Here is a 40,446-nt window from a genome sequence, read left to right on the forward strand (position 1 = left end):
TGCCTTTAGCCGGGGCAACGCCTGCAGGCAGGCGCAGACCGGCGCGATGGGGTTTTAGCTTGATGGAAGCACCATCTCTTGTTCCCTGTTTATAAAATCCGAGGCCTTGGTCACCGCTGTTGGAGAAGATATAATATTTGTAACTGGCCGACGAGAACTCCTGCTCGGTAGCCGTTCCCACAAGCAGATTGCCGGTTACGTTCTCTTCGGTGCCCGTCACATTGGCTTGATAGGTTATGGTGCTGTTCGCCGTGCCTTGCAGAATAAATCCCGTTTGCTTGGGGATAATCTTGCCTGCACCGAATGCTTGCGCATGCGCAGTGCCTGGCACGCCATGCTTACCGCTGGGCGTAATGCCCGTGATGATATACGCCGTGCAGCCCGTAGGAACGAGGAAGTTCTCGTTTTCTAAGTAGTAGGTGGTGTAGCCGGTAGAACCGATAGCGAGTTCCTCGCGGTATAAATTAGCACCGTCTGCCCAATACGGTTGAGACTTGTAAGCGGCTGTTGCATCGACAGGAAGATGAACTACTTGTAAATTGGTTAAATCACGAAAAGGATTGTAAGGACCATAAGTTGGATTGACAGGGTTGGTGGTATAGAGAAGTGCCGGTGTCGGCTTAGTAAAAGAGATTTCTTCCAGCTGGTATAGTCCGTTAAAAGTACCATAGCTAAGGGTATCAAGCTGCGCTGGTAGTTCAAGTTTTTTCAAAGGAGGATTACTCTGAATACAGATACCGAAGTCCAATCTGCGTAAGGTTTGAGGAAATTTTATATAGGAGATCTGAGACAAATTAGCATTGAATGCACCATAGTCGATGTATTTTACTTTCGTGTGAGAAAGGTCTACACCTTTAAGACTGTGTAAATGAGTACACGCCTCGCTACCTATCACTTCCAGCGTAGAGGGGAAAACTATTTCCTCTAAGTCAAAATTAAGGTCGACCGAATAAGATCGAAGAACTTTAATATTTTCAGATAGAATTAGTTTTTTAAGTCCATTATTATACACGTGATTATTTACCCACGTAACTCTTCCTGCAATGTCTGTCACCTTGTAAGTATCGCCGTTGTAGGGAACAGTTCCGGGCACGGTTATAACAGTAGTACCGGGGGCTCCATTGCCTTTTGTTATCTTAGCGAGCTTGTTGACGGGGTCTGTAATGGTGAAATCAAACTGTGCGCCCGTTGGGTCTGTCCAACTCGAACTTTGTGCCCGTCCTGCAAGAGCGACGAAGATGGCACAACATACTATCAAAATTCGTTTCATTGTTTTGTTATGTTTGTTACTGAATACTTACGTGAAAAATCGTCGCTATTTTCCTCTTGTGCAGCTTGGCAAAAGGGCATAAAAAAACGAACAAAGGAAACTCTTAGAAGTCCTTTGTTTATAGGGGATGCGACACGCTTCGCGCGCGCGTATGCGAAAATGTTTAAAGTGTTATCTGACTGGCGGTGCGAATGTGTGTGTGTGTGTGTGTGTGTGTTACACTTTTTTCCGGTGTATGCAAATATAAAGCGTTAAAAGATGCAGAAAAACACACTTTTTTCTGCGTCTCATTCTTCGTCGTATGATGGTTGCTTATTTGCTTCATGGCGGCAAAGGTAAGGCTAATTCTGCAAACAGCCAAACTTTCCGCTGCCTTTTTGTATTTTGGTACGACCGCATTTAGGCTTTTATCTTCAATATTGATAAGAAAAGGAAAGGGATAGACCGGCCGACAATGGCAAGTCTATCCCTTATAGGTAATATCCCCCTCTGAGAGAGGGGTGAAGGAGTTAGAAGAATAAGTAGCGGTTGTCTACAACCTTTGCCTTAGCATACAACTCTTGCATAAAATTACCGGCAAGCTGCATAGCATGCTGCTTCATCTTCTGCTCATAGGCTTTGGCATCAAACTTTACGGGACGTGTGGTTTTACCCGTTACTTGGAAAAGGTAGACACCGGCCATACCTTTAACGGGATGGGGACTGAATCGACCTTTGCCTACAGCCGATACCGCACCGCTCAATGCTGGCTCTGCAGCACCTGTGGATGCGATGAATACCGGAGCGGCAAAAGTTATCTGATTCACAGCTTGCACCGTAGCTCCTTTGCCCTTGGCGGCAGCTATGGACGTCACACCCTTCAGCTTATTGATAAGCGTATTGGCCTTCATGTCGCGCAATACTTCTTGTCGAACGAGGTCTTTTACCTGTGCATCGTCCAAATCACGATAGCCCATGGGATGAATTTTATTGAGTACGATAACCAGCAGGTGGTCGTTGTCTCCACATTCATAGAGCGGCGACACCTCACCTTCTTTGGCATCGAAGACCCACTTCATAGCATCGCGCGTGCTGTGTATGCCTGCCACATAGTGTTGTGACGTACGCACATCGCCTGCTTCTTGTACTTTGAAGCCATACTTAGCAGCATTTTTCTGTATGCCATCTAAAGTCTGATTCTCGCTGACAAACTTACTGAATTTGTTATATGCAGCAGAATAGGTGTTCTTTGAGAAGTCGATAGGCTTCTTGATGACAGCTGCAATGTATTTTTCTGTCATTCCTTTGCGGTCTACCACTTGCAGGATAACATTGCCGGAGGTCATTGCGATGTTTCGTATCTCGTTTACGGGCTGCGTGTTCAATGCTTCTATATAAGTCTTTGTGTCGTTATCCATTGATGGTGACTGCTCATACTGACGTGTGGTCATCCATGTACGCTCGCCTGTTTGTCCATATTTCTTGGCAAGGGCATCAAATTCCGCCCCACCTTTCAGTGCCGTATATACGCTGTCTGCTGTCTTACGGGCGGCATCTACTGAAACACCACCTATTTGTATGACGCGGAACTGTATGGAGTCGGGCAGCTGTGACTTCGCCATCAAGCGAATCACATTGAGCGTATTGTCCTGCTTATTCTCGACAGGACCATAGACTGTGCCCACAGCCATTGAGTCAATTCGCTGTGCAATGTCTTGCGGGAAAGCGTTTTTGCTGACCGGCACACCTAAATAAGGTACTGCCGAGTTGCTTTTCCGAATAACTTCGGCAGGGTCGGAAACCGCCTTCAGCTGGTCGGTGAGTTCATTTACAGACTTAAACAAGACGCTACGGTCTGCCGCAGAGGCCTGTACGTGCACATCAACAAACTTAATATCGCGGGTTTCTTCATATTGTTTGAAACGTGGCTTTAACTCATCATATTTCGCTTTCAAATCGGCATCCGTTACTTTCACTTGATTATCATTGATAGAGCTGTAAGGAAAAGCAGCCAACTGTACATTGCTCTCTTCGTTTTCGGCCTTGAATGCCATCTTGGCTTCTACGGGATTGGAGAGGAGACAGTGAGCCAACAGACTTTGATACTTCTGCGAAAGTGTTTGCTGACGCAATGTTTTTTCAATGAATGTCCAGAAATCATACAACTGTTGATACTGCTCTGCAGCCCGCGGGTCACCTGTCTTGGCTGTTTTATAGTCTGCAAGGAACTTCTTCAATGCGTTGGCGTCGAAACGTCCGGTCTGTTGATTGACGAACGGGGTTTGCAAGAGCATGGGATTCGTACCTTCGTTAAGGATATTTTGTAGCTCTTGGTCAGTAACGGTAAGCCCAAGCTTCTCTGTTTCTTTTTCAATCAGTTTGTTTTGAACATAGGTGTTCCACACCATATCTTTGACTTGGTTTTGTTCCTCATCAGTCAGGTTTTCGCGTCCTTGGGTCATTTTGATAACGTTTGTGTACTCCTCGACCAATTTCTGGAAGTCTTGCACACTTACCTTTTCTCCCATGATTTCGCCTACTTGCTGACGTTCGTTATTGCGAGTGGCCTCGCAGGAACGTACAAATTCTTCAGCAATAAATGCAAAGAGACCTACACTGATGATAATTATCAGTATCAGGCCTTTGCTTCTGATTTTTCCTAATGCTGCCATTATTAATGATGATTATTTTGTTTATTTTTCTTTACTTTCTGAATAAAAGGCCTACAAAAGTACGAAGAAAATGGTAAAGTGCCCAATTTTAGCTGTAATTTTTTAGTCCTCTATAACTTTTAAACGGACGAGTTCTATTTTTGTCATGGTATTTTTGATAATCTTAAATTCAAAGTTGCCAACTTTCACTATTTCATGCAATTTGGGGAAACTTTGGTATTCATGGAGTATCAATCCTCCCAAAGTCATGTACTCGTCACTTTCTGGGAGGTTGAGACCGAACATCTCGTTTATCTTTCCTATTTCCAAGCGGGCAGACAAAACATATTCATGATCGCCCACCTGCGTGGCTATATATTTGGCATTGTCGTGTTCGTCTTCTATGTCTCCGAATATCTCTTCCACAATATCCTCAAGCGAAACGAGGCCGCTGGTACCGCCAAATTCATCGACAACGATGCCTATGCTCTTCTTTTGTTGTAAGAAAGTTTTCATAAGTTTTTGGGCAGGCATCGTTTCCGGAACTATCGGCAACTCTCTGATTGAGGTTCTCCAGTCAGCTGGTTTGCTAAACATCTCAGAGGAATGTATGTATCCCACCACATGGTCTATATCTTCATTGTAGACGATTATTTTTGAATTACCACTCTCTATAAACTTGTTTTTCAACTCTTCCAAAGTGCAAGTCATATCTACGGCGTTGATTTCCGTTCGTGGTATCATGCAATCTCTCACTTTTGTGTCGGAGAAGTCGAGCGCATTCTGAAATATTTTCACTTCGTCTTCAATGTCTTCTTGGCTGCGTGCGTTATCTATGCTCGACTGCACAAGGAAGTCGAGGTCTACTTTAGAGAACTCTTCGCCCTCGTCTTCTTTTTTCATCTTGATGCCTATCAAACGCAGAAGTCCTTTAGAGAGAAACGTCGAAAAGCGAGAAATCGGCCATAGAATGATATAACAGAGGAATGCGGGAAAGGCAAACAGTGACAGCAAGAAATTAGGATTACTCTTAAATAAGGTCTTCGGCAGGAACTCACCGGTAAAGAGTACAATGATTGTAGAGAGAATGGTGTCGGCCGGAACGGTAAAGCCCACGGGCATACCCTTGAAAAGAGTGGCATCAAAAAAGCGGGCAATAAGGATACCATAGACCACTAAAGCGATGTTATTGCCTACCAGCATGGTACTAACAAAGTCGTTAGGATGCTTAAAGAAGATGGCCAATGGACGCTTGGAAAGTGGATTCCGACCTTTATCCATTTCAGCAAGCAGTCGGTTACTGGACACGAACGCAATTTCCATGCCAGAGAAAAAGGCCGAGAAAATCATGGTAATGACTATACCTATTATTAAAGAAATATACATGGCATCTTCATTTTGCAGTTAAGAACGAGTATCTTTCATCGTAACAAAGGTATTGTTTCCTGCTTTCGTTGCGGAACGGCAGGCTGACGTTGTGGTGGCATCTGTACTGTATCGGCAGACTGTCCGGCAGCAGGCATGGCAGTTGTTTCCTGCTTATCGAAGTCTTCTTTCACGAACGAACCTTTGGAGTTAGACACCGTATAATGAGTCATATTCTCATCGCTCCTAAAATAAGTACCCTGCAACTGACGTTCGGGTGTGATAAGACGGGAATACTTATAACTATACAACTCATGCGTATTCTGATTCCAATACAATTCTTCGCTATAGAAACGCAGCCCGTCTTTCGTTAAGATACTCACTCTGCCGCGCAGTTCCCACAGGCGTTCCACATCGTAGTAGTAGGCCGTATCGCACTGAATATAAGACTGAATATGAAATTTCTCGTCAAATTGTTCGAGGAAAAGACCCTTTCGGAATATCCATCGTGAGGGGTTCAGATTCTGATTCACCTCCCATTGTTCGGTCACAATGCGATATTTGATAATACCCGAGTCTGAAATCAGCGTATTTACACCGTTGCTTACCATCATGGCAACAGAATCTCTTGCATGGATGGCAGAGGCGGTATGTTCTTTCTCGCCTTGACAGGAGGCGATGAGAAAACAGACGGACAAGATAACGATGCCGATACCGCCATGAGACTTCAACGATGGTAACATGTCGTATTTACTCCACTTTCCACTTCTGGAACCAACGCTCATTGAAAGTCAGCCCGATGTTGATGCGGAACGTATTCTCTGTAATCAGTCCGGTAGCACTACTATGCACCCATTGGGCACTTATGTTGAGCATGGAACGATTGTTGTAGGCATTCATGATGGGAATGCCGAATCCCGCACTCACACTTGTTTCTTTCGGTCCATCCTGACCATTGATTTTGAGGTAAGGAGTGGTGTACGACACACCGGCACGATACCTCAGTCTTCCGAAGAAATTACGTGCGGTAGCGTCTTGGCAGTATTCCCCGCCGAAAGTCAGCTTGTGCCGGTCTTTAAACAGGTGGGAAGTCAAGGCATATTTAGGCACGTTGTTCACAACGGAGTATTCCGGAAAATCTACCGACGACCATTTCTGTAAAGAGTAATCGGCACCTATTCGCCAGCGGTTATCATGCGACCAAGATATTCCTACGCCCAACATCGCAGGCAGAGACAATCCTCCATTCGCCCGATAAGTCGCCGTATCGCTGACCGAAGTTTGGGGATTGGTCGAGATAATGCGACAAGTAGGGTCGCCGCCGATATCATGTCCGAGGCTGTAAGTTGCGCCAAGAGTCATCTCATCCTTTTTAGAAAGGCGGGCAGTGTATTGCACTCCGAAGCCGAGTTGATAGCTTGTCACATTAGCTGTGTAGAACTTAGACAGGGTATTGATGGTCTTGTCACTGTAACTATTGATGATGGAACGGGAATAATTGCCCCAAATGTAAGAGGCATTAACACCAACGGAGAAGCCTTTAACAGGCATCCAGCCCGCACCGAGGTACGCACAGTGCATACCGCCCCTTCCATAATAAGTATTGGTGTAACTCGTTGTGCGGTTGGCATCCACATATTCCGTATTGGAGTAATTAAATCCGATATTGGTAAAAGGAACGATACCGAAGCTCACTCCTACATGTCTGGCAGCCCGAAAGCCCGCCACGGCATACTCGAAATCGGCATTGTTGGCATTCAGCGTGCGCCCTCTTTCTTTGAAACGGGTTGTCTGTCCCGAAACACCGGCATCAAACAGAAACATCAAAGAGTCCATTCCTGAGTAAGAAGCAGGGTTGAGAAAGTTCACCTGACGCGAGTCGCGAAACCCCAATCCAAGTCCGTTCATACCCCGATTGAATCCGCTTGATTGTTCGGAAAGTACCCCCAATCCGTATTGGCTGTAAGGAGAATTGGTGCCGCTTTGTGCAACTGCCGTGATGGAAACAGCCGCAAGAAACATCATGCCGATGATTTTTTTCATATATAACGTTGTTCGTTTTCTTTAAGATGAATTGATAAAACGGTGCCGGAAACAAGGGGCTGACGTTTGTCAATTGCGTGCAAAATTATCGAAAAAATTCGGAATAATGATACGGTAAGTGGGAAATATAAGTTATTTTTGCATCGTGAAACGTTTGAAACGCTATTTTAGATATAGTTTAACATCTCTCTTTCTGTTCTCTTTTTGCAATGCTTTTGCAGCCACAGATGAGGTCGGAGATTCTATAGAGATAAGTCTGCTCACCTGCCAGCCGCATCAAGAGGTCTACAGCCTTTACGGACATACCGCCATCAGATACCGAGACAGGCGTAATGGAACGGATATTGCCGTAAACTATGGTATGTTCAGTTTCAGAAAACCTTTCTTTGTCTTGCGCTTTATTTTCGGACTGACCGACTACGAAATGGGTATAGAGCCGTTTGAAGACTTCTGCGCACAGTATGCGAGCTATGGAAGCGGGGTAAGGCAGCAGACACTTCGCCTTTCAAAAGAGGATAAAACAGCGATTGAAAAAGCCATTACAAAGAATTACCTGCCGGAAAACAGGGTATATCGCTACAACTATTTCTACGATAACTGCACGTCCCGAGCCCGTGATATTCTTTTAAACAACATGCGGGAACGAGTTATTTATACTTCCGTCGTTCATCCCGAAGTGTCGTTCAGAGACATGGTACATGCCTGTTGCAAAGATGCGCCGTGGACAAAGTTTGGTAACGACCTCCTTTTAGGCGTGATGGCAGACCGTAAAACGACCCGAACGGAACAGCAGTTTCTGCCCGATCATCTGCGGAAAGACTTCGACCACGCCTTGATTGTCGGTAAAAAGAAAGTTCCTCTCGTAGCCCATAGTTTTTGGGTGGTGCCCCCGGGGGTGCAGACGATAGAAGAATCATTCCCTCTCAATCCTGCGATTTGCGGTATCATTCTACTCATTGTCAGTCTTGTCATGATGGGTATCGAACTTTGGAAAAGACGAATCTGTTGGGCTTACGATGCCCTCTTGATGCTGACGACAGGTCTCGCAGGCATCGTGCTCTTTGCCATGATATTTTCGCAACATCCCACCGTGAGCCTCAACCTGCAGATTCTTTTGCTCAATCCGTTGGCGCTCGTCATGCTCTATCCCGTGACCAAAGCCACGATAAAGAAGCGGAGAAGCAAGTGGTGGATAGCGGAAGCGGTTTTTCTGCTACTTTTTTTCATCGGTGCCTTTGTGCAGACATATGCCGAAGGGATGTATGCCTTGGCCTTGGCACTGCTCACCCGTTGTGTCATACACCAGCTTTTACGTCCTAAAAGCTATGCGCTTACCGCATGAAAGCTATGCTTTTACACGCTCAAACCTATGCTTTTACAAAATGAGAACTAAGTATCTGTATTTCATTATATTATCGCTCTGTACCACGAGCCTGCAAGCCCGCACGACGCAAGGTGTGCCACGACTCGTAGTAAACATTGCCATCGACCAGTTGCGCAGCGATTATATAGAAGCCTTCGAACCGCTTTATACCGGCGATGGCTTACGAAAACTGATGACGGGCAGCAGGTGGTATGTGTCGGCCTCTTTCCCGTTTCTGCCCATTGACAGGGCATCGGCCATAGCAACCCTTGCAACAGGCACTACACCTTATTATCATCGCATCGTAGCAGAGAAGTGGATGAACCATGGCACCTTGCGTCCCATCTACTGCGTAGACGACAGTCAATTCACGGGAATTGGCACCGCCGATGCTTCTTCGCCTAAGAACATGGCAACATCTACCATTACCGATGAGTTGAAAATGTACACCCAAGACGCCGCAAAGGTGTTTGCAGTGGCTCCCAACAGAGATGCCGCCGTGCTCTCAGCAGGCCATGCGGCCGACGGAGCATTCTGGGTAGACGACGAAACAGGACTGTGGGCAACTTCCTCTTACTACTTCAAAAACGCACCCGCATGGCTTTCAACCTACAACGACCAATATTCGCCGGCCAAGACTGTCGGCAGTGTGAAATGGATTCCTAAGAATCCGATGGCCAATACGTCTGGTCTGACCGCGAGACAGCCCCTGCAAGCAACCTTCAGCCATAACTTCGCCGGAGCAGATAAGTACACAAGTTACAAAACGAGTGCACTTATCAACGAAAACATAACAGACATGGCACTGCAATGCGTCGCAGCCAACGCCATGGGCGACGATGATGTGACCGATTTACTCGCTATCACCTATTATGCCGGAAGTTTCCGCCATAAAGGCGTGAACGCGAATCCCGCCGAGATGCAAGACACGTATATCGGTCTTGACAAAGCAATAGAAAAACTCATCTCAACACTCGAAAGAAGTATCGGAAGGTCGCATCTGCTCTTTGTCATCACAGGAACCGGATACTCCGACGAGGACACCCACAGCTATCAAAAATACAGAGTACCCACCGGCACTTTCTACATCAATCGCACAGCCCGCCTCCTCAATATGTATTTAGGTGCCATCTACGGACAGGGACGCTATGTAGATGCATATTACAGAAACCAGATTTATCTCGACCGGAGACTGATGGAACAGAAGCGAATCGGATATACCGAGTTGCTGTTGCGCAGCCGTGAGTTCCTTATGCAGAGCGAAGGAGTGCGCGATGTCTTTACAGGCGAACGTCTCTTTGCCTCGGGCAATAAGTACGTGGAAAAGATAAGAGGAGGCTACAATTCCTCCGTCAGCGGCGACATCCTTTTGGAAATCGCCCCGGGATGGAAAGTGCTCAACGAAGAGACCCAAGACAGCTACGTGGCGAAAGACGGTATCGTCTCTTTCCCCGTTATCTTCTACGGTGGAAACATCATGGCCGAACGGGTTTCCACCCCTATTACCGTCGATAGAATAGCACCCACCGTCGCCGGAATTATCCGCATACGTGCCCCCAATGCCTGTAAAGAAGAGCCGTTGTTCTGAAACGAATACGGCACGGCGGTTCCTCGATGGAGTCAACCGCAGATACTTTTGCAACACATTCATACCGCCCATTACGAAAAATATTCGTACTTTTGCGCGGTAAAATCAAAAAGAAACAATAAAATAACAACATAATGAATCTCAATAAATTCTTACAGTCATTGTTCGGGAACAAATCAACCCGCGACATGAAACTGATACAACCGTTCGTAGACAAAGTCAAAGCGGCCTATCCGGAGATAAAGGAACTTTCCAACGACGACCTGCGGGCAAAATCGAAGGAAATACAAAAATACGTGCAAGACTCGGCCAACGAACAGAAAAAACAAATCGAAGACCTCAAAGCTACGATAGAAGCCACACCCATCGATGAGCGCGAAAGCATCTTCAACCAAATCGACAAACTCGAAAAAGAAGTGCTCGATATCTACGAAGAAGCCCTCAACGAGGTGATGCCCGTCGCTTTCTGCATCGTCAAAGACACGGCCAGACGCTTCGCCGAAAATGAGGAAACCATCGTGACGGCTACCGACTTCGACCGCGAACTCGCCGCAAATCCCAAAAACGACTTTATCACCATCGACGGCGACCGAGCCATCTATCACAACCATTGGACAGCCGGCGGAAACGACCTCAAATGGGAGATGATTCACTACGACGTGCAACTCTTCGGCGGAACCGTGCTCCATCAGGGAAAAATCGCAGAGATGGCAACCGGAGAAGGCAAGACGCTCGTCGCCACACTCCCCGTTTTCCTCAATGCACTCACAGGAAACGGCGTGCATGTCGTGACCGTAAACGACTACCTCGCCAAGCGAGACTCCGAATGGATGGGACCCCTCTACATGTTCAACGGCCTCTCCGTCGATTGCATTGACCGGCACCAACCCAATTCGCCCGAACGTCGCAAAGCCTATCTGGCCGACATCACCTTCGGAACCAACAACGAATTTGGCTTCGATTACTTGCGCGACAACATGGCCGTCTCGCCTGCCGACCTCGTGCAACGTAAACACAACTACGCCATTGTCGATGAGGTAGACTCCGTGCTCATCGACGATGCCCGCACGCCGCTTATCATCTCCGGCCCCGTCCCCAAAGGAGACGACCAGATGTTCGAGGAATACCAACCCCTTGTCGAGAAACTCGTCGATGCACAACGCAAGCTCGCAACCCAATTCCTTGCCGAAGCCAAACAGCAAATCACGCAGGGACAACAAGGCGATAAAACCATCCTCGACGAAGGATTCCTCTCTCTCTATCGCTCGTTCAAAGCACTGCCCAAGAACAAACCGCTCATCAAATACCTCTCCGAAGAAGGCATCAAAGCCGGTATGCTCAAAACGGAAGAGATGTACATGGAGAACAACAACCGCAGAATGCCCGAGGCCGTGAAACCCCTTTACTTTGTGGTAGACGAAAAACTCAACTCCGTCGACCTCACAGACAAAGGCGTCGAATGGCTCGCCAACCATGTCAACGACAAAAATCTCTTCGTCCTCCCCGACATCGCGGCACAGCTCTCCAGCCTCGCAGCAGAGAAAGGACTTACCGACGAGCAACGCCTCAACAAAAAAGACGAACTCCTCAATACATACGCCATTCAGAGCGAACGCGTACACACGCTTCAACAACTGCTCAAAGCCTACACCATGTTCAACAAAGACGACGAATACGTAGTCATCGATGGCGAAGTGAAAATCGTCGACGAGCAGACCGGACGTATCATGGAAGGACGCCGATGGAGCGACGGACTTCATCAGGCCGTCGAAGCCAAAGAGCACGTCAAAATCGAAGCAGCTACACAAACATTCGCCACCATCACCCTCCAAAACTATTTCCGCATGTACCACAAGCTCGCAGGCATGACCGGTACCGCATCCACAGAAGCCGGAGAATTTTGGGACATCTACAAACTCGACGTCGTCGAGATACCCACCAACCGACCCGTCGTGCGCAAAGACATGGACGACCGCGTGTATAAAACAGCACGGGAAAAATACAACGCCGTCATCGACGAAATCGAAACCATGCGCAACGCCGGACGACCCTGCCTCGTCGGAACCACATCCGTCGAAATCTCCGAGCTCCTCTCCAAGATGCTCAACATGCGACACCTCCCACACAACGTCCTCAATGCCAAACAACACCTCAAAGAAGCCCAGATTGTAGCAGAGGCCGGACGCTCCACCGACGGACTTGGTGCCATCACCATCGCCACCAACATGGCCGGACGAGGTACCGACATCAAACTCTCCGACGAAGTCAAAGCAGCAGGAGGACTTGCCATCATCGGAACAGAACGACACGAAAGCCGACGCGTCGACCGACAACTACGCGGACGTGCCGGACGACAAGGAGACCCCGGCTCATCCGTCTTCTACGTCTCACTCGAAGACAAACTCATGAGACTCTTCGCCTCCGAACGCATCGCAAGCGTCATGGACAGACTCGGATTCAAAGAAGGAGAACGAATCGAAAGCCCCATGATTTCAAAAAGCATCGAACGGGCACAAAAGAAAGTCGAAGAAAACAACTTCGGCATACGTAAACGACTTCTCGAATACGACGACGTGATGAACAAACAACGCACCGTCATCTACGAGAAACGCCGACACGCACTCATGGGAGAACGCATCGGAATGGACATCACCAACATCATCTGGGACCGCATCGTCGCCATCATCGAGCGAAACGACTACGAAGGATGCGTCGAAGCATTCCTCAAAATCCTCGCCATGGAATGCCCATTCACAGACGAAGAATTCGACACACGCGACTTCCCCAAACTCGAAGAAAAAGCCTTCCGGCAAGCCATGGACAACTTCAAACGAAAAGCCGAACGACTTCAATCCCTCACATGGCCGACCATCAAAGACGTCTTCGAGAACCAAGGCGACCGATACCAGCGAATCATGGTGCCCATCACCGATGGGAAAAACGTTTACAACGTACCCTGCGACCTCGAAGAGGCCTACCGAACCGAATCGAAAAGCGTCGTACAACAATTCGAGAAAGTCATCATGCTCCACATCATCGACGACGCATGGAAAGAGAACCTCCGGCAGCTCGACGAACTCCGACACAGCGTGCAAAACGCATCCTACGAGCAAAAAGACCCCCTGCTCGTCTTCAAACTCGAGAGCGTCAAGCTCTGGGATGCCATGATCGACGACCTCAACAACCGCATAGCCTCCATACTCATGCGCGGACAGCTCGCCGACATACAGCAAGGCGCAGGAACCGTGCGCGAAGCCGCCCCCGAGCAACGCTCACAGCGATACACCGAAAGTAAAGACGATTTCAGCGACCCCGCACAGGCCGCCGCCGCAAGACAAGACACACGCGAGGGAGCCGAAGCACGGCGACACACGCCCATCGTCAAAGACAAGATGCCCCGACGCAACGACCCATGCCCCTGCGGCAGCGGCAAGAAGTTCAAAGACTGCCACGGCCGAGGCTTCGTCTAAGCTGCCCATCCCAAAAACGGCAGGCTTTGAGGCCTGCCGTTTTTTATGCCATAAATACTCCCCAGCATAAACACCATAAGAATGTAAGCCATCTACAAACCTCAAAGAGGTGGAAGACCACAGACAGGTGGTGAAGTCGGGCAGGACGTAACCCCTGCGCAAAGCGCTCCTCTCTCCTGTAAACCTCGAAGAGGTGGAAGACCACAAACAGGTGGTGAAGTCCGGCAGGACGTAACCCCTGCTCAGAACGCTCCTCTCTCATACAAACCTCGAAGAGGTGGAAGACCACAGACAGGTGGTGAAGTCCAGTAGGACGTAACCCCTGCTCAGAACGCTCCTCTCTCCTACAAACCTCGAAGAGGTGGAAGACCACAGACAGGTGGTGAAGTCCAGCAGGACGTAACCCCTGCTCAGAACGCTCCTCTCTCCTGTAAACCTCGAAGAGGTGAGAGACCACAGACAGGTGGTGAAGTCCGGCAGGACGTAACCCCTGCGCAAAGCGCTCCTCTCTCCTGTAAACCTCGAAGAGGTGACAGAATCTAAACCGGCAATAAAGTCCGGAAAGATGAATTTCCTGCATATCATATTTTTATGCCATCAAACTACAAAATACTACACAACATGCAAATCCACATCTCCCAATTACGCAAAACCTTTGCCGACAAAACGGTTGTAGAAATCCCCGATTTCTCCATAGCCGACGGCGAAATACTCGGACTCGTAGGCAACAACGGTGCAGGTAAGACCACACTCTTCCGACTCATGCTCGACCTGCTCAGACCCGACAGCGGATGCGTTGTCTACACCTGTAACAACCAACAGATAGACCCCGCACACTCCGAAGCATGGAAAAACTACGTCGGAGCATATATCGACGAGAGTTTTCTCATAGATTTCCTCACACCGGAAGAATACTTTGACTTTATAGCCAAAGTAAACAACCTTAAACCCGAAGAAACAACTCATGTGCTCGAGCATTTTTCACCACTCATGAACGGCGAAGTGCTCGGCAGCAGGAAACTGATACGCGACTTGTCCGCCGGTAATAAGCAAAAGGTGGGTATCATAGCTGCACTCCTGCACAAACCCTCATTGTTGATACTCGATGAACCTTTCAACTTCCTCGACCCGCTTGGGCAGAACGTGCTGAAGAAAATGCTTACCGATTATCACCGTGAAACTCAGGCAACCATACTCATTAGCAGCCACAACCTTGCTCACACCATAGACATTTGTCCGCGTATCTCCATTCTCGAGCATGGCGTGATAGTAAAAGACCTTCATACCGATCGTGAAGATGCTGCGCGTGAGCTGGAAAATTATTTCAATGCTGATGAATCGCTTTGCTGAGTCCTATGATTCATTTTTACCTTTCTGACAATCATCCGATGGCCACTCCAAGCATCTTGGAGTAGCTATTTTTATGATTGGTGGTTACTTCGAGCAACTTTTAACTGCTAACAATAGGATGAATACCATCTACGAGCACTTTTTAACTACTTACCATAGAATGGTATAATCATCTATTATATTTTTAATAGCTAACCATCTTATAGTTTTTGCTTATCTTCTATTTTTACCAGCTAACTATAGGATGGATGTCTTATTAAAATTACTTATAGTAGGAAATCATCCTATGATTAATAATCTAAACTGAATAAGTATTCATACATTATATGATTTTATAAACTATAACTAATAAATAATGTTAAACCTAAACACTTTTTTATATCATTTGCATTGTAAACCCCATCATCATCACTATATTTGCTAACGACAAAACAAATTATTCACTAAAAAATAAAATGCCATGCCTCAAAACAACAATTCATTACCAAGCTATGTAAAGATTAGAACCTCTGGTATGCAATTCAATAACGGTTTGCATACGCAATACCATCGCGAGCTATACAGAGCTGTTACCAAAGAAGATGCACAGAAACTCCATTTAGCGGAAGCTCTTATCAAAGATTGGGAAAAGTGGATAGATATTGCTATAGATGTCAGCCGAGAGAGTGCCTTTTCCTTATTTACAAAAGAGCTTACTCAAAAAAACAAGTATCGCAGCCATTTGATGGTTTATATCTTCAAATCAGTGCGTTTGCAGCGTCAATCGCCTGTTGAAGCTGTTTCCAAAGCTGCAAATATCTTGTATTTGCAATTAAAACCTTATTTCGGTACACAAAACAGTAATCATTTGGCAAAAGGAGCTTATGTAGAGGGCTTATTGCTTGATATCAATAAATATACAGCTGAAGCACAAACACTTTCTTTGGAGCCTGCTATCAATACACTACGTAGCATCAATGAAGAATATAATCAATTGTGGTCAAAACAATTAGACGAAAGCATCAGCAGGAAGCTCCCGCCATCGAGAGAAGTGCGCAAGCATCTTGATGCCATCTATAGAGAAGTCAGCTCTTATATCCAAGCTGCTTATATCTTAGCTACAAAAGAAGAGGATAAGCGAATGATACTTGCTTTGGTTAAAATTCTGAATCAGATTACTTCCGACCTAAATACTACACATAAATTAAGCATGTCTCAAAAAGCAGCTGCCGAGGAAAGAAGAAAAAAGAAAAAAGAGGAAGAAGAAGCGAAGAAGAAGGCAGGTGAAAAGCCTACGGAGGAGAAACCAAAGCAAAAGAAGGAGGGTAAAAATACCGAGCAGGAACCACCTAAATCATCAGAAACAATTGAAAAGAAATCAGAGGAGCCAACAAAGTCCACGACAGAACCTTTTGAGAAACCAGCTTCAACAACTGCACCTACTTCAAAAGAGAAAAGCAATGCGGAGTAGGAAACCCATCTTATGAAGATAGCTCTGCTGAATTTTAACCCGTTAGCAGACGAATCGATAAAAGCCCCGATAGCTGAAACTTGGCTACCGGGGCTCGTCATGAAAAAGAAAAAAAGCTCCGCCATCAATCGTAGGCACTGACGGAGTACGTGTGATGCATTGCCTACTTACCAATGAGCGCGATAAGACGCGCTAAGGTTTCTTTAGCGTCGCCCAACTCAAGGAAGACGCCTGATTTCTTGCTGTACAAAGGATTGTCTACGCCGGCATAGCCCGGTTTCAGGTCATAGTTGCAAATCACGACTTCGGGAGCTTTGTCAACGTTCAGCACAGGCATACCGTAGATGGGTGTACCTTCTGCATCGCGTGCAGCAGGGTTGAGCACGTCGTTGGCACCTATTACAATGACTACGTCAGTAGCAGCAAAATCATCGTTGATAGCTTCCATTTCGTAGAGCTGCTCGTAGGGCACGTCGGCCTCGGCTAACAGTACGTTCATATGGCCGGGCATACGTCCGGCAACGGGATGGATGGCAAAACGCACGCGGGCACCGTTGTGTTCGAGTGTGTCGGCCAGCTGGCGTACCAGATGCTGAGCTTGGGCAAGAGCCATGCCGTAGCCGGGCACGATGATGACGTCGCGGGCAGCAGAGAGCACCGTCTTCAACCTATCGTCGGCATTGCCGGCAGGAGCTTCTGCCTTTTTGGCATCCGTACCATGAATGCCGCCGATAATGCGCATCAGCGTTTCTTTGGCGTCGCCTAATTCGAGGAATACTCCTTCCTGTTTGCTATACAACGGGTTGTCTACGCCGGCATAGCCCGGTTTCAAATCATAGTTGCAGATGATGACGGCAGGAGCCTTATCCACATTGAGTACGGGCATCCCGTAGATGGGCGTACCTTCAGCATTGCGGGCAGCGGGATTGAGCACGTCGTTGGCGCCTATCACCACTACGGCATCGGCGGCAGCGAAGTCGTCGTTAATCGCTTCCATCTCGTAGAGCTGTTCGTAGGGCACGTCGGCTTCTGCCAACAATACGTTCATGTGGCCGGGCATGCGTCCGGCAACCGGATGAATCGCGAAACGCACTTCGGCACCATTGCGGGTAAGTGTGTCGGCCAATTGCTTCACTAAATGCTGTGCTTGGGCGAGCGCCATACCATAGCCAGGCACGATAATCACGTTGCGGGCAGCTGAAAGTACATCGGAAGCTGTTTTATCGGTCTTGGCAGCAGGTGCAGGCGCAGGTTGATTGTCAGCTATCGGTACGGCAGTAGGTTTCGGCATCGCAGAGGTCTTTTTCACACCGCCGAGGAGAATGCTCATGAGGCTGCGGTTCATAGCGCGACACATGATTTGCGTGAGCAGCAGTCCGGAGGCTCCGACGATGCCACCGACAGCAACCAAAAAGATGTCGCTAATGGCCATACCGGCAATGGCACCGGCTACACCCGAAAGGGAGTTAAGTAACGAGATAGTGATAGGCATGTCAGCCCCTCCCACACGCACAGAGAAGAGCAATCCGAAGAGCGATGAGGCAATGAGACATCCGCCGAGGGCAATTCCCATTTGCTCAGGTACGAATGCTCCCCATGCAATGGAGAAAACAGTAGCGACAAGCGTGATGAGGGTGAGGACAGAGTGTCCGCTCCAAACTACGGGGCGTTGGGGCAACACGCGGTGGAGTTTGCCGGCAGCTACGAGACTTCCGACTAAGGTAATCATGCCGACGGCAACAGCTAACAGCGAGGTAAGGCTTATAAAAATGACGTAGCCGGGCTTCATGATCGTCATTAACATGACAACTTCTGCATGACCACCGTCGAGACCGATTCCCAAGGCGGTCATCATGCCGACCAACGCAGAGGCACCGCCTCCAAGCCCATTGAACAAGGCTACGAGCTGGGGCATCTGTATCATCTGTGCCTTGACGGCCATGACACTACCTATCAATGCGCCAACGAGAATGGCGGCGTAGATGGTGACGACGCTGGCGACGCCACTGAAATAAAGTGTGGCAACGACGCCGGCAAGCATGGCGAAAGCCGAGAGCAAGTTGCCTGTGGGTGCCGATTTTACTTTGCTCATCAACGAGATACCTGCGAGTACGCAGACGGAGAGCACAATACTGATTGCAAGTTGTAATGTATCCATGACGGCTTATTTTCTTTTCTTGTTAAACATGCGCAACATGCGGTGCGTGATTCCGAATCCGCCGAAGACATTGATGGCGGCGAGCACGATGGCCACGAATCCGAGCACTTCGCCAAGACAGGCGAGGGAATCGCGGCAGTTGCCGAGCGCAGCAAGTCCTGTGGCGGTGATGGCGCCGACAATGGTGACTCCCGAGAGCGCGTTCATGCCGGACATGAGCGGCGTGTGGAGCAGACTTGGCACGTTTTTGATGATGAAATAGCCTGCTATGGTGCAGACTACAAACACGAGGATTAAAATCAAAGGATGAATCATAATAGTAATGGTGTTATGGAAATAGGGATGGTTCGCAAGTGTCGATGCTCGTTTCCCATCCCTATCAAACATGAAAGAATGATTGTCTTATAGTCCCATGGCTTCACGTGCACCGGCGTGTACGAGTTGGCCGTCGATGCAGACAAGGCTCTTGGCGATCACTTCGTCGGAACGGTCGAGGTTGACCTTGCCGTCTTTGACGATGTATTTCACGAGGTTGTACATGTTATTGGAGAACATCCATGTGGAACTTGTGGGCAGGAGGCCGGGGATGTTCTTCACGCCCATGAGGGTCACGCCGTGCTTGTTGATGATATCGCCCGCGGGTGTGAGTTCGCAGTTACCGCCTTGGTCGATGGAGATGTCCACGATGACCGCTCCACGCTTCATGCCTTTGACGGTGTCTTCGGTGATGATGATGGGAGCGACTTTGCCCGGGATGAGTGCAGAACAGAAGACGATGTCCATTTGTTGGATGGTCTCTTCCAAGGCTTTGCGCTCCTTGGCGAGTACGTCGTCGGGCAGACGGTTGGCATATCCTCCCTCGGCAATAGCGAGTTCGGCAGGAACGGTGGTGTCGATGACTTTCGCGCCGAGGCTGCCGGCCTGTTCAGCAGCAGCGGGTCTGATGTCGGCGGCATAGGTAACGGCACCGAGTCGTTTGGCTGTGGCGAGTGCCTGAAGTCCGGCTACACCTACGCCGATAACCATCACTTTTGCCGGTTCAATCCTGCCGACAGCGGTAAACATCTGCGGCATGAAAGTGGTGAGTTTGTCGGCGGCCATGAGAATGCCTTTGTATCCGGCACATGTACTCATCGAAGTGAGGGCGTCGAGATTCTGTGCACGCGAGATGCGGGGAATGCCGTCGAGGGTGATGGCAATCACGCCTTTGGCCGAAAGTTTTTTCACCATGTCGTGGTTTACGGGCGATGCGGGGTGGATGAAAGTGATGAGGTACTGTCCTTGGTGCATCATGTCCACCTCGTGCTTGCCAAGCTGTTCGTTGAACTGCGGTTCTTTTACTTTCAGTATGACTTCGGCGCGGTCGTAAACGTCCTGTACCTTGTCAATCAGTTCTGCTCCGGCTTTCACGTAGTCCTCGTCGTGGTAGAGGGCTCCGTTGCCAGCTGCTTTTTCCACCAAAACGGTGAATCCGTCTTTTACGAACTTGCTTACGGTTTCGGGAGTACACGCTACGCGTGCCTCGTCGTGCATAATTTCTTTGGGAATACCAATAATCATGATTTTGAATGTTTTATTTAAGGTTGATAGTTGTTTTTCTTTTTGTCTCGTTGTCAGCTTGGGGCGATGCTTTGTTTTTCAGGGGATTGTCGCCGGCAAGCATTGTTTTTTTCGACACGCAAATATAGCCTTTTTCTTTCTATATACAGTGTTTTTACTCACAAAAGGTTTATAATTAACATGATTTAGCGGTTTGTTCTCCTGCTGTGAGTTTTCCTGATTAATAATCGGTCGGTTTCTTTCTTTTTTCCGAATTTCTGTTATACCTTTGCATGAGCGAGTCGGCCGAGAAAGCGGAGAAAATCTCTACTGATGCCGATAGCAGCGTATGTTTGTAACCTTAAAAGTATTTGACAATGATAAAACAGAAAAAACTTTTCTCCATAGGACTTGTCGCGATGCTCGTGCTCTTCTCTTCGTGTGCTTCACGCTATCATGTGAGTGGCATAGAGCGCAGTCGAATTTTGATAGACAGCCGCTATGATGCGCAACCCGATACCCGCGCTGAGGCCATCTTAGCTCCGTATAAGGCACGTGTGGACAGCGTAATGGCACCGGTTGTTGGTACTACCGACAGCGAACTCACTCCCATGCGACCTGAGGGGAAGTTGTCTAACTTGTTGCCCGACATCCTCATTTGGGCAGCAAAAGACTACGGAGAGCATCCCGACCTTGCTGTATATAATATAGGTGGCATGCGCGCTGCTCTTCCGAAAGGTAAGGTTACCTATGGCGATGTGGTGGATGTGGCACCTTTTGAGAACAAAATTTGTTTCCTTACGCTTAGCGGCACAAAGCTCATGGAGTTGTTTTCGCAGATTGCTTTCCGTGGTGGCGAAGGCGTAAGTCATGGTGTGCAGTTGGAGATAAGCAAAGATGGGAAATTGCTGTCGGCCACGCTTCACGGCAAGCCCATCGACCCTGCAGCCCATTATCGGGTAGCAACCATCGACTACCTCTCGCAGGGAAACGATGAAATGGTGGCTTTCAAAAGTGGAACCGAACTTGTTTCTCCACAGTCAGAACGCAACAACATGCGTTACATTATTTGCGATTATTTCCGCACACAGGCAGCAAATGGTCTGTCTGTTACAGCAAAAATAGAAGGTAGAATTGTTATCAAATAAGCTATGAAACCAAGATATTTACTCGTATTTATACTCTTTGTCATTGCCCTTAACGGCTCAGCACAGAAGAAACAGTTGGTGATTCTGCATACCAACGACACCCACAGTTGTATCATGCCTTTGAGTGTAAACCTCTCCGACACGCTCGTGGCCGGACGCGGAGGCTTTGTGCGTAGGGCGACGATGTTGCAGGAAGCGCGCAAGAGACATCCCGACTTGCTCTTGTTCGACAGCGGCGACTTCTCACAAGGTTCGCCTTACTATACACTCTATCGAGGCGATGTGGAGATAGAACTGATGAACGAGATGCAATACACAGCTTCTACCGTGGGCAATCACGAGTTTGATTTCGGCATGGAGAACATGGCTCACCTATTCAGTAAAGCCCGTTTCCCTATTCTTTGCTCCAACTACGACTTCACGGGAACTGTGCTCGAAGGTCTTGTTAAGCCTTATATGACGTTCCGCCACAACGGAGTGAAGATAGGCGTCTTCGCGCTCGACCCTGAATTAGATGGACTTGTATTCTCCAAAAACTGCCAAGGTGTAAAGTATCTCGATCCAATTCGCGTGGCCAACGACATGGCCACGATGCTGAAAAAGCAAAAGAAATGCGACGTTGTTATCTGTATCTCCCACCTCGGATGGAATCTCCATGGCATCGACGACACTGAGGTGATAGCCGGTTCGCGCAATATCGACCTCGTACTGGGTGGTCATTCCCACACCTATTTTCACACGCTGCAATACGTAAAAGACCTTGATGGCCGCGAAGTGCCTGTTGATCAAAATGGTAAACACGCCGTCTATGTAGGCAAAATCGTGCTTACGCTGGATAAAGGAAAGTAACGTAGCACTTTCTTTCTCAAACATTTGGTCGCTTTAATAAATTGTTATACCTTTGCCGGCACTATGCAAAGAAGAGGAGACCATAACCCAATGAATGCGGTGCAGGAAAAAGTGTGTTTTTCTGCATCTTTTAACGCTTTATATTTGCATACACCGGAAAAAAGTGTAACACACACACACACACACACACACACACACATTCGCACCGTCAGTCAGATAATACTTTAAACGCTTTCTTATACGCGCGCGCGAAGCGTGTCGTATTCCCTATAAACAAAGGGCTCCACGGAGTTCCCTTTGTTCGCTTTTTCGTGTCCGTTTGCAAGGTACGGAAAGGCAAAAATTACTCTAATTTATTTAATTAAAACAAGTAAAATAAGATGAAAAGAAATCAGGAAGACAATCTCCCGTATCTTGCACCATGGTGCGAGGTAGTAGAAGCAGAAAACAGTCAATTAATCTGCTCAACGGTTACACCAAGCAACGGTTCACAAGAAGACGACTACGAAGACAAGGGCGACCAAGAGGGAGACGACTTCGATGTAGATTTAGATTTTTAATCCGCAAAAAGACGAAACAATGAAACAAATATTTATCAAATTCAGTATGCTCGCAGCAGTTGCCATGTTGATAACGGCATGCAGCAAAGACAATAACGAAGATAATACCAGTGAACCGGTCACGAGCATTAAGTTTAACATGAGCGAAGCTCCTTACAATGACGATGTGGAGATGGCTGGTTCCCGTGCAGCTGTTACCGAGATCATTAAAGATACGTTCGATATGGGTGGCATAGAAGCCGAAGTTACCCTTGAGCGCGATTCAGAACAGCCCAAACAAGAAACTCGCACCATTACGAGCGGAAACCATTATACTATCGTTGCCTTTAAAGCTGGCACAAGCATTGAAGCAGCAAGCACGAAAGGACATTTCAATGCTTCGGGGGCATTTGTTTATGATACGGGCGTTAATCCGATTCAACTCGCCCCGGCCAACTACGATTTCGTTTGTTATACTCATCAGTATGCCACGCGGTCGGGCAATAATATAGAAATTCCCTTACAGCATGCCGACAAGGCGTTTGTCTGTCGACAACCCAACGTAACAATTGCCAATACCAAGAAGCAAGAGATCGCTTTCACAATGAAACATGCAGGTGTACGTGTACGCACGAAAATAATGGCGTTTATGGTTCCTACAGGTATAAACGCCACGTTGGGTTATCAAGCCAACAGCGTACCCGCCTCAACCGTTTATGATATGACAACAGGAACATTCTCTGCGAGCACCACCAAGAGCGGCGATGTCGAGGCAAAAATGCAAAGATTCGACACGGCAGATACAAACTTTGACAGCGAGCTTCAAGACAACCTTGAAACAGTCACTGGCGATAACTACCTCACCGTGTTGGCCGGAACAAAACCCGAAGAACTCGTCTATAACATCATGGGTGGGACAGTATACAATAAGCCCCTTAACACCAACGGCAATCGCAAACTAAAAGCGGGCAATGCCTTTGACGCCAACGGAGCTTATACCTGTACAATCAGGTTGCTCCCCACCTATGTTTATTTATTTGAAGACGGGCAGACGGGCCGCCTTAAGGACAGCGGCCGTGCCAATCATGTACCCATTGCTCTCGTATATGCCCCCCATAAGGCCATTGCTCTTTGGAACTTTGGTGGCGAAGGAAATACCGTAGACCACTGGATCAGAGGTTATAATTATGCCCAACACAATTCGTCAGCGATGCTGAATACCGTTGAAGATGCCCTAAACAGTACAACGAGTGGCAAGGTTTGGACTTGGGAAAGTTATGACAGTAGACATGATGGCAACCCCATTATAAAAGCCAATGAACTTGCTGACTTTCCTGTCTATTATTGGGCAGGTAAATATTATCAAGATTTCTATCTAAGCGACCGATTAATAGCCAAAGGGAAGACCTTAGCTCCATCTCTAAACAAAGATGAAGTGTGGTATTTGCCGAGCCTATCTGAATGGCGAGACCTTTTTGTAAAGCTGGGATTTGGAGATGTTAGTAGTATACCTATTTCTTATTCTGGTTCATGGCAAGGGAATATGGTAAATTACGCCTTTAAGGTAGCACAGGGAATCTCAATTACAAACTCCTCTAAAACGTATTGGTCTAGTTCTGAGGAGAGTAACAGCTATGTTTATTACGTAACCCCCAGTCGTTACAGCATGAGGTTTGAGAGCAAGGATAAGCGAGATTTTATGACTATCCGAGCTTTCGTAGAATTCTGATAAGATTTCGGGGCATCCCAAAAAGCTGCCGACAGCGCGGGTACGATTTCGGGGCATCCCAAAAAGCTGCCGACAGCGCGGGTACGATTTCGGGGCATCCCGAAAGTCTGCCGACAGCGCGGGCACAGTTTCGGGGCATCCCGAAAAGCTGCCGACAGTGCGGGCACGATTTCGGGGCATCCCGAAAGTCTGCCGACAACGCGGGCACGGTTTCGGGGGCGCCCGACGAAAAAAACGATGAAAAACAGTGTCTCGGAATATTTCCGGAACTCATATTTTAATTAATAACCTTTTTAAAAACACTCATCCATGAGAATGAAAACCATTCAGAAAGACAGACTCCAAAACATGGAGCACTTTCAGTATGCCGACCGCGTGTTAAAACTCTGCAAAGAAGCCGGCATAGAGAAACTCACCGACGTATTGGCACCGCTCGAAGCCGCACTGGCCCGCGAGGACGAGGCGCTCAACCGCTCGCGATCGCTCGACGGCACCGAGGCACTCGAAAAACTCGACCGCAAACGCGACAATGCCTATTACGCCCTGCGTCTGCTCGTAGAAATAGAGCTGCGCAACGACGACGAAAACGTGGTAGAGGCTGCCAAAACCGTGGCAGAGGTGATGAGGCGCTATCCCAAGACGCCGGAAGTGAACTACGACCAAGAAACGGGAAACATCCGCAACATGGTCGACGACTTCAAAAAAGCACCCGCTGCCGCAGCCGTGACTAAAATCAATGCCACGGCAGCCATCGCACGCCTCGACGAGGCCAACAAAGCATTCGATGCCCGCTACCACCAGCGCATCACGTCGAAAACACCCAAAGGCACGTTCGACACCGCTGCCCTGCGCATGGGCGTAGACAAAGCACTCGAGAGCGTGCTCGCCCACATCACCGCCCTCGACACCCTCTCGCCCGATGCCAAAACCACCGCCCTCATCACACATTACAACAATCTCGTAGACCTCTACCAAGACGTGTTGGCGCGACGCAAGGCGGTAAACGCGAAGAAAAACAAAGAGAAAAAGAAGAAAGGCGACAAAGACAAGAAGCCGTCAGACGGCGACAAGAAGCCGGGCGATGACAAAGATAAGAAACCATCAGAGGGAGATAAAAAGCCGGGCGATGGTGGCAAGAAACCAGACGGCGGAGGCAAAAAGCCAGGTGACGACGGTAAAAAGCCGGACGACGGTGGCGGTAAAAATCCGGGAGACGGCGGAGGTGCCGGCCCTATACCCTCCGACCCTCTTCCGATGGTGCCGAAGGATTGAGGCAGCCTGCCCCGCTCGCCTATAAGAAACTATTTTTTGCATGACAGATAGAGTGGTACGCATCGTGATGATGCGTACCACTCGCGTTTTTTAATGATTGAAAGGCAAGCGCTGTGGACATCAAGCGGGGTTGCCGCTTTTTAGGACGATGCCTTTGTAAAAGAAAGAGCCTCGGAGAGGCGATGGAACACAGGCAGGGGTGAAGCCCCTGTTAAGCATGCACAAAAAGGAAAAGCCCCAAAGGGGCGACGGAACGGCAGCATATCCGTTATCGTTCCGTCACTCCTCCGGAGTTTTGATGGAGGGATGCTTTCATGCAGGGGTTACGCTTACGCTTCACCACCTGCCTGTATTCTGTCGCACTTACAGCGCTTTATTCTGCTGTAATCTTTCGTCCCTTTGGGGCTATTAAATGAGACTCTCTTATCCCGAACTCGCGTATAAATTGCTTCGTTTGTGAAACAGATATGAAGACCGATTTGGGATTAAAGGGCATGCACAGGACATCATTTCGATAGTTTTTTATACCTTTGCACCACTATCCATCCTATGCAACACGCAATGAGAAAGAACGACTATCTGCTGCCGGCCGAATGGCATACACAGAGCGGTATACAGCTGACTTGGCCTCATGCCGAGACCGATTGGCGCGATATGCTCGCCGAGATTACCGATGTTTTCCTCGCCATGGCTGATGTCATCACCCGCCATGAGCTTCTGCTGGTGGTCACACCGCAACCCGTCGACACGCGGATTGCCCTGCAACGTGTGCTCGATGACAAACAGATGGAGCATGTCATTGTCTGCGAGATACCTACCAACGACACATGGGCGCGCGACCATGCCGCTCTGACACTCGTTCCCACCGACGCTACAGGCGATATTCCCGCCCGTTTGCTCGATTTCGGATTCAATGGCTGGGGCGAGAAGTTTGCTGCGCAGCACGACAATGCCATCACTGCCCGCCTTTGTGCTGCCGGAGTGTTGCACGGTGAGCGGGAAGACAATCTCGATTTCGTGCTCGAAGGCGGCTCCATCGAGAGCGATGGCGAGGGCACCGTATTTACCACAAGCACCTGTCTGTTGGCACCTCATCGCAACCAACCCCTCACACAAGCTGACATTGAAAGTCGGTTGAAGACGACACTCCATGCCGAGCGCATCGTATGGCTCGACCATGGTACGCTGCTTGGAGATGATACCGACGGCCATATCGACACCATTGTGCGGTGCGCTCCCGATGATGCATTGCTCTATGTCTCCTGCCAAGACCCTGATGACGTGCATTACGAGGACTTCCTCAAACTGCAAAAGCAGCTGCAAGAATTGCGCACGCTTCAGGACACCCCTTATCGACTCATGCCTCTACCCATGCCTAAAGCCATCTGCTGCGACGGCAGCCGACTGCCGGCCACGTATGCTAATTTCATTGTGCTCAACGGTACCGTTATCTGTCCGACCTACCGTCAGTCCGCCCTCGATGCTCTGGCCATTGATGTCCTCCGGCAGGCATTCCCCGACCGTGAAGTGATTGGCATCGATGCCTGTCCCGTTATCCGTCAGCACGGTTCCCTCCACTGTCTCACCATGCAGTACCCCAAGGGCGTGATAACCCTCTGAATCAACCCACGCTAAATACCCGAATCCATCATGAATACTTTAAGAACAGGAATCATTCAGCAACGTTGTACTGCCGATGCCGACGACAACCGCCGCCGCCTCGCTACCGGAATCGAAGAGCTTGCCCGTCGCGGTGCACGCCTCGTTGTGTTGCAGGAATTGCACAACACCCCGTATTTCTGCCAAACGGAAAACGTCGATATGTTTGATTGGGCGGAGACTATACCCGGGCTGTCCACCGACTTCTTCGGTGCGCTGGCGCAGAAGCTGAACCTTGTCATCGTGACTTCACTCTTTGAGCGTCGTACAGCCGGTCTCTACCACAATACGGCCGTTGTGCTGGAACACGACGGCACGATAGCCGGCACTTACCGTAAGATGCACATACCCGATGACCCTGCCTACTACGAGAAATTCTATTTCACGCCCGGCGATACGGGCTTTGAACCGATTGATACGTCGGTAGGACGTCTTGGCGTGCTCGTTTGTTGGGACCAATGGTATCCGGAGGCTGCCCGTCTCATGGCGTTGCGCGGTGCCGAATTGCTCATTTATCCCACGGCGATAGGCTATGCAGCCGACGACACCTGCGACGAACAGCAACGCCAACGCGAGGCTTGGACAACCGTGCAACGCGGACATGCCGTAGCCAATGGCTTACCTGTGATTACGGTAAACAGGGTCGGACACGAGCCGGATTCGAGCGGGCAGACTGCCGGTATCCGTTTCTGGGGCAGTAGCTTCGTTGCCGGTGCACAGGGTGAACTCCTATATCGTGCATCGGAAACGGAAGAGGAATGTACCGTTATCGATATCGACATGATGCGCAGTGAGCAAGTGCGTCGCTGGTGGCCGTTCTTGCGCGACCGTCGTATCGACGAGTACGGCTCGTTGCTCAAGCGTTTTGCTGATTGATGTCCCGTTTTTATACCCAAACTTATCTATGATACTGATTGCAGATAGTGGCAGCACAAAGACCGACTGGTGCCTTTGCCATGCCGACGGAAGCGTAACGTGTGTTGTCACACAGGGCATCAATCCGTTCCACCAAGACGAGACGCGCATATCGGCTATTCTCGCCGAGGAACTTATCCCTCAACTTCGTCATACGGACGTGCGACAGGTGTTTTTCTATGGAAGCGGCTGTCGCGATGAGCAATGCACCCGTATGCACGACCTCTTGTACCGAGCATTCCCTCACGCCGCGGAGATTGTCGTAGACAGCGACCTGATGGGAGCAGCCCGCGCCCTCTGTGGACACAAGGCCGGCATGGCATGTATTTTAGGCACGGGGGCAAACTCTTGTTTGTACGACGGCGATGCCATTACACAAAACACGCCACCGATGGGCTATATTCTCGGCGACGAGGGCAGCGGTGCTGTGCTGGGCAAGTTGCTTGTGAGTGCGATAGTGAAAGGACATTTATCCGAGACTGTGAAGGCGGATTTCTATGTGTCGACGGGACTTACACCGGCCGACATCGTCCGTAAGGTGTATCGTGAGCCGATGCCCAACCGTTTTCTGGCCAGCCTATCGCCCTTCGTGCATCGTCATCTGGCCGACAGGGATATACGCAAACTCGTAGCCGAGAACTTCCGTTCGTTCTTTCGGCTGAACCTTGAGCACTATCGACGCAAAGACCTCTGTGTGCATGCGGTAGGAAGCATTGCTTACTACTATCGGGAGGTGTTGGAAGCTGTAGCCTTGGAAGAGGGTTACAGGATGGGAAAAATAGAAAAAAGCCCGATGGAAAGGCTTGTGGCATTTCATCGGGAAGCGGGAGAAAGATAGGGCGGAATCAGAGGGGAAGTCGCCGCCAAATACCATTGGGGATAAGCCGCCACAGGGCTGTCAGCAACCTCCATCGGCCGTCTATCACACATACGTGACGGTGTTTGCGAATGGCTTGCCACATTTTCTCTGCTACCATATCGGGACGCATGAGCATCGGATAGCGATGCTCGTCCGAAAGGATGGCAGTATCAACGAATCCGGGACGCAAATCGGTGAGTCGTATCTTCAGTTTCCGTGCCCGTATGAGCTGTTCCAATGCCTGCATATAGGTATTTTGAAGGGCTTTCGTCGCCGAATAGGCCGGTGCTGCGCCCAAACCTTTCGTGCCTGCGATAGAACTGATAACAGCGATGTGTCCGCCACCATGGTTGGCCATATAGTTGAAGACCGTGCTCACCAAGGCAATGAATCCCACAGCATTGGTGCGAGCTGTTCCCGCTTCGATGTCGGTGTCGAGCAGCCGATTCTGTTTTCCGATGCCCGATGAATACACATACAAGTCTATCCCACCCATCTTTTCGATGAAGCGAGACAATCGTTGCGGGGCATCCTCTTGGATAACATCGAGCTGTAGAGGGTGTACCCGTTGCGGGCAGAGGGCAACCAACTGCTGTAGCAGATTGGCACGGCGGGCTGCAACCCCTACCATCCATCCTTCACGAATGAGCACTCGTGCAAGTTCCCATCCTATTCCTGAAGAGGCACCGACGATGATGGCGCGTCGCATGCTTGGGGTTTCTGCAATCATAGCATCTTTTTCGTTTTTGTTCCTTTAGTTGTTGACTGTAGGTTCGACAGTGGTATTTTGTACGTTTTCTGCAGCTGCGACAGGTATCAGAAGTCGAAAAGCGAGAGTGACAGGTCGGCAATGGGTAGGTTCGCATCCGGCTCGTCGGGGTCATCGTCCTTGAAGTCGAGCATGTATTGTTGGGCAGGGTTGAGGTCTTTCTTGATGCGGTAGATGCCTCTTCCTGCGCCATGTCCTATCACTGATTCGGCATGGCGTGTATGACGTGCGAGAAAGTTTCGTGTATAGGTATATACTTCTTCAACGGTTACGTCGTCGAAGAAGCTGTTGCAAGCATTGAATACATGCTTGGTTATTTTGGCCACTGTGAGGCCTCCGTCGCCGGCCTCGGCCAATACACGTAGTATTTCTCTGTCGTACTTCATGCGTTTACAAAAAAGGAGGGTCTGCATCTTGCAGACTCTCCTTTCCTGTTTGTTTGAGTGGGAAATCAGGCCAGCGACACTTTCTTTCCGTCGCCTTTAATCTTTCCTTCCTTAAAGAGCCATCCCATACCGAGGAGTACTTCCTGTTCATTCAGGGCAGCAGCCTTGCTTAAGTCGGCCACGCTCATGGCTTTCTGTTGCGTCGCTAAGGCTTGATATACGTCACCGGCCTTGAATCCGATATTCTCTGCACTGATATCAATGACCGTCTTCCCTTGTGCGGAACTCTTTTTGGAGGCAGTGGCCTTCTGCTTTACAGGGACTTTTTTTTCTACTTGTGCGCTCTTTGCGGTCGCTTTCTTTGCCGTAGCACCCGCTTTTGTTTTCTTTTCTGTCATAATCAATCCACTAAGTTAATACGCTATTGAGGGGCATAAAATACGTCTTCTCAATCTATTATACTGCAAAATTAGTGATAACATTTGACATATTGAAAACTTTTAACGCAAAATATGATGGGCATGGAATCGCCATCGCTGGTTTACGCCTTTTCTTGATTTAAATCAATAGATATGGAGAGTTCCTGCAACTGTTTGGCATCAATTTCCGACGGTGCGTCGAGCATGACATCACGTCCGCTGTTGTTTTTCGGGAACGCAATACAGTCGCGTATGCTGTCGAGGCCAGCCATAATGGATACAAAGCGGTCGAGGCCAAAGGCGATACCGGCATGGGGCGGTGCACCATATTTGAAAGCATTGATGAGGAAGCCAAATTGAGCCATGGCGCGTTCGGGGGTGAAACCGAGGATACGGAACATCTGTTCCTGTAGTTGTCCGTCGTGGATACGGATGCTTCCGCCACCTACCTCGATACCGTTGCATACAAAATCGTAGGCCAAGGCGCGTACGCGCTCCGGATGTTCGTCGAGCAAGGGGATGTCGTCGGGGTTAGGCATGGTAAAGGGGTGGTGTGTAGCCATGAGACGTTGCTCTTCGTCGCTCCATTCAAACAGGGGGAAATCGACTATCCATAGGCATACGAACTTGTTCTTATCGCGCAGGCCAAGACGTTCGCCCATCTCAAGTCGCAGGGTAGATAGCTGCGTGCGGGTCTTGTTGGGGCGTTCGCCGCTCATGATGAGTATCAAATCGCCGGCTTTAGCACCTGTGGTTTCTTTCAGCTTTGCGAATACTTCGGGGGTATAGAACTTGTCTATGCTGCTTTTTATCGTGCCGTCTTCCTCTATTTTTACCCATACCAAACCAGCGGCTCCTACCTGCGGACGCTTTACGAAGTCGGTGAGTTCGTTGAGTTGTTTACGGGAGTAATGGGCGCATTTCGGTACGCAGATAGCGCCGATATAGTTTGCATCGTTGAAGACACTGAACGTACCCGTTCCTTTGAGTACATCCATCAGCTCAACGAACTCCATGCCAAAGCGTAAGTCTGGCTTATCGCTGCCGAAACGACGCATGGCTTCGTGCCATGTCATCTGTGGCAGAGGGTCGGGCAGGTCTACGCCACGAACCTCTTTAAATAGGTGTCGTGCCATACCTTCGAACATGGCAAGCACGTTTTCTTGGTGGGCGAAACTCATCTCGCAGTCAATCTGCGTGAACTCGGGTTGGCGGTCGGCACGCAAGTCTTCGTCGCGGAAGCATTTGGCTATCTGGAAATAACGGTCGAAACCGCTCACCATCAGTAGCTGCTTTAGCGTTTGCGGGCTTTGCGGAAGGGCATAAAACTGTCCTTGATTCATGCGCGAAGGCACTACGAAATCGCGGGCACCCTCTGGTGTACTACCGATGAGGATAGGCGTTTCCACCTCTATAAACTGCTGCGCATCGAGATAGTTTCTCACGAGAATGGTCATGCGGTGGCGAAGCTCCAGATTCTGTCTCACGACTTGACGGCGTAGGTCGAGATAGCGGTACTTCATCCGTATATCGTCGCCCCCGTCGGTATTGTCTTCAATGGTGAAAGGAGGCGTGATGCTGCTGCTGAGCACATGGAGTGCGGAAGCGAGTATTTCGATGTCGCCTGTGGGGAGATTGGCGTTTTTACTCTCACGTTCACTCACCGTTCCCTCCGCCTGTATGCAGTATTCACGGCCGAGTTTGTTGGCTTCATCGCACAAGGCGGCATCTACGGCTTCATTGAATACGAGCTGCGTAATACCGTATCTGTCGCGTAAATCGACAAAGGTCATGCCGCCCATCTTACGCGTGCGTTGCACCCATCCGGCAAGGGTGACGTGTTTGCCGGCATCTGAGAGCCGCAGCTCTCCGCAAGTGTTTGTTCTATACATGGAAACGAAAGTTGTTTAATTGACCTGCAAAATTAAATAAAAATAGGGAATCACCCAAACGATTGTTGCTATTTATTCCGCACAGTGTACCTTCTCCGCACTCTTGTCGGCAGAGGAGGACGCACAAGGGGTGGTGAATCACGGAAAAGAGCATACAACAGCTTTTTGGCGGAGGTGTATTTTGCTTTCAAAAAGTGCTTTTCATTCGTAACTTTTTACACCGTTTTTGTGATGGTTTCTCGGTTTTTGCTCGTTGAAAGTTCGGGATTGTAATTTCTAAGGTTCGTAAAATTACGAATGATAAGTCTGCATTCGTGCCCTGTACAGATGGCGTTTGTACGTGGCACAGATACGGTTTGTACATAGAAAAGTCGGCAACCTTTCTCGGCGTAAATGGCATTTGTCGATGTAACCAAGGCAAACGCTGCAAACGCGGAAGTGAAAATAAATGGGGAAAGGATGGGGTAGCTCGTTTGTTTTCATTACCTTTGCAGCGTGTAACAGGAGGATTGTCTATAATGGCTGGGAGACAACGAACGGTTATACAATCACATTATAGACATAAAAGATTTTGAAGACATTTGAAGAATTAGGCGTAAGCGAAGAGATTCGCCATGCCATTGAGGAGCTGGGATTCGAGCATCCCATGCCCGTACAAGAAGAAGTAATTCCTTATTTATTGGGTAACGGCAACGATGTGGTTGCATTGGCGCAGACCGGCACCGGCAAAACAGCCGCCTACGGTTTGCCTTTGATACAGAAAATTGATACGGAGAGCAAGACCACACAAGCACTGGTGCTCTCACCTACACGCGAACTTTGTTTGCAAATAGCCGATGACTTAACGGCTTTCAGCAAGTATATCAATGGCCTGCATGTGGTGCCCGTCTATGGCGGAGCGTCTATCGAAACGCAGATTCGTTCGTTGCGGCATGGCGTGCAGATTATCGTGGCCACACCGGGGCGTCTCATTGATTTGATGCACCGTGGCGTTGCTAAACTCGAAAACGTATCGAATGTGGTGCTCGATGAGGCCGATGAAATGCTCAACATGGGCTTTTCCGACAGCATCAACGAGATATTCGAGGGAATACCTGCCGACAGAAATACGCTCCTCTTCTCGGCGACGATGAGCCGGGAGATTGAGAAAATAGCGCGAAACTATCTGCACGACCACAAGGAGATTGTGGTGGGAAGCCGCAATGAGGGAGCGGAAAACGTGAACCATATCTACTATATGGTGAATGCGAAAGACAAATATTTAGCTCTCAAACGCATCGTAGACTACTACCCGCATATATTTGCCATCATTTTCTGTCGCACAAAGCGCGAAACTCAGGAAGTAGCCGATAAGCTGATACACGACGGCTATAATGCCGAACCTCTGCACGGAGACCTCAGTCAGCCGCAACGCGACCTCACAATGCAGAAGTTCCGTCAGCATATGACTCAGTTTCTCGTGGCTACGGATGTAGCAGCGCGAGGCTTGGATGTAGATGATTTGACACATGTCATTAACTACGGCTTACCCGACGATGTGGAAAGCTACACACATCGCAGCGGCAGAACAGGCAGAGCAGGTAAGAAAGGCACCTCTATCGCCATCATTCACACTCGCGAACGCTCTAAGATGCGAGCGATAGAGAAGATAATCGGAAAGAAGTTTGATGAGGGAACCATACCCACTGCCAAGGAGATATGCAGCAAGCAACTGTACAAGGTGATGGACGAGATATTGAAAACGGATGTCTTAGAAGAGGAAATTGCACCCTTCATGACCGAAATTGACCGCCACTTCGAATACATAGACAAGGAAGACATTATCAAGAAAATAGTCAGCATGGAGTTCGGTAAGTTCCTTGCCTATTATGCAGATGCTCCTGTTATTGAACGTCCTACGACACAGAAAGAACGGCTTAGCGAACGCAAAGAACGGCAACGGAAAGGCGGAAACCGCAGCTACAAAGCCGAAGAAGGCTTTACTCGGTTGTTTATCAATTTGGGAAAAGCCGACGGTTTCTACCCGGGCGAGGTGATGCAGTTTATCAATCGTCATGTGCACGGTCGGCAGGAAGTGGGACATATTGACCTATTGAGCAAGTATTCTTATATAGAAGTGCCATCGGAAGATGCCGACCGCGTGATGAAGGCTTTGAATGGTGTGCAGTATAAGCGGCGCACTGTGCGTTGCAATGATGCTGACCGAGGAGGAAACAAGGGTGATCGGCACAGTCATCAACTGCCCGAAGACAAAAGCCGAAAGCCGAAAACTCGCAGAGCGAAAGGGGAAACAGGCGATTGGAGACAGTTCTTTGTAAAGAACAAAGTGGAGGTAAAAGGTGAGATACCCGACTTTTCGGAGGAGGGATGGGCACGCAGAATACCGAAAAAGAAATAGAATCGTCCCGTGCCAAAAGGGCAAGAGATAGAAACCGCCGGTGAGAGAAGAAGCCTCTTTTACCGACGGTCTTTTGTGTTACGGGCAGTTACAAGCGGCTAAGAAATCGCTCTCGGTCTACGATGAACCGCAGATGTGTGCCCTCGCCGATGAGTTTATCACCTTGTCTGACCGTGATGCGGAAGTGCAGTTTCTTTCCATCCACCTTTTCCAATACGGCTTCGGCCTCCACTATAGCCCCGATAGCTGTGGGGCTCAGATGAGAAGATGCTATCTGTCCGCCCACAGTCGTTGTGCCTTCCGGCAGACTGTCGGCTACGGCTAACATGGCTGCATTCTCCATCAAGGCCAGCATGGCAGGTGTTGCTAATACCGGCAAATCGCCCGACCCTTGCGCAATGGCTGACTGCGCATTGCTCACTGTGAGCCGGCTTACATGTTTTAATCCTTCTTTCAGCATAGTTGTTTCATATAGAGTTACCCGCAAAGTTACTGAAAAAATGCCGCACTTTCAATCTTTTTCACTATATTTGCCCCTATCTATGTTTCACTCTTTAATACCAACACCCATGAAAAGAACGTTACTCTTATTATTTGTTTTCTGTACCGTTTCCGTGTACGGACAAACCCTGAAGGCGAATTTCTATGCGCAAGAGGCCATGAAAACCTACTACAAGATGGGCTGGGACAGCCAAGAGGAGGCTGCCACATGGACTTACCAACGCACCAATGCAAGTGCTACATGGAGCCTCTGGCAACAACCGCGGGTAAAAGGCATGAAGCCTTTCTCCTCAATAGATGAAGCGAGTCAATACTCATTGGGTATCCCATATGCCGAGAGCATGCAGAACGAAACGGCTACCTCGCCCGAAATCACTGTGGAGCCCAATAGTCAGTGCGAGTTCTATAGCTGCTTCAGTGGCGGTCTGCTCGTTTTCGCCCGATGGACTTTGAGTGTAAAAGACGTGGAGGCTGGAACGACCACGCTACTTCTCGACGCTTTCCGGTGGGCACAGGAACAGGGATATACAGGGCCGAATTGGATCAAATTCCGCCTTGACCTCTCCGCCTATGCGGGAAAGAAAGTGCAGTTCTCTTTCAATTATAAAGGGCAGGGTGGCGAAGATGTGCTCATCGATGGCTTCCGGCTCATGCAGTTAGACAACTCTGCAGATGCCTATGTCTCTATCAACACGGAGCAGAAAGTACATTTCGTCAATACATCTGAGGGGGCAATTACCACCTATACATGGACTTTCCCCGGCGGTACACCGGCCACTTCTTCTGAAAAGAATCCCGAAGTTACCTATGCACGAGCCGGTTCTTATCCCGTTACGCTGACGGTGGCCGATGCCAATGGTAGCCAGACGCTTACCCGCGATGCGTATGTCCGTGTGACGGGTGTGGCACCCAAAGCCCTCATCGGTGTGCCCGAAGAGGCTTACTTATCGCCTTTCACCGCCTGCTTTGTACCATTAAACGTGCCCGTAAGGTTCAAAGACCTCTCTGACGGCCGGCCTTCGGAATGGATTTGGACGTTTACCGGTACCGATATTACGCGCAGTACCGACCGCAATCCTGTGGTAACCTACCTCCGCAAAGGTGTCTACAGTGTGGGGCTACGCACCACCAATGACACAGGCACTGACCAAGATATACTCCAAAATGCTATACAAGCCGGCGGCGAGCAGTATGTTTGGAATATCAAACCCGAGGAAAACGATAAGCTCGTAAAGCTATCCATGGGATGGTATGGTAACTATGCAGGTAGCAATTGGCTCGGAATGAAAGAGTTTGCAGAGTATTTCAAGGCTCCTCTGGCGGCAGCTGAAATCAAGAGCGTGGATATTTACTTCGCATCCGTTACCACCGTTAGTCCTGATGCCATGATTACCGTATCTGTGAAGACACCCGACGGGAAAGGGATGCCCGGCACTTCGCTGGCATCGGCTTCGCTGAAAGCCTCGCAGCTTGTGTTCGTTGCAGGCGACCTCAAACCCACTTCATTTACTTTTGCCTCGCCGGTCAAGGTCAGTGGCGAGTTCTTTATCACCGTGGACGGTATGCCTAACAACACCAGCGGGTCGAGTGCCGATGATATTGCTATCCTCTGTCACAGACGTAACGAGGGCGAACTTTGCACGGCTTTCCACCTGTTGGCAGACGAAGACGAGAATCACCAACCTACCGGTACTTATACTTGGTTCCGCAATACCGACGACCCTTTGTCGATGGCGCTCTGTCCCTTGCTTTCTTACGATGTGGCAGCCACGGGCATTGAATCGGCATCGGCTTCTTCAACTGCGCAGGAGATGAGTTTCGACGGTGAGACCCTGACGCTTCGTGGTTCGGTTGATGCTGTGCAGATTTACGGCATCAATGGCGAAAGTGTTCTGTCGTTGCTCCATCCCGCATCGACTATCTCGCTGCGTCACCTGCCTGCCGGAATCTATGTCATAAAGGCAACCTACGGCAACAAGACCGCTATGCAGAAGATTGTAAAGTGAGGCGTAATGTCCATTACGCCCGTATTCATCCGTATCGCAGTATTGCGCAAAGCATTAAAAGTTGTCGAAGAATGGGCGTTCTGTCCAATCCCAACTTGGGATTCGATTTTTCACGCGTGTTTTGCGCTGTCCGACTCTCGGATTTGGTTTTTCACGCGTGTTTTGCGCCGTCCGACTCTCGGATTTGGTTTTTCACGAGTGTTTTGCGCTGTCCGACTCTCGGATTTCGTTTTTCACACGTGTTTTGCGTCGTCCCAACTTGGGATTCGATTTTCATACACGAGTTTGGGATAGGTTATCGGACTGTAAGCCTCTTTGGGGCGATTAGATAAGAATCTCTTATCCCGAACTCGCGTACAAATGGCGTTTGTACAGGGAAAGGTCGGTAAACTTTCTCGGCGCGAATCGCATTGCCGATGTAAGCAAAGCAAGTGCTGTAGCCGTGAAAGATGTCACCCCAAGACAACGCTTTGGGTAAAAAAAATACAACAAGGTCAAGGACAAGGTATTGTTACTCGACAATGAGCTTCGCAACTTCGTCGGCTACACGTACAATCACAAGACCGCGAGGCAAGGAAAGTACGTTGCCCGGGCACAGAATGCCCGAGAACAGCATGGTGCCGTCAGCACGATAGATGCGAGTATCTATGGCGTGGGTGCCCGTTACTGTGAGTTGGCCGTTTTCCACACGGTAGTTTTGAGATTTCTTCGCGTATTCCATGCCGGTAGACGCAACCTCCTCAACCTTGACATTGTCGATGTAGAGCGAATGGCCGGCGGCAACGTCGGTGTTGCAGGCATGGAACCCGATGAAGAGAGGGGCATCGGATGTTGCCGTGAAAGTCTGTTCCAAACGTTTCCAATCATAGTCGGTATCGACCGATGTCACGGGCAGCAAAGCCTCCGTCATGGCCGATGCCATCGGATGTATGCCGTATTTCACTTCGATTGTCTCAACAGCAATGCTGCGCACATCGAATGACAGTTTGTAAGTCTTATCCTTCTTCACAGCAATGAAAGGCGTAAACAGCCAATCGTCTTTCTCCTTGTCGCCAGAAGAGATGCGCATATAGCCATATTCATAGAGGTATTCCCATGTAGTGCCATCAGCGTTGGCATCTTCTATAGCGTAGCAGAGCACGCGCTGATTGGTAGAGAAGTCCTCGGCATACGGCACTTCAAAGGGTTTGCCTACAAGAAGTTTGTTTGACGACATGGGCAGCCCTTTGCTTTCTTCATCAATGTAAGGCGTCACATCATAGAAACACATCGTGGGAACATCGGGACGGAAAGTGTCTCGGAAAGGAGAGGTCGCATGAGTGGAAACAACCACGTCGTCGGGCATCCGCTTAACGATATACTTCACGGCTGCGAGGTCTACATAACCGCCATGAACACCTTTAGAGGGCGCATCCCATGTCAGCACGAGTTCGTCGGGCGCAGTCCCTTTGTCGAGAACAACACTCTCTACACCGCTCGGCGTATCCTTGCCGATGTAGATGTTGCGCAGCGTGGCTCTGTCTCCCTCGCCTTTGTCATTGCTCAGCACGATATGCACGTCGTGTAGGCCTGTGGTTGATACCGTAACTGCGCAGGAGGTTGATTGTCCCGCCTCCACCGTTCCATGTGCAGCGGCCATATCGTCAATGAACAAGGTATATTGGAGTGTGCCCGAAAGCGTTGCACCGCTATGCGTAGTGTCGGGTGCCTTGAAGCTGACTGTACCTTTCAAAGCTCCTTGTGGGAAAGAGGCGATGAGATCGGTGGCGGCTGCCGGTGCACCAGCAGCTATCACTTTGGTGTCTGCCCACAAGGCCGCAAACTCTTCCTCGTGGGGAAAGGTCTTGATGAGTGTAGCCTGCGCATTGGTCACATCCACGCTGTAAAGGTCGCCGGTGTTGTTGGTGGTCGCCGCCCAATAGAGTGTCGTGGCATCGTAGTCAGAGAACGTCGCCGACTGCTGATAATCAGCGGGCGATACACCCGTAGAGCCGATATAACGTAAGTTGGCGTTGGTCTTATCTATCTCGTAGAGTGCACCCATATTCGTGATACCAAACAGACGACCTTCTTTATTAAATGCCATGGCCAAAAACTTCGTATGATCCAGCAACCCCACCCTTTCTTTGGTTCTACGAGACAGGTCGAGCGTAGCCAACACATTGCCTGCATAGCCATCTACATAGGCCGTGTACACCTTTTGGGTGGTGGGATCGTAGGCCAATACTTGCGATTCTGCCACAAACGATGCCGGAACCGTCGTGCGGGTAATCAGATTGAAATTGTCGTCGACATCATAGATAAACATATAATAGTCGTTTCCGTAACCGCTCGAATTGTCAATATTGAAGCAATAGTAGCGGTTGCGTACTTTCACACCTCCCGCATTGGGCGTTGTTTTCAGCTCCTTCACGTCGTCTATAGATGTGTCCGAAGCCTGAGAAGTGAACCGGAAGATGCCATACACCTGTCCGCTTTTCTGAGAAGAAGTGAGATGCCCATACAGGTAAACATCGGTCTGTGCAGCCATTGAAGCAGCAGGCACAGCAAAAAGGACGGCCAAAGCCATGCCCCATAGAGTAAAACGTCTTTTCATCATGTGAATCATTGGTTTAGTAAAACTTTAGGTTAGTATTTGCTTGGATTGCCATCCGCTCGTCTGTCAATCAGCAAGACATCGTTGATAGCTCCCTCGCAAAATTAATAAAAAAAGGAAATTTGCCCCATAAACTCCCCTTTTATTTTCATTTGATACCCCTATTTATCCAAACGTGGATAATAAACTCTCCAAACGTGGATAACAAACTCTCCAAACGTGGATAACAAACTCTCCAAACGTGGATAATGACTTATACAAACGTGGATAATGACTTATCCAA

General features: G+C 49.2%; 29 protein-coding genes. 15 read left to right on the top strand and 14 right to left on the bottom strand.

Features of this window, described 5'->3' with window-relative positions:
- The 5 genes from HMPREF0658_RS04780 to bamG form a co-directional block, all read right to left on the bottom strand.
- Positions 1–1,270 (bottom strand): leucine-rich repeat protein (locus HMPREF0658_RS04780; protein WP_006949018.1); only part of this gene is annotated, 1,270 nt, incomplete at its 3' end.
- A 509-nt stretch (positions 1,271–1,779) separates the two neighbouring features.
- Positions 1,780–3,921, bottom strand: coding sequence for a peptidylprolyl isomerase (locus tag HMPREF0658_RS04785; protein WP_006949019.1), 2,142 nt, complete (start codon positions 3,919–3,921; stop codon positions 1,780–1,782).
- Positions 3,922–4,023: 102 nt separating this feature from the next.
- A complete protein-coding gene (locus HMPREF0658_RS04790; RefSeq protein WP_006949020.1) occupies positions 4,024–5,286 on the bottom strand; it encodes a hemolysin family protein in 1,263 nt (420 codons plus the stop codon).
- Positions 5,287–5,321: 35 nt separating this feature from the next.
- Positions 5,322–6,008, bottom strand: coding sequence for an LPS export ABC transporter periplasmic protein LptC (lptC, locus tag HMPREF0658_RS04795; RefSeq protein ID WP_006949021.1), 687 nt, complete (start codon positions 6,006–6,008; stop codon positions 5,322–5,324).
- Between the two features lie 7 nt (positions 6,009–6,015).
- Positions 6,016–7,308, bottom strand: a complete 1,293-nt coding sequence (gene bamG, locus HMPREF0658_RS04800) for a BamG family beta-barrel-assembly machinery protein (RefSeq protein ID WP_006949022.1) — start codon at positions 7,306–7,308, stop codon at positions 6,016–6,018.
- Positions 7,309–7,453: 145 nt separating this feature from the next.
- Here bamG and HMPREF0658_RS04805 point away from each other — a divergent pair, with 145 nt between their 5' ends.
- The 5 genes from HMPREF0658_RS04805 to HMPREF0658_RS04830 all read left to right on the top strand — a co-directional run bounded on the left by HMPREF0658_RS04805 (position 7,454) and on the right by HMPREF0658_RS04830 (position 16,529).
- Positions 7,454–8,650 (top strand): Lnb N-terminal periplasmic domain-containing protein, encoded by a 1,197-nt coding sequence (locus HMPREF0658_RS04805; RefSeq protein WP_006949023.1) that lies wholly within the window; start codon positions 7,454–7,456, stop codon positions 8,648–8,650.
- 40 nt (positions 8,651–8,690) lie between these two features.
- Positions 8,691–10,259 carry an alkaline phosphatase family protein gene (locus HMPREF0658_RS04810; RefSeq protein WP_006949024.1) on the top strand — a complete coding sequence of 523 codons (1,569 nt, stop codon included), beginning with the start codon at positions 8,691–8,693 and terminating at the stop codon, positions 10,257–10,259.
- Positions 10,260–10,393: 134 nt separating this feature from the next.
- Complete coding sequence (gene secA, locus HMPREF0658_RS04815) at positions 10,394–13,729, top strand: preprotein translocase subunit SecA (RefSeq protein WP_006949025.1); 3,336 nt, start codon at positions 10,394–10,396, stop codon at positions 13,727–13,729.
- Positions 13,730–14,350: 621 nt separating this feature from the next.
- Positions 14,351–15,079, top strand: coding sequence for an ABC transporter ATP-binding protein (locus HMPREF0658_RS04825; RefSeq protein ID WP_006949027.1), 729 nt, complete (start codon positions 14,351–14,353; stop codon positions 15,077–15,079).
- Positions 15,080–15,539: 460 nt separating this feature from the next.
- Entirely contained in the window at positions 15,540–16,529 is a 990-nt protein-coding gene (locus HMPREF0658_RS04830; RefSeq protein ID WP_202898910.1) for a DUF6261 family protein, read from the top strand.
- Positions 16,530–16,692: 163 nt separating this feature from the next.
- On the opposite strand, the gene HMPREF0658_RS04835 is transcribed toward HMPREF0658_RS04830, so the two are convergent.
- The 3 genes from HMPREF0658_RS04835 to HMPREF0658_RS04845 all read right to left on the bottom strand — a co-directional run bounded on the left by HMPREF0658_RS04835 (position 16,693) and on the right by HMPREF0658_RS04845 (position 20,247).
- The gene (locus HMPREF0658_RS04835; RefSeq protein WP_006949030.1) at positions 16,693–18,687 is read right to left on the bottom strand and encodes an NAD(P)(+) transhydrogenase (Re/Si-specific) subunit beta; all 1,995 of its coding nucleotides are present in this window, start codon (positions 18,685–18,687) and stop codon (positions 16,693–16,695) included.
- Between the two features lie 6 nt (positions 18,688–18,693).
- A complete protein-coding gene (locus tag HMPREF0658_RS04840) occupies positions 18,694–18,999 on the bottom strand; it encodes an NAD(P) transhydrogenase subunit alpha part 2 (RefSeq protein WP_024991137.1) in 306 nt (101 codons plus the stop codon).
- A 90-nt stretch (positions 19,000–19,089) separates the two neighbouring features.
- Entirely contained in the window at positions 19,090–20,247 is a 1,158-nt protein-coding gene (locus tag HMPREF0658_RS04845) for an NAD(P) transhydrogenase subunit alpha (protein WP_006949032.1), read from the bottom strand.
- 356 nt (positions 20,248–20,603) lie between these two features.
- On the opposite strand from HMPREF0658_RS04845, the gene HMPREF0658_RS04850 reads away from it, so the two are divergent.
- From HMPREF0658_RS04850 to HMPREF0658_RS04890, 8 genes are all read left to right on the top strand, one after another.
- Positions 20,604–21,374, top strand: a complete 771-nt coding sequence (locus tag HMPREF0658_RS04850) for a 5'-nucleotidase C-terminal domain-containing protein (protein WP_006949033.1) — start codon at positions 20,604–20,606, stop codon at positions 21,372–21,374.
- A 3-nt stretch (positions 21,375–21,377) separates the two neighbouring features.
- Complete coding sequence (locus HMPREF0658_RS04855; protein WP_006949034.1) at positions 21,378–22,223, top strand: bifunctional metallophosphatase/5'-nucleotidase; 846 nt, start codon at positions 21,378–21,380, stop codon at positions 22,221–22,223.
- Positions 22,224–22,603: 380 nt separating this feature from the next.
- The gene (locus HMPREF0658_RS04860; protein WP_006949036.1) at positions 22,604–22,783 is read left to right on the top strand and encodes a hypothetical protein; all 180 of its coding nucleotides are present in this window, start codon (positions 22,604–22,606) and stop codon (positions 22,781–22,783) included.
- A 19-nt stretch (positions 22,784–22,802) separates the two neighbouring features.
- Positions 22,803–24,491 carry a fibrobacter succinogenes major paralogous domain-containing protein gene (locus HMPREF0658_RS04865; protein ID WP_006949038.1) on the top strand — a complete coding sequence of 563 codons (1,689 nt, stop codon included), beginning with the start codon at positions 22,803–22,805 and terminating at the stop codon, positions 24,489–24,491.
- A 309-nt stretch (positions 24,492–24,800) separates the two neighbouring features.
- Complete coding sequence (locus tag HMPREF0658_RS04875; RefSeq protein WP_006949040.1) at positions 24,801–25,763, top strand: DUF6261 family protein; 963 nt, start codon at positions 24,801–24,803, stop codon at positions 25,761–25,763.
- Between the two features lie 561 nt (positions 25,764–26,324).
- Positions 26,325–27,383, top strand: a complete 1,059-nt coding sequence (locus tag HMPREF0658_RS04880; RefSeq protein WP_006949045.1) for an agmatine deiminase family protein — start codon at positions 26,325–26,327, stop codon at positions 27,381–27,383.
- A 30-nt stretch (positions 27,384–27,413) separates the two neighbouring features.
- Positions 27,414–28,298, top strand: a complete 885-nt coding sequence (locus tag HMPREF0658_RS04885; RefSeq protein WP_006949046.1) for a carbon-nitrogen hydrolase — start codon at positions 27,414–27,416, stop codon at positions 28,296–28,298.
- Between the two features lie 28 nt (positions 28,299–28,326).
- A complete protein-coding gene (locus tag HMPREF0658_RS04890) occupies positions 28,327–29,175 on the top strand; it encodes a hypothetical protein (RefSeq protein WP_006949047.1) in 849 nt (282 codons plus the stop codon).
- Between the two features lie 7 nt (positions 29,176–29,182).
- Here HMPREF0658_RS04890 and HMPREF0658_RS04895 read toward each other — a convergent pair whose 3' ends face one another.
- From HMPREF0658_RS04895 to aspS, 4 genes are all read right to left on the bottom strand, one after another.
- A complete protein-coding gene (locus HMPREF0658_RS04895) occupies positions 29,183–29,926 on the bottom strand; it encodes an SDR family NAD(P)-dependent oxidoreductase (RefSeq protein ID WP_006949050.1) in 744 nt (247 codons plus the stop codon).
- 86 nt (positions 29,927–30,012) lie between these two features.
- Positions 30,013–30,351 (bottom strand): hypothetical protein, encoded by a 339-nt coding sequence (locus HMPREF0658_RS04900; protein WP_024991153.1) that lies wholly within the window; start codon positions 30,349–30,351, stop codon positions 30,013–30,015.
- A 65-nt stretch (positions 30,352–30,416) separates the two neighbouring features.
- Positions 30,417–30,749, bottom strand: coding sequence for a winged helix-turn-helix domain-containing protein (locus HMPREF0658_RS04905; protein WP_006949054.1), 333 nt, complete (start codon positions 30,747–30,749; stop codon positions 30,417–30,419).
- Positions 30,750–30,892: 143 nt separating this feature from the next.
- The gene (gene aspS / locus HMPREF0658_RS04910) at positions 30,893–32,662 is read right to left on the bottom strand and encodes an aspartate--tRNA ligase (RefSeq protein ID WP_006949057.1); all 1,770 of its coding nucleotides are present in this window, start codon (positions 32,660–32,662) and stop codon (positions 30,893–30,895) included.
- A gap of 571 nt (positions 32,663–33,233) precedes the next feature.
- Between aspS and HMPREF0658_RS04915 the strand changes: the two genes are divergently transcribed.
- Positions 33,234–35,060 carry a DEAD/DEAH box helicase gene (locus HMPREF0658_RS04915; RefSeq protein ID WP_006949060.1) on the top strand — a complete coding sequence of 609 codons (1,827 nt, stop codon included), beginning with the start codon at positions 33,234–33,236 and terminating at the stop codon, positions 35,058–35,060.
- A gap of 88 nt (positions 35,061–35,148) precedes the next feature.
- On the opposite strand, the gene HMPREF0658_RS04920 is transcribed toward HMPREF0658_RS04915, so the two are convergent.
- Positions 35,149–35,520 carry a thioesterase family protein gene (locus tag HMPREF0658_RS04920; protein WP_006949061.1) on the bottom strand — a complete coding sequence of 124 codons (372 nt, stop codon included), beginning with the start codon at positions 35,518–35,520 and terminating at the stop codon, positions 35,149–35,151.
- Positions 35,521–35,629: 109 nt separating this feature from the next.
- Here HMPREF0658_RS04920 and HMPREF0658_RS04925 point away from each other — a divergent pair, with 109 nt between their 5' ends.
- On the top strand, positions 35,630–37,567 hold the full coding sequence (locus HMPREF0658_RS04925; protein WP_006949062.1) for a PKD domain-containing protein: 1,938 nt from the start codon (positions 35,630–35,632) through the stop codon (positions 37,565–37,567).
- A 511-nt stretch (positions 37,568–38,078) separates the two neighbouring features.
- Here the strand turns inward: HMPREF0658_RS04925 and HMPREF0658_RS04930 are convergent.
- The gene (locus tag HMPREF0658_RS04930) at positions 38,079–40,166 is read right to left on the bottom strand and encodes a choice-of-anchor J domain-containing protein (protein ID WP_139047723.1); all 2,088 of its coding nucleotides are present in this window, start codon (positions 40,164–40,166) and stop codon (positions 38,079–38,081) included.
- Positions 40,167–40,446 lie beyond the last annotated feature (280 nt).

Origin of the sequence: Hoylesella marshii DSM 16973 = JCM 13450 (assembly GCF_000146675.1) — a bacterium.
GTDB lineage: Bacteria > Bacteroidota > Bacteroidia > Bacteroidales > Bacteroidaceae > Prevotella > Prevotella marshii.

What these genes read in the sequence shown, in the direction of transcription:
- HMPREF0658_RS04785 (WP_006949019.1), bottom strand. Translation starts at nt 3,921, where the DNA reads ATGGCAGCATTAGGAAAAATCAGAAGCAAAGGCCTGATACTGATAATT.
- HMPREF0658_RS04790 (WP_006949020.1), bottom strand. Translation starts at nt 5,286, where the DNA reads ATGTATATTTCTTTAATAATAGGTATAGTCATTACCATGATTTTCTCG.
- lptC (WP_006949021.1), bottom strand. Translation starts at nt 6,008, where the DNA reads ATGTTACCATCGTTGAAGTCTCATGGCGGTATCGGCATCGTTATCTTG.
- bamG (WP_006949022.1), bottom strand. Translation starts at nt 7,308, where the DNA reads ATGAAAAAAATCATCGGCATGATGTTTCTTGCGGCTGTTTCCATCACG.
- HMPREF0658_RS04810 (WP_006949024.1), top strand. Translation starts at nt 8,691, where the DNA reads ATGAGAACTAAGTATCTGTATTTCATTATATTATCGCTCTGTACCACG.
- secA (WP_006949025.1), top strand. Translation starts at nt 10,394, where the DNA reads ATGAATCTCAATAAATTCTTACAGTCATTGTTCGGGAACAAATCAACC.
- HMPREF0658_RS04825 (WP_006949027.1), top strand. Translation starts at nt 14,351, where the DNA reads ATGCAAATCCACATCTCCCAATTACGCAAAACCTTTGCCGACAAAACG.
- HMPREF0658_RS04830 (WP_202898910.1), top strand. Translation starts at nt 15,540, where the DNA reads ATGCCTCAAAACAACAATTCATTACCAAGCTATGTAAAGATTAGAACC.
- HMPREF0658_RS04835 (WP_006949030.1), bottom strand. Translation starts at nt 18,687, where the DNA reads ATGGATACATTACAACTTGCAATCAGTATTGTGCTCTCCGTCTGCGTA.
- HMPREF0658_RS04845 (WP_006949032.1), bottom strand. Translation starts at nt 20,247, where the DNA reads ATGATTATTGGTATTCCCAAAGAAATTATGCACGACGAGGCACGCGTA.
- HMPREF0658_RS04850 (WP_006949033.1), top strand. Translation starts at nt 20,604, where the DNA reads ATGATAAAACAGAAAAAACTTTTCTCCATAGGACTTGTCGCGATGCTC.
- HMPREF0658_RS04855 (WP_006949034.1), top strand. Translation starts at nt 21,378, where the DNA reads ATGAAACCAAGATATTTACTCGTATTTATACTCTTTGTCATTGCCCTT.
- HMPREF0658_RS04860 (WP_006949036.1), top strand. Translation starts at nt 22,604, where the DNA reads ATGAAAAGAAATCAGGAAGACAATCTCCCGTATCTTGCACCATGGTGC.
- HMPREF0658_RS04865 (WP_006949038.1), top strand. Translation starts at nt 22,803, where the DNA reads ATGAAACAAATATTTATCAAATTCAGTATGCTCGCAGCAGTTGCCATG.
- HMPREF0658_RS04875 (WP_006949040.1), top strand. Translation starts at nt 24,801, where the DNA reads ATGAGAATGAAAACCATTCAGAAAGACAGACTCCAAAACATGGAGCAC.
- HMPREF0658_RS04880 (WP_006949045.1), top strand. Translation starts at nt 26,325, where the DNA reads ATGAGAAAGAACGACTATCTGCTGCCGGCCGAATGGCATACACAGAGC.
- HMPREF0658_RS04885 (WP_006949046.1), top strand. Translation starts at nt 27,414, where the DNA reads ATGAATACTTTAAGAACAGGAATCATTCAGCAACGTTGTACTGCCGAT.
- HMPREF0658_RS04890 (WP_006949047.1), top strand. Translation starts at nt 28,327, where the DNA reads ATGATACTGATTGCAGATAGTGGCAGCACAAAGACCGACTGGTGCCTT.
- HMPREF0658_RS04895 (WP_006949050.1), bottom strand. Translation starts at nt 29,926, where the DNA reads ATGATTGCAGAAACCCCAAGCATGCGACGCGCCATCATCGTCGGTGCC.
- HMPREF0658_RS04900 (WP_024991153.1), bottom strand. Translation starts at nt 30,351, where the DNA reads ATGAAGTACGACAGAGAAATACTACGTGTATTGGCCGAGGCCGGCGAC.
- HMPREF0658_RS04905 (WP_006949054.1), bottom strand. Translation starts at nt 30,749, where the DNA reads ATGACAGAAAAGAAAACAAAAGCGGGTGCTACGGCAAAGAAAGCGACC.
- aspS (WP_006949057.1), bottom strand. Translation starts at nt 32,662, where the DNA reads ATGTATAGAACAAACACTTGCGGAGAGCTGCGGCTCTCAGATGCCGGC.
- HMPREF0658_RS04920 (WP_006949061.1), bottom strand. Translation starts at nt 35,520, where the DNA reads ATGCTGAAAGAAGGATTAAAACATGTAAGCCGGCTCACAGTGAGCAAT.
- HMPREF0658_RS04925 (WP_006949062.1), top strand. Translation starts at nt 35,630, where the DNA reads ATGAAAAGAACGTTACTCTTATTATTTGTTTTCTGTACCGTTTCCGTG.
- HMPREF0658_RS04930 (WP_139047723.1), bottom strand. Translation starts at nt 40,166, where the DNA reads ATGATGAAAAGACGTTTTACTCTATGGGGCATGGCTTTGGCCGTCCTT.